The following is a 57,671-nucleotide window of genomic DNA, read 5'->3' on the forward strand; positions in this document are numbered from 1 at the left end:
GGCCAGTGGGGCAGGCCCGGGCCGTTGGGATTGCCCGTCTTGGCGAAATTGGCCCAGTAGCTGTTGGTCTGATCGGCGATCTTCGCGTCAGCCGCCGTCAGCTTGTCACCGTACTTGGCCTTGACCGTGTTCATGACATAGGGGATTTCGGTGGCGTGCGGCGTGCCCGTCTTCCATTCCGCCTTCATCGATTCCGCCACGTAGCCGAAGCGGAACTCATAGGCCGGAAGGCCCTGCGCCGCCAGCGTGGCCGCCACGAAGCGCGACGGCTCGACCATGGTTTTGTCCATGGCGATTTCGGTATTGACCTGCTGCAAGGACTTGCTGCCGTCCGGATCGTAGGCGGCGCGCGCCTTGTCGGCCAGCGGACCGAAGGCGGCAAACGCTGCGTCCTTGCTGGGCGCAAAGCCAAAGCCGATATCGGCGGTGACCGCCCCGATCATGAAGGGCACCTTGGCCTGACGCCCGGCCTCATAGACGGCCTGCGGCGAGTCGCTGACGATAACGCCATCGACCATCGGGCCGCCATAGGTCTGCGTGGCCTGACTCATGGTCATCATGCCCAGGCCGTCATTGACATCTTCCGCCGTCAGGCTGCGCAGCGCCGCCAGCGCCTCCGGCCCTGTGCCCTGAATGCCCTTGCGCCGCGCGAAATTGACGCCGAGCGTTTCCGCCGACGGCAGGCCGGGCTTGTCTTCGGACAGGGTGCGGTTGCCCATCAGATTGCCGCGCCCGCCGCCCGACTGCACGATGGCGCGGGCGAACAGGCCCTGCGACTGGGTCGAGGTCATCAGGGTGTGCACCGAACCGCCCCCGGCGGACTCACCGAAGATGGTGACATTGTCCGGGTCCCCGCCAAAGGCCGCGATATTGGCCTTGACCCATTTCAGCGCGGCGATCTGGTCCATATAGCCGTAATTGCCGAGCAGGCCGTTATCCTTATTGTCCTTGGTCAGTTGCGGGAAGCCGAAGAAGCCGAAGCGCCCCAGACGGTAGTTGGCGCTGACCATGATGACGCCCTTGCGGGCGAAGGACGAGCCGTCATAGACCGAAGGCGACGAACCGCCATTGACGAAACCGCCGCCATAGATCCAGAAGATGACAGGCAGTTTGGCGCTCTTGGTGGCCCCGGCCGGACGCCACACATTGACGTACAGACAGTCTTCGGCCGGTTTCGCCCCCAAGGGGGCGGCATCCCCGCCGAACGGCGTCTGCATACAGTCATTGCCGAAGGTGTCGGCCAGCTTGACCCCCGACCATTTGGGGGCGGGCTGCGGCGCACGCCAGCGCAGTTCGCCCAGCGGCGGGGCGGCAAAGCGGATGCCCTTAAACGATTCCACCCCGTCGGCGGTGACCCCTTTCACCGCACCAGACACCGTTTCGACCGGCGCCTGTGCGGCCGCCAGAACCGGCAGGGCGGACATTGTCACCGCGCTACCGGCAACCATCGCCAGCGCCATACGGCTGGCGGACATAAGCGACACTTTAGCCATGTTGTTTCCTCGCCTGTGACCCCTGTGGGGTCTTGTTTTTATAGGGTCATCACTGTGGACGCCGTGGCGGCCCGAGCCCAGGCCATCTTCCCGCCCGACAGAGGTGACCGCCCCGAAGGCCCTGCCCCTGCGGCTGAAGCCATCCCCGCTCAACCGTTTCCACGTCCCCACAGCCTGACGAATTAGGATAACGTTGTCAATACGCAGACCATCGACCCTTCGCCCGAACTGAGAGACCATTGAAAGGACGGAGACTTTTGCCCCACAAGGGCGCCGCGCCAAAGACTGACCCGTGCCGCCGACCGTCACCGCCGCCCCGGAAAGACCAAAGAATTCTTAAAAATAAAGTGTTTTAATAAGGTGCTCAGCGATTTTAAGCGCGGGACGCGCACCGGTGACCCGCCCCCTTCGGGCAAGGCTTTTATACGTAAATTACACCTCTCCCCCGTGAAAGCCAGACCCTCGCATCGGTGCCTCGCCTGGGGTCAGGGGAGGCAAAAACCCTTGACGAAGCGCAAAAACCGCGACTATTTGAGACAACGTTGTCCCAAAATATGGCCGTAAACGCCGCTTTTCTGCCCGGCAACGTCCCGGAGCTCGCGCCAGACCGATCGGTGTCCCGCGTGGCTTTCGGCCCACATAAAAGCAATGGCCTGACGTGCGACCCTCTCGCCGGACGGGCTTACACAACAGGGATCTATCATGACACAGACGACCGCTTTACGCGCCAGAACCCTGCGGGCCGCTTCGGCCACCGCCCTGCTTCTGGCCCTCTGCGTGGGGGCGACCCACGCTCAAAACACGCCTCAGGCCCCTGGGCCAAAGCCGTGGCAGGACCGCACCCTCAGCCCCGATCAGCGCGCCAACCTGCTGGACAAGGAACTGACTCTGGATGAGCGCCTCGGCCTGCTGCACGGCCCGATGGCCATCCCCTTCTTCCCCGGCATGAAGCTACCCGAAGGGGCCATCGGCTCGGCGGGCTATATCGCCGGTGTGCCGCGCCTCGGCATTCCGGCGCAGCAGGAAAGCGACGCGTCTCTGGGCGTCACCAATCCCGGCAATGTGCGCCCCGGCGACACGGCCACCGCCCTGCCCTCCAGCCTGCTGCTGGCGGCCACCTTCAATACCGACCTGGCCTATAAGGGCGGCGTCGTGGTGGGTCAGGAAGCGCGCTCGCGCGGCATCAATGTGCAACTGGCCGGCGGGGTCAATCTGGCGCGGGATCCGCGCGGCGGGCGCAATTTCGAATATGCGGGCGAAGACCCGCTGTTGGCCGGGCACATCGCCGGGGCGGCCATCAAGGGCATCCAGAGCCAGAACCTGATCGCCACCATGAAACATTTTGCCGTCAATGATCAGGAGACGGGCCGCAACTTCGCCAACAGCGTCATTTCCGAAGCCGCTATGCGCGAATCCGACCTTCTGGCCTTTCAGATCGCGCATGAGGTGGGTCAGCCGGGCTCGGTCATGTGCGCCTATAATCTGGTCAACGGGGCCTATGCCTGCGGCAACGACTTCCTGCTCAACAAGGTTCTGAAGACCGACTGGGGCTTCAAGGGCTATGTCATGTCGGACTGGGGGGCGGTCAAGGCGACGGATTTCGCGCTCAAAGGTCTCGATCAGCAGTCGGGCGAACAGCTCGACAAGCAGGTGTGGTTCGGTGATCCGCTGAAGGCCGCCGTGCAGACCGGGGCCGTGCCCGCCAGCCGCGTCTCCGACATGAGCCGCCGCATCCTGCGCTCGATGTTCGCCGCCGGTCTGTTCGACGCGCCGCCCGCAGTCAACGTCGATCGCGCCGCCAATGCCGAGGTGTCGCGTCAGACGGCCGCCGAAGGCATCGTCCTGCTCAAAAACGAGGGCAACCTCCTGCCTCTGGCCGCCAGCGCCAAAACCATTCTGGTGGTCGGCGGCCACGCCGATGCGGGCGTCCTGTCCGGCGGCGGCTCGTCTCAGGTCACCGCCGACGCGGCACAGATCGCCCTGCCCGTCGGTGGCGAAGGCATGATGGCGGCCTTTAACCGCATGAACTTCCACCCCTCTTCGCCGCTGAAAGCGCTCAAGGAGCGTCTGCCGCAGACGACCGTCCGCTTCGACACGGGCCGCTATGCCGCCGAAGCGGCGCGCAAGGCCAAAGAGGCCGATCTTGTGATCGTCTTCGCCAATCAGTGGATGGCCGAAGGCGACGACGCCCCGGACCTCAGCCTGCCGAACGGTCAGGACGCCCTGATCGCGGCTCTGGCCGAAGCCAATCCGAAGACGGTCGTGGTGCTGCAAACCGGCGGGGCCGTGGCCATGCCGTGGCTGAAGCAGACCCCGGCGGTGGTCGAAGCGTGGTATTCGGGCGACCGCGGCGGCGAAGCCATTGCCGATGTGCTGACCGGTAAGGTCAATCCGTCGGGCCACCTGCCCGTGACCTTCCCCACGGCCATCACCCAGTATCCGCGCGCCGAGCTGCCGGGTCTGGGCCTGCCGGACGGTCAGGTCTTCGACGTGCGCTATGACGAAGGGTCCGATGTCGGCTATCGCCGCTTTGCCGCACTGGGGCAAAAGGCGCTGTTCCCCTTCGGCCATGGCCTGTCCTACACCACATTCGCCTACAGCGATGTCAAGGTGACGGGCGGCGACACCCTGAGCGTCAGTTTCAAGGTCACCAATACGGGCAGCGTGCGCGGCAAGGACGCGCCGCAGGTCTATCTCAACCGTAGGCCGGACGGCCCGGCCAAGCGTCTGATCGCCTTCTCCAAGGTCGATCTAGCCCCCGGTCAGAGCACCACCGTCACCCTCTCCGCCGATATGCGCCTGCTGTCGCGTTTTGATGCGAAGGCGCAGAAGTGGGTACAGCCCGCCGGTCGCTATGAGATCACCGTGGCCCAGGACGCCGAGGATACCGGCCTGACCGCCAGCGCGCAGATGAAGGCCGCCACCCGCAAACCTTAAAAAAGCAGAACCCGCAGCGGATGTCGGGCCAGGGTCTGACATCCGCTCCGGGCATAAAAGGCGTTTACTTCGTCTGAGAACAGAGGAAAAATATATCTCCTCCACCCTGCGCGGCCTCATGAGAAAACTGACCATTATTGATATTGCGCGGGAGGCGCAGGTCTCCATCAAAACGGTCTCGCGCGTGCTCAATCATGAAACCGGCGTCGGGGCCGCCACGCGCGCCCGCGTGCAGGCGATTGTCGATGCGCACAATTTCAAGCCCAATGCCGCCGCGCGGTCTCTGCCCGGCTCGCGCAGCTATCTGGTCGGGCTGCTCGTCTTCAGTGACGAAATCCACTACTACTACAGCGCCTTGCAAACGGGGGTGCTGCGCGCCGCGCGCCGTCACGGCTATCACATGATCATGGAGTCGTGCCGGGATATGGAGACGGAGGACCGGCAGAGCGTGCTGCGCCGGCTCGGCTCGTCGCGCTTCGATGCCCTCGTCGTGCCGCCCCCCATGTGCGACAGCCCCTTCATTCTCGATATTATCGAGGAACTGGGCATCCCCTATGTGCGCATCGCCCCGCGCGTCGCGCTGGAACGCTCCTCCTTCATCTACATGAACGACACGGAGGCCGCCGAACAGGTCATGGCCCACCTGTGGGAACTGGGCCACCGGCAGATCATGTATGTCGGCTTTCAGGAAACGGGGGCCAGTATCGACCGCTATGACGGTTATACGCGCTTCTTCCGAGAAAAGGGCTGTGTGCCGCCCTATCCGCTGATCACGGTCAGCAATGCCACGGCCAAAGGCGCCATCGAAACCGGCGAAACCCTGCTCAGGCAGGCCGACCGCCCGACGGCCATCTTTGCGGGCAGCGATCTGGTCGCCTTCGGTCTGATGACCGCCGCCGCGAAATTCGGCCTGTCCATTCCGGCCGACCTGTCGATAGTGGGCTTCGACGACAGCCCAGGTGCCGAAAGCGTCTGGCCGCCCCTGACGACCATCCGTCAGCCGATAACCGATATGGGCGAACGCGCGGTCGATATTCTGGTCAAGGGGCTGGGCGGTGATCTGGCCGTGCGGACCAAGGAAGCGCACCGGCTGGAGTTCAGCCTGATCGTGCGCGGCACCACCGCCCCACCCGCTCACTGACCCAGCGGGCGCAGCGTAAAGCCATAACTCAGCGGCGCATTGGGGATGCGGTATTTGACGTGCGGACGCCCGACCGTATTCCACCCCGTATCGCCGCCCACACCCGTCTGAAGCGCGTCGATCATCAGCGTACCGTCGCCATGCGGCGCGATGTCCGACGAGTGGCGCTGCCCCACCGGCTGCTGATAGAGGTCCTCAACCGGGAAGGCCAGGGCATTGGCCGACAGGGGCTGATGCCCGGTGACGCGCACCCCCTGCCCCGTCGCCGTGGTCAGGGCCATCCAGCGCACATCCGTCTTGTTTCCCGACTCCTGCGGGCGGATGTAATTGTGGTACTGATCGGCCACCTTGCCCTGATAGAGGCCGATGGCCGCCCCGGTCTTGCGATCAGCATAGGATTCCTGCGGCCCGCGCCCGTACCACTGCAGATCGGTCAGAGCGGGGTTGGTCGCAAACTTCAGGCCGACGCGCAGCGGATCGGGCAGGTCGTCACGCAGCGGCACATAGTCGGCCTTCACATCCAGCGTGCCGTCGCCATAGAGGTGCCAGGTGGTCGTAAAGCGCACCGATCCCGCCCCGACGCGCCAGCCGACCTTGACGTCGCCCGCATCCGACACCTCCAGCGTTTCCAGCGTGCGCTTTTCGCTAAGGGTCTTCCAGATGGCGTGACTGGTCACCACGCCCGTGCCAATATCATTATCGGTCGGCCCGCGCCAGAAATAGGGCGTACCGCCGCTCAGCAGCACCTGCCCGTTGACGGCATAGGCGCTCAGCAGGCCGGTCTTGGCATCGAGCGTCAGGCGCGACGGCCCGGCGCTCAGTTCGACGGTTGCCGCCGTCCGGGTGACTTTCACCGGCCCGCTGGCGGTCAGGGCCGCCGGGCGCGCTGTCTGAAGGACAAACTGCGTCCAGCCCATCGAACTGCCTTTCGGCACGCCCGGCATACGGTCATCGGCGGCCACGGCCGAAACGGTCAGCACATATTCGGCTGCCGGGTCATAGCTTATGGTACCGAGATCGAGCGGCACCGTCGCGCGGCCTGCCGCCGGGGCATTGACGCCCGTCAAGGTGCGGGTCTTCACCGTCACCCCGTCCTTTTCGAGTTTCCAGCCAAAGGCATAGCCGGACAGGTCAATCAGGTCGTTGCGGTTGACGACAGTTAGCGTCCCCGTTTTGGGATCGCCTTCGAACACCACCGGCGAATAGACCTTCTGAAGCTCGTAATATTCCGGGTCCGGCGTGCGGTCGGCCTGCACCACGCCGTCGCCGATGGTCGAGTCGTCTTCCCACTCGCCCTTGGGGAAGTCGAAGCCCTGCGCCCAGTAGTCGCGACCCTTGTCGTCCTTGCGGATAACCGCCTGATCGACCCAGTCCCAGATAAAGCCGCCTTGCAGCTTCTTATAGGCGCGGATCGTCTCCCAGTAGTCTTCCAGATTGCCCAGACTGTTGCCCATGGCGTGGGCGTATTCGCACTGGATCATCGGCTGGCTGTAGCGGTTGTCCTGCGCATAGTCGGCCATCTTGACGGGGCTGTCGTACATGGGGGCGTAGATATCGACATAGGCATTGGGGCGGTGCTCCTCGCCGATCGTGCCATAGCCCAGAAAGTTGAGCAGGCGAGTCTTGTCGTGCGCCCGCACCCATGCGGCCGCACGCTCAAAGGCCGGGCCAATGCCCGCCTCATTGCCCAGCGACCAGAAGACGACCGAGGTGACATTCTTGTCGCGTTCGACCATGCGCGACACGCGGTCGAGGTGCGCCGCGTACCAGTGCGGCTTATAGCCCAGTTGCGCCTTGTAGCGCTGATTGATGTCGGCGATCATGGCCATATAGGTATGGCTCTCGATATTGGCCTCATCCATCACATAGAGGCCGTATTCGTCGGCCAGATCATAGACGTGCGGATCGTTGGGATAGTGCGACATGCGCAGCGCATTGACGTGCGCCTGCTTCATCAGCTCCATGTCCCTGCGCGTCGTTTCCGGCGACACGACGCGGAAGGTATGGGGGTCGTGCTCGTGGCGGTTGACGCCCTTGATCATGACGCGCTTGCCATTGACCTGCACCTCGCCATCGCGGATTTCAATGGTGCGGAAGCCGATCTTTTTCGAGGTGGCCGAGACCAGAGCGCCTTTGGCGTCACGGTATTCGATGACCATGCGGTAGAGGTTCGGCGTCTCCGCCGACCATTGTCTGACGTTTTTGATCGTGCCCGACAGGTGCGCCGGCTTGTCCGTAGTGGCGCGCCCTCTGGCCGTCAGCACCACAGCCTTACCGTCATAAAGGGTGGCGGTGATGGTCCCCGCCCCCTTGACCCCTTTCAGTTCGGCCTCCAGCGCGAAGACGCCGTCCGTATAGGTCTTGTCGAGCAGAGCCGTGACCGTATAGTCGCCCAGCCGCGTTTTGGGCTCGGCATAGAGATAGACCGAGCGCTCGATGCCCGACAGCCGCCAGAAGTCCTGATCCTCCAGATAGGAGCCATCGGCGTAGCGATACAGTTCGATGCTGATGGTGTTCTTACCCGCCCGGACATAGGGCGTCAGGTCGAATTCCGACGGCAGTTTGGAGTCTTCGGAATAGCCGACCTTCTGCCCATTGACCCAGATATAATAGGCCGCCCCCGCCGCACCGATATGCAGGAAGACGTCCTTGCCGCGCCAGTCGGGCAGGTCGAAGTCGCGGCGATAGGACCCGACCTCGTTCACCTCGTGGCGCACATAGGGCTGATTGGCCCCGAACGGATAGCCGGCCCCGCTGAACAGTGGCACGCCATAGCCTTGCGCCTGAAGGATGCCGGGCACCTGCACCGTGCCCCAGCCGGAGACATCGAAGTCGGGCTTATAGAAGTCCACCGGGCGGCTTTCCGGCGTTTTGGACAGGGTAAATTTCCAGGTGCCGTCGAGCGTCAGATAGTTGGCCGAAGCCGCCATCTGCCCGGCCACAGCCTTTTCCACGCTCTCATAGTTGAAGAAGGTCGCCTTCATCGGCAGGCGATTGACCGCCATGACTTCGGGCTGCTCCCACTCGGCGCGACCGGTGACATCGGGCGGCGGAGCCTCGGCTATGGCCTTCAGCTCTGCCGCCGTCTGAGCCTGCCCCGGCGTTACCGCCACAAGCGCCAGACACGACACCGATACCGCGTACAGGACGCCCCGCGCCCCCACCTTGCTGACCATGATCTGCCCTTATTCGTCGTTTTCGGGCAGATTATTATACGGTATACAATATGGCAATGGTAGAATCTAGAGCTCAATCCCATAAAGTGGATAGCACTTTTCGGAAAATTTGCGCGACCCAACAAAAACTTAGAGCCATTTGGCGGCTCAACTGAGCCGACGAATGCTCTAAGTCTTCGGTTCTGCCTCCCGAAGACGGATCAAAAATGCCTGTCTCTGACGCTCCATATTGGCCTTGACCTCTTCATGCGTTACCCACACTGCGTCAGGGGCGTTGGCCTCTTTGAGAGCCGCCTCGACCTCAGCGCGGAATTCTGACTCATATGCGGACATGTTGAGCTTCTCCTCACAACCGGTCGATGGCCGGTTGTGGCTCCGTAAACCATTTCGCCCCTGATTCCGTGACATACATATGGTCTTCCAGACGGATGCCGAAGCGCTCCGGCACCACGATCATCGGCTCGTTGGAAAAGCACATGCCGGGCGCCAAGGGCGTCTGGTCGCCGCGCACCAGATAGGCCGGTTCGTGGATGCTCAGGCCAATCCCGTGGCCCGTGCGGTGCGGCGTGCCCGGCAACTGATAATCCGGCCCCAGCCCGTGCTTTTCCAGAATGGCGCGCGCCGCGTAATCGACGCTCTCGCACGGCTTGCCCACCTCGACAGCGGCAAAGGCGGCGGCCTGCGCCTCCTTTTCGATGTCCCAGATGCGCTGCTGTTCCGCCGTCGCCTGCCCATAGACATAGGTGCGGGTGATGTCGGACGTATAGCCCTGCACGTAGCAGCCCGTGTCGATCAGGACGAGGTCGTTTTCGCGCAAGGTCTGCACCCCCGGCAGGCCGTGCGGATAGGCGGTGGCGTGACCGAACTGCACGATGACGAAGCTGTTGCCCGCCGCCCCCATCTTACGGTGTGCGGCTTCGATAAAGTTGATCACCTCGGTCGTGGTGATGCCCTCTTTCAGGATGCGCTCCGTAGCCCGGTGCACGGTTTCGGTCATCGACTTGGCCTGCTGCATCAGGGCCAGTTCCGCCGCCGATTTATACATGCGGCAGCCATTGATCACCGCCGAGGCCTCGCGCACCTCAAGGCCGGTTTCGCGCATCAGGCGGCTGACCATTTCGAAGCTGATCGCCGGATCGACGGCCAGCACACCGCCGCCCAGGTCCTGCATGGCCGATCGGATCAGGGCGTGCGGGCTCTCGTCCTCCTGCCACAGGCGCAGTTCCGCCGGAATCTTCAGATCGGCCTCCAGCGACCCGCGCTCGAAATAGGGGCAGATGATCAGCGGCTCGCCATCGACGGGCAGCAGCATGGCGACCAGACGCTCCGACGCCCCCCACGGCACCCCGGCGAAATAGCGCAAAGACGCCCCCGCCCCGATCAGCAGCGCCTTCGCGCCCATATCGCGCGTCAGCCGCCGCGCCTTGTCCAGACGCGCCTGGTATTCGTAATCGTCAATCGCCGCCGCCGCGACCGGCGGGCTTAGCGTCGCCAGTTCGGCCTCGATGGTGGAACCGCCAATGCTCATATCCGTATCCTTTACGCAAAACGCTTGATATCAAAGGCCTGCGGGCCCGTGCCGCTTTCGACCATGGCGGCGACGATCTCGCCGGTGAGAGGCCCGAGCGTCAGGCCCAGATGCTGATGCCCGAAGGCATAGTAGAGATTCTGCGCCTTGTCGCTGCGGCCGATCGCGGGCAGATAGTCCGGCAGGGTGGGGCGTATGCCCATCCATTCCGCCACCTCGCTATCCATCGGCAGGCCCAGTTCGCTGACGTGTTGCCGCAGCCTCTGCCACTTGCGCGCGTCCGGCGGGGCATCGGGCCGGTTCAGTTCGACAAAGCTGGCGGCGCGCAAACCGCTCTCAAAGCCCGTCACGATCATCGAACGGTCCTCGAACACCACGGGCGGCATCCCGGCGGGCCAGCCGTGCCGGGCACTCTGGATGTGATAGCCGCGCTCAGCGATCAGCGGCACCGCGTGCCCGATCCCTTCCATCAAAGGCTTTGAGCGCGCCCCGGCACAGATGATCACCGAATCCGCCGCCCGCATCAGGCCGTCATCGCTTTCGACCTGCGCATGGCCGTCGCGCAGGCTCAGCCCCACCGCCTTTTGCCGCACGACCTGCCCGCCTGCCGTAAGAAACGCCGCCTCCATCTGGGCCAGCAGGCGCGCATTATCGGCGACCTGACCCGTATTCTCAAAACGGATGCCGCCGTGCAGGGGGCGCGGCGTCAGGGCCGACACCGCCGCCCTTTCGTCCGGGGTGAGGACGTGGAAACGCGCCGAACCGGTATCCGTCTCGCGCCAGGCGGCCAGACCGGCCTTTGCCGACGCCTCGCTCTCCCAGACCACATAGTGGCCGTCTTCGCAGATCAGGTCGGGCGCACCCAGCGACTGCACCAGCCGCCGCCACGCCGGCATGGCCTCGCCCATCAGCGCCGACAAGGCGGCCTTGCCGTGGGCAAAGCGGGCCGGGGCGGCTGCGGCCATCAGCCGCAGACCAAAGGGTAACCACGCCGCAACACCAGCGGCGGGAAAAGACAAGGCCCCGCCGCGTGCGAACCAGCGCCGCCATGCGCTGCGAATCAAACCCCACGACGCCAGCGGCTCCACCTGTTCGATAGCAATATGGCCCGCATTGCCGTATGATGCCCCCTTCCGGGGGGATTCCGGATCAAGCACTGTCACGTCACCGCGGCGTTTCTGGAGTTCCAGGGCGACGGACAAACCGACGATTCCGCCCCCGACAATGATGACCTTAGACAAATGCACGTTCCTTCTTGCGCCGCATCATCGCATATTGTATACGGTATATATTCTTACGCAAACAGTTGGAGTAAACAATGAATGTCGATTGGCGCGGCGTGTTTCCGGCGGTCACCACACAATTCAAAGAAGACCTATCCATTGACGTGCCGGAAAGCCAGCGCGTAATTGACGACCTGATCAAGGACGGCGTGACCGGCATTATCGCGCTCGGCACCTGCGGCGAGAACAATTCGCTGGAACCCGACGAAAAGCGTATGCTGCTGTCGGCCATCGTCGAAGTCGTCAACGGTCGCGTCCCGGTCGTCGTCGGCACCTCCGAACTGACCACGCCGCGCGCCGTCGCCTTTGCCCGCGACGCCGAAACAATCGGTGCCAATGGCCTGATGCTGCTGCCGGCCATGGTCTATGTGCCGAAGACGAATGAGCTGGTTGAGCACTTCACGCAGGTGGCCAATGCCACCGCCCTGCCGATCATGCTCTACAACAACCCGACCGCCTACCGCGTCAATATCGGCAATGATGCGCTCGAAGCGCTGCGCCCGGTGAAGAACATCGTGGCGATCAAGGAATCCGCCGCCGATACGCGCCGCTTCACCGACGTCTATAACGCCTTTGGCAGCCGCTATTCGATCTTCGCCGGCCTCGACGACGTGGCCTATGAAGGCCTGCTGCTGGGCGCGCAGGGCTGGGTGTCGGGCCTGACCTCGGCCTTCCCGCACGAATCCGTCATGCTGGTCAAGGCGCTGGAAGCGGGCGACACCAAGACCGCGCTCGAAATCTATCGCTGGTTCCTGCCGCTGCTGCACCTCGATGCCGAGCACGATCTGGTGCAGTCGATCAAGCTGGCCGAGCAGGTCATGGGTCGCGGCTCCGAGCGCGTGCGGATGCCGCGTATGCCGCTGATCGGTGAGCGCCGCGCCCAGATCATCAAAATGGTCGAAGAGGCCGCTGCCTCGCGCCCGTCGCTGAGCATCAACAAGGCGGCGTAAGCACCTCCAGACCGCTACGCGGTCTGGTCCGCCTCCCCGCACAGCGGGGAGGTATAAAATCCGCGCCGGAACGACGGGCCGCCGTTGAGCCTTTTTCGCTTAGGTTAAGTCGAAATCGGCTCAACTTTTTGGTAGTCGCGCAATTTTTCCGAAAAGTGATGCCACTTTATCGGATTGCGCTCCGGTTCCGGCGCGTCCTTATTGATTTACATGAAAAAGTATCCCGATTTATCGGGAGACTTTTTTATGAGGCCCCCTATGCGTCACACCTTCTTCTGCATTGATGGTCACACCGCCGGTAATCCGGTGCGTCTGGTGGCGGGCGGTGCGCCGCTGCTGCGCGGCACCAGCATGTCCGAACGGCGGCAGGACTTCCTGACCCGCTTCGACTGGATCCGGACCGGACTGTGTTATGAGCCGCGCGGTCACGACATGATGTCGGGCGGCTTCCTCTATCCGCCGACGCGCGAGGACACCGACGCCGGTATCCTGTTTATCGAAACCTCCGGCTGCCTGCCCATGTGCGGCCACGGCACCATCGGCATGGTGACCTTCGCGCTGGAAAACGGCCTGATCACGCCGCGCACGCCGGGCAGGCTGAAGCTCGAAGTGCCCGCCGGGCTTATCGACATCGACTATAAAACCGACGGCCCCAGGGTGACGGCGGTCAGGATCACCAATGTCCCGGCCTATCTGGCCAAAACCGGTATTGAGATAGACGTGCCGGACTTCGGCGCGATCACGCTCGATGTCTCTTACGGCGGCAACTACTACGCTATTATCGAGCCCACCCAAGACGGCCCCTATACCGGCCTCGACGCTCTGGGGGCCGCGCGCCTCATCGAACTGAGCCGCACCATCCGCGCCCTGGTGCGTGAGGTCTATGAGCCCGTGCACCCGCTCGACCCGACCATTCGCGGCGTCAGCCACGTCCTGTGGGCCGACGCCCCCAAAAACGCGGAGGGGGACGCGACGCCCGCCCACGGTCGCAACGCGGTCTTTTACGGCGAACGCGCCATCGACCGCTCGCCCTGCGGCACCGGGACCTCTGCGCGGCTGGCGCACCTGCACGCCACGGGCCGCCTGAAGGTGGGAGAGCCCTTTATCCACCAGAGCTATATCTGTAGCCGCTTTACCGGCGTGGTGACGAAAGAGGTCGATCTCAACGGTCAGCCCGCCATCATCCCGTCCATCGAAGGCTCGGCGATCTCAACCGGCTTCAACACGATCTGGATCGACCGCGAAGATCAGTTCTGGGACGGTTTTCAGGTCGTCTGACCGCTCAGCCCCCTCACTCCGTCAACGGAGCGGGCCGCGGATAGCCGTTGCCCGCTCCGGGCGTTTGTGACAAAGGGTTTGCGGCTCACATTATACGCAGAATCAGGTTACAGATATTGACTTGTTAGCGTTAGCGACACAATGTTACCAGAAGCGTATAACATATAAACCCAAACAAGAGTTCCCCATGGCGCTGGTCGTTCAAACGCTCTCCGAACAGATCTTTACCCTCGTCCGGGACCGGATCATTTCCGGGTCCCTGCCCGTGGAGGTCGCCATCCGTCAGGACGCCCTGGCGGCGGAGCTGGGGGTCAGCAAGATCCCTCTGCGTGAGGCGCTGGTGCGTCTGGAGCAGGAAGGCCTCCTCAGCTCTCAGGCCAATCGCGGTTTCTTCGTGCGCCCCATGACCGCCTCTGAGGCCGAAGAAGTCTATGCCCTGCGCCTGAAGATCGAGCCGGAAGCCGTGGCGCAGGCCGCCGCCCTGGCTACGCCCGCCGACCACAAGGCGGCCCGTGAGGCGCTGGAGGCGCTGGACCGTGCCGCCTCGGAAGATCACAAGAGCGAAGTCGGTCGGCTGAACCGCGCCTTCCACCTGTCGCTGGTGCGCCCGCTGGGCCGTCAGGTGACCTTGCAGATCATCGAACGCCTCAACATCATCGCCGAGCGCTACGTCTCCAAGCACCTTGAGCCCGCCGGCCGCGACGACCGCGCGCATCAGGAACACTCCACGCTTCTCGATCTGTGGATGCGCGGCAAGGGCGAAGAGGCGTCCGAACTGATGCACGCGCATATCGCCGAAACGCTCTACGATCTGCGCAAGGAATTCGAGAACGACAAGCGGGCCTGATACCCAGGGTCATTGAAAATGACTCTGGGTATGCCTTCGTTGGTATGCCCCCCCCCAGCGCAGCAAAACCGTCACACTCGAACGGTAAGAAGCTCCCGTTTCCGGGAGCTTTTTTCATGCGTCTGCCCTGTCTTGCCTTGACCATTCTGATCGCTCTCACCGGCCGCGTCCACGCCGAAGAGGCGCGCGCCTGGCTGGCCGGGGATCACCATGTCCACAGCCGCTTTTCCGGCAAGCGCGCCGAAGACGGCACCTATGTGCTGGGCAAGGACGGCATCTACACCCTGCCCGACAATGCCCGCCACGCCCGCCAGTACGGCCTGAGCTGGGTCGTGCTGATCGACCACGGTGGCGAAGGCCTGTCGAAACTGCGCTACGAACAGGCCTATCCGGAGTTTTTACAGGCGCGTCAGGCAGTGCCGGACCTGATCCAGTTCTTTGGTATGGAACTCGATACGCCGGGCGGCGACCATTCGAGCCTGATCATGGCCATCGACCCGCAGGAGGCCGAAACGCTGCGCCATCTCGAAAGCACCTATGCGGCCCATGAAACGAAAGACCCGGCCCGTGACGACCCGGCGCGCATGATCGCGGCGCTGGCCGAGATGCAGGGGCTGACCCCCCGCCCGCTCGTCATCGCCAATCACCCGTCGCGCGGCGCGTCTTCGCCCGATGGCTATGGCCGCCATACGCCGCAATCCCTGCGCCGATGGATGGACACCGCCCCCGACGTCGCCATCGGCATGGAAGGCGCGCCGGGCCATCAGGGGGCCAGCCTCAAGATCGGGGCGACGCCCGACACCCTGCGCAAGCGCGGCTATTACGAGCAGTCGCCGACCTATGGCGGGTTTGACGCCATGACGGCGCGCTTGGGCGGCGTGTGGGACGGACTTCTGGGCGAAGGCCGCCACTTCGTGGTTACCGCCACCTCGGACTCGCACCGCAATGTCGCCGACGGCGGCGAAGACTTCTGGCCCGGTCAGTACGCCAAGACCTGGGTCAAGGCGCGCAAGGACCCGGCGGACATTCTCGACGGCCTGCGCAAGGGCCGCGTCTTCGTGGCCACCGGCGATCTGGTCAGCGAACTGGATATGGACATCGCCGGGGCCAATCTGGGCGACACGGCAGAGGTCAAAAAGGGCCAGACGGTGCGCGTCTCGGTACGCCTGCGCACGCCCGCCGGGCCGAACGCCCACGGCGATCACCCGCAATTAGAGCGCGTGGACCTGATCATGGGGGACGTGACCGGACAGGTGGCTGAGCGCAACCCAACGACCCGCGTGGTGAAGAGCTTTACCCCCGCCGACTGGACGCGCGAGGGGGAGGTCATCACCCTGAACTGGGCCTTTACCGCCACCACCGACGCCTATCTGCGTCTGCGCGGCACAGCGACCGATGAGGCCGAGCCCCTGCCCGATCCGCTGGGTGAAAACCCGTGGCCGGACCTGTGGGTCTATGGCAGCCCGGTCTATATCGAGGTGCGGTAAACCCGTATGGAGCGGGATGATTTTAAAATAGAAGCCTCATCCCGCTCAAAATTTTTTTGTTTTATCGCGATATTTTTGTCGAAAACCGCTCACACTTTTCGACATATCGCTCTAAACAGCGCGCTCGTGCGTAGAACGCGCATGACCCAGACACCCGACCCCTCCGATACGCCCGCCCCCGAAATCGCCGCCTGCGGCACGGTCTGCCGCGAGGGCCTGACCGTCTATTTCGATGGGTCCTGTGCCCTTTGTTCCACCGAAATCCGCTACTATTCGGCGCGCGCGAGCGAAGCCCTGCGCTTTGTCGATGTGGCCGACCACGCGGTGACGCCTGAGCCCGACCTGCCGCGTGAGGCGGCGCTGAAACGCCTGCACGTGCGTCAGCCCGATGGCTCGCTACTGTCCGGGGCACAGGCCTTCATCGCCATCTGGTCGCAGGTGCCCGGCTGGCGCTGGCTGGCGCGGCTGGCCCGCCTGCCCGGCGTGGCGTGGTGTCTTGAGCGCGCCTACCGCGCCTTCCTGCCCGTGCGTCCCACCCTGTCGCGCCTCGCCCGCGCTTTGGGGGCCCGACCGGTGCGCTAGATCATAATGTTTTTGGCAAAAACATTATGATCTCGCATTTTTTTGCCCCTCGCCGGGTACGGGCTCCGCCACCTTGGCCGCCGCCGCAATGGCGGCTTGAGCGGAATGATTTGAAAGAAATCCTTCCGCTTTAGTCTTCTAATCTAAACGTCGCCACGCGCCGTATAGGTATCCAGAAGCGCTTCTGATTTCGAGTTTATCGCCACGTTCGGCATCCCCCAACAGACGGAGACTAAACCCATGATTAAGCGCAATCTATTGCATAAGCTGACCATCGCCCTCTTGGCCACCAGCCTGACCCTGCCGGCCGCCGCCATGGCCCACGATCACGGCGCCAAGCCCACCACGACCATCGTCGAGACCGCCGCCGGCAATCCGAACTTCAGCACGCTGGTCGCGGCGGTGAAGGCCGCCGATCTGGTCGGCACCCTGTCCGGTCCCGGTCCCTTCACGGTGTTTGCCCCGACCAATGCCGCCTTCGACGCCCTGCCGCAGGGCACGGTTGCCACGCTGCTGAAGCCGGAAAACAAGGCCAAGCTGACCAAGGTCCTGACCTATCACGTCGTCGCCGGTAAGGTGAAGGCCGCCGACCTGATCGCCGCCATCAACGCCCATAATGGCAAGTACACCATCACCACCGTCAGCGGCGATACGCTGGTTGCCTCGCTGTCGGGCGGCAAGGTGCTGCTGACCGACGAAGCGGGCGGTGTGGCCACCGTCACCACAACCGACCTCTATCAGAAGAACGGCGTCATACACGTCATCGACAAGGTCGTTCTGCCGAAATAACCCTGCCTGTACAGAGGTCCGGAGCTGCGTTCCGGACCTCTTTTCTGTCCGCCCGGAAAGGTCACGCAATGGATATCATCGTCAATATCGCCATCGGCCTGTCCCTGCTGGTCGTGCTGGCGACCTTCATCATGGGCATGTTCGCCTTTGCCCAGAACGGCAAGGAGGCGGGCGCCAGGCTCAACAAGGCGATGGAATGGCGCGTGCGTACCCAGATTATCGCCATCGGCATCCTGATCCTCAGCATGGCGATCAAGGCCGGGTCGTGACGTTTTCCGGAATTGGAAGGTCAATCTTGTCGGTTCGTTAACATGACAATGTTATCAAAAGGCGGGGTAACCTGTCTGCCGATTGCCTATGCCCAACCTGTTCCGCTCTGTTTCGTACCACCCGCACCTTTTGCGTCAGGCCTATCGCACCCTGGGACCGATGCTGGTGGTCAATCTGGCCTGCGTGCTCGGGACCAGCCTTCTGCTCGACGTTGGAAACCATCCTCTGCTGTTTGGATGGGTGGTGGTGCATATAACGGTCATCCTGATCCGCGGCGGCTCGTGGGCGCGTTTTCATCAGGACAAGCGTAACTGGCGGCGCAAGAGCGATTATCAGTCCTGGAAGGCCAGCTACACGGCGGGCCTGCTGGTGTCCGGCAGCCTGTGGTCGGCTCTGGCCCTCTATCTGTTTGCCAAACATCCTGAGACGGCCTCCGTCGAAGCGCAGTACGCCGTCCTGATCATCCTGTCGGCGCTGGCGGGCGGCGCCACCGGGGTTACCTCCAGCTTTGCGCGCGCCGGCAGCGTCTATATCGGCCTGCTGCTGCTGCCCGCCTCCCTGACCCTCCTGACCCACGACCACATACATCGCACCCTGGGCCTGCTGGGCCTGATCTTCTGCGGCGTCATGCTGGTGACGCTTCGCGGCAATCATCGCCTGCTGGTGCGTAATCTCACTCTCGAAGACCGCAATCTCAGCCTGATCAAGCAGCTCAGCGAGGTCAATCACGCGCTGGAGGAAAAGGTGATCGAGCGCACCGAGAGTCTGGCCAGACTGGCGCATACGGACAAGCTGACGGGCCTTCTCAACCGTTACGGCCTGTTCGACTGGCACCAGAAGCGCCTGGCGCACGCACCAACCAGCCGCACGGCCGTCTTCTTCCTCGATCTCGACCGTTTCAAGCAGGTCAATGACGCCCTCAGCCACGAGGCCGGCGACAAGGTGCTGAGCGCCATCGCCCGTCAGATCGAGGCGGTGGCCCCGGCGGACGCCCGGCTGGCGCGCTGGGGCGGTGATGAGTTTGTTCTGGCCTGCCCCGTTAACGGCGACCTCAACGACCTTGTCGATCAGGTCTCCGACGCCGTGTCGCACGCCGTCGATATTCCGCTGAACATCGAAGGCACCGACCTCAAACTGGGGGTCAGTATCGGCTGGGCCTGTCATCCCGACCATGACAAGACCTTCCCGGACATCATCCACGCTGCCGATCTGGCCACCACCGAGGTCAAGCGCAGCGGCCGCGGCCGGACGCTGGCCTTTGACGAAACCTTTGCCGAAAGCCTGCGTCGCCGCTTCAACCTCAGCCGCGCCCTCAGCGAAGCCATCGGCAGCGACGCGCTTCAGGTCGCCTATCAGCCGATCGTCTGCGCCCGCACCCGGGCGCTATTGTCCTATGAGGCCCTGTGTCGCTGGCATCATCCGCAACTGGGCCTCATCCGACCGGATGAATTTATCCGTCTGGCCGAAGACACCGACCGCATCGTCGCACTGGGCAACTGGGTCCTGGAACGCGCCTGCGCCGATGCGGCCCACTGGCGGCGCAAAGGCCTCACCGCCAAGGTGGCGGTCAATATCTCGGTCAAACAACTGACGCTCGACACCTTTGCGCTGCATCTGGTGTCCATACTGGCGCGTACCGGTCTGGCCCCGTCCTGTCTGGAGATCGAAGTGACCGAAAGCGTTTTCGATGACGGTCATATCGAACAGGTGACCCAGACGATCAAACACCTCAAGACGCTGGGCGTGCATATCCATATCGACGATTTCGGCACCGGCTATTCGTCTCTGTCGCGCCTGCGCCACCTCAATGCCAATGGCATCAAGATAGATCAGTCCTTCGTCGCCGACCTCAACGGTCAGAGTAAGGCCATTATCGAAAGCACCATACTGATCGCCCGTGCCTTTGACCTGACCATCGTGGCCGAAGGGGTGGAAACGGACGAACAGCGCGAAACCCTGCGCACGCTGGGCGTGGATCAGCTTCAGGGCTATCTGCTGGGCCGCCCGCAGCGCCTGAGCGATATTCTCGACGCGGGCATGACGAGCGAGACCGCCGCCTGACGCTAAAAAACCCCGGAGCCTTCGCCCCGGGGTTATTCATTCAGAGCCGAACGTCAGATCAGAACTGCCAGTTCAGGCCGACAAACACCGTGCGGCCCGACGTCGTGGTGTTCCACAGACGCTTGGCCCCGCGCGCGGCGTCGCCGCCCGGCCAGAAGCTGTTGTACTGGATTTCCTTCTCGTCGGTCAGGTTGATGCCGTCCAGCGTCAGGCGCAGTTTCGGCGTCACCTGCCAGAAGGCCGCCGCGTCCACATAGGTGGTCGAGGCAAAGCCACCGCCGTCGATCGGATAGTCCGAGCGGAAGTTTTCGGAGACGCGCGCCCCCCATTTGGCGGTTTCATAATAGATGGTCAGGTTGTGGTTGACGTCCGACACGCCCCACAGCGGCCCCTTCACATCGACGCCCTGCACCGAATTGATCGTCGTGGTGTCGATAAAGGTGACATTGGCGACCATGCCCAGATTGTTGAACGGCGCGGGCAGGAAGACGAAATCCGTCTGACCGCTCAGCTCAAAGCCCGTCAGCTTGACGTTATTGAGGTTGATCGGACGGGTATATTCGTTGACCGTGCTGTTGGCCGTCACCCCGGCGCTCAGACCTTCGGGCAGGCCGGTCGAGGCGTAGGAGACATTCGTCACCTTCTTCGACACGACCAGATTGTCGATGTCCTTATGGAAGACGCCGCCGGTAACCATGCCGACGCGACCGAAATACCATTCGACGCCGAAGTCGTACTCGTTCGACTTATAGGGTTCGAGATTGGGATTGCCGGTCGAGACGGTGATGGTGTTGGTGGTGGTGTCATTGCCGACCGTACCGTTCATGGCATAGGCCGACAGCGACGGACGGTTGAGGTTCTGCGACACGGCCATGCGAACCTGCACATTGTCGGATGCCTCAACCACCAGGTTGAAGGCCGGCAGGGTGCCCGAATAGGTCTTCGACGTCGTCACCGGCTTCGTCGTGCCGTTGACGCTCATAAAGCCTTCGGAGGTCAGTTCCGTCTCATAGCCGCGCAGACCGAAATTGCCGCGCACCGGACGGCCCCCCAGCGTGCTCTTGAAATCGACCTGGGCATAGGCGGCATTGGTGTCTTCGGTGACGCTGTAATCGGCATTGCGCACCCAGTTCACCGTGCGCGTCACGCCGTAATAGTTGAGCGCCTTGTCGAAGTCGGCAATCACCCACGACTGGTCCTTATGGCCGGTGAACAGCTTGTAATAGCTGTTGACCTTGTCGTCCGGACGGCTGCCCCAGGTGCCGTTTTCCCACTCGCCCTTCAGCAGGTCGTCATTGGTGTACTGACGGCCCGAATTCTTGAAGCTGCGATAGGACAGGCCGCCCTTGAAGGTCAGGCTGTCGCTATAGGCATAGACGGCGTTGATCTCGGCATTTTCCAGCTCGGTCGTCTGATAGCTGCTGAAAAAGTCGATTTCGTGGGCGCGGTAGTTGTTCGGGTCGGTCGTGTCCCACTTGTAGGTATTGCGACCGTAGAACGGATCCTGCGTATAGTCGGTGATCAGGCCGCCAAAAGCTTCCATATAGAACTTGTCCGAATAGGGCAGGTCGTAGGTGGACTTTTCCTTGCCGATATGGCCGTTGATATTCAGCGAGTCCGACACCTGCCAGTCGGCGGTCAGGACCGCCTGATCGAAGGTGTTTTCGGCCTTCTGACGGCGGGTTTCGGTAGCGAAGACCGTATTATCGACGTCAGCATAGAGGACGCTGTAGTACGAATCGTACTTGATCGAATTCAGGCTGGGGGCCTTCTGCGCCGAGGCCGGGATGCCCGAATGGGTCATGGCCGTGCCAAGGATGGTCGAGCCGACGCTGGCGCGGGTGGCCAGGTGCAGCTCGTCGCGGTCATTGGTGAATTCGCCGTGCAGCGCGTCGAGCGTCAGGGTCAGGTTTTCGACCGGACGCCATTGCAGGGCAGCGGTGATGCCAAGGCGCGTCTGGTCCGAACCCCACACCGACAGGCGGTTGCCGCGCTGGAAGACCAGCAGGCCGGCGGTGGCCAGCGCCTGATCGGCAGCGCTCAGCTTGCTGACATTTTCCGCACGCGCCTTCTGATTGCCCGCGCCGTAGGTGTTGTAGCCCTGCTCCTGCGTCTGACGCTCGCCATAGGCGACCGAGATCAGGGCCCCGAACTTGCCGTCGTGATTGTACGACAGCATGGCCGCGCCGCGCTTCTGGAAGTCTTCGGTGTTGGAATTGGTCCCGCCTTGCAGCGAGAAGGCGCCCTTCAGGCCCGGCTTATAGTCGAACGGCTTGGCGGTATAGAGACCGACCGTCCCGGCCATGCCGCCTTCGTCCTGCTCGGCCGAGAAGGACTTTTTCACATCGACCTTGTTGAACAGGTCAGAGGCGAACAGGTTGAAGTCGAAGGCACGGTCGCGCGAGGTCTGACCACGCGAATCCATCGGCGAATCGACATTGCCCAGCACTTCCATGCCGTTGAGCTGCACGCGGGTGAAGTCCGGCCCCAGACCGCGCAGGGACACGCGACGGCCTTCGCCGCCTTCGCGGTTGATGGCGACGCCCGGCAGGCGTTGCAGCGATTCGGCGAGGTTCAGATCGGGGAATTTGGCCATATCCTCAGCGACGATGACGTCGGAGACGATATCCGAATTGCGCTTCAGGGCGCGCGCCTGACCCAGCGACTTGCGGAAGCCGCGCACGACGACCTCTTGCGCCTCATCGCCCGCCGGCGACACCGTGTTGACCTCTTCGGTTTGCGCCAAAGCCGGCGCGGCGTGGATAAGCGACAGGGACAGGACACCGAAGGCGGCCCCCGCCAGCAGCGTTTTTTGCGAAACAGACATGAAAACAGCTCCCAAAACCGTCGCAAAGGGGAGGACGCGACGGATTAAGGCGGCCTTAAGTTTTATTTATGAAAATGACTTGTCATACATAATACAGTTTGATGACACCGCACATCTAACGGTGTTCGCCTGGCTTTTGGCGTCGTTTTGTCATCTGAGCGTGATACGGGCGCTACAGACGCTTTTGACAACTGAAAAAGGGCACGCCCATGACCCGCCGTTCGACCCGCCTGCTGATGGCGGCCTTTGCCGCCGCCCTCACCGCCCTGCCCGTCGTCGCAGCGGCGCAATCTCTGGAACCGTCCGCCCCCGCCGGTCTGCACATGAACGACCTTCAGGCGGTGGGCACGCACAACAGCTACAAGATCGCCATTCCGCCGAAGGAACTGGCCCTGATCGCCGCACGCAATGCGCAGGGGGCACAGTCGCTCGATTACGGCCACCTGCCTCTGGCGACGCAGCTCGATCTGGGAATGCGTCAGTTGGAGATCGACTTCGTCTATGATCCCGATGGTGACCGCTACGCCCATCCCCGCCTGCCGCAGATCAGCGGCGAACCCTATGACGGCAGCGATATGGACAGGCCGGGCTTCAAGGTGCTGCACATGCCCGATGTCGATGTGCGCAGCCACTGCCACACCTTCGTCCAGTGCCTGACACAGATCCGCGACTGGTCCGACGCCCACCCCGGTCACGTGCCGCTGCTGATCATGATGAACGCCAAGGACGGTGCCCCCAGCCTCGACGGTGGCGTCAAGCCGCTCGATTACGACGCGAAGGCCTTTGACGCGCTGGACGCCGAAATCCGCTCGGTCTTCGGGCCTGAGCGCCTGATTACGCCGGATGAGGTGCGCGGCACGCACAAAACCCTGCGCGAAGGGGCGATGGCCGGCGGCTGGCCCGCGCTGGAGGCGGCGCGCGGCAAGGTCTTCTTCGCGCTGGACGAAGGGCCGCAAAAGGTGGCCGTCTATATGCGCGGCCATGCCTCGCTGGAGGGCCTGCCCGTCTTCGTCAATTCGGTGTCGGAAGACGCCGACCACGCCGCCTATTTCACCCTCAACGACCCGGTGAAACAGTTTGAGCGTATTCAGGCGGCGGTGAAGGCGGGCTTTATGGTGCGCACCCGTGCCGACGATTCGACAACCGAAGCGCGCCGTAACGATCTTCGCCGTTTCGCCAGGGCGCTGGCCTCCGGTGCCCAGTATATTTCTACCGACTATCCGACGCCGCGCAGTGACTGGAGCCCTTATCAGGTACGGCTGCCCGATGGGATGAGCGCCCGCGCCAACCCGGTGCGCCCGCCGCAAACGCGTCCGTAAGCGGGGGCCGCGGTTACCCTAAGTCAAGTGCGGCCCCACTACACGGAAGGATAGACGTTGCGACGCAGTAATGCCCTATTCTCTATACTATTGTGAACACAATTATCCGGGGTTTCAGAGACTGGAAACTTCGCCCGAAGGGCATTTATTTCGTTTTTTTAGATCGCCTCAGTTGACTTCACGCGCAAACTGCTGTTTTGGGGAAGGAAAGGTAACAAGGATTCTTGGTTATGGAAGAACAAAACAAGCTGACCGATCTGGTTGTCGATATTGTCACCGCCTATGTCGGTAATAATTCGGTACCCGCGTCTGAATTGCCCGCTCTGATTCACTCGGTGCACAAGGCGCTGGGCGGTTTGACCGGCGAACCGGAAGCAAAGGTCGAAGAAGCCAAGACCCCGGCCGTGTCTATCAAAAAGTCGATCTCGGACGACTACATTATTTGTCTGGAAGACGGTCGCAAGTTCAAGTCGCTGAAGCGTCACCTGCGCACCAAGTACAATATGAGCCCCGAAGAATACCGCGCCAAGTGGAACCTGCCGAAGGATTACCCGATGGTCGCCCCCAACTATGCCGCGGCGCGCTCCAACCTTGCCAAGCAGATGGGCCTCGGCACCGGTGGCCGTCAGGCCGCCCGCAAGCCGCGCAAGGCGTCGTAAGCCTCAGACCACAGACGTTAAAAAGCGGCAGGCCTCAGCGCCTGCCGTTTTTTTTAGAGCGTTTTTCGCTCAAGTGGATACCGGTTGAGCGTGAAAAAACGCGACAAAACAGAAATTTAGAGCGCCATCCGACAAAGCGGCGCTATGGCTGCGGGGGGCCGAAATGACGGCGCATCACCCCTTCGATGCCGGACAAAAGCGACCGGCGTTCGGCCTCATTCATCTGACGGCTTTCCGGCGGCAGGTGCGCAAAGGTGTCGGGCTGAGGATCGGCAATGTGCAGGCGGAACATCTCACGCCAGTAGGCGCGGTCGGCCGCGCTCAGGCCGGCCATGGCGGCAAGGGCCTGATTGAAGACCACCGCCGGGTCCTCCAGCGGGTTGGCATAGCTGCCCCACCAGAAATTGGCCAGCATACCGAACGGTCCCTCGGCCGTGACCTGATGCCACCAGTAGCGCGGGATAAACAGGACGTCGCCGGGCGCCAGCGTCACGCTCTGCGCGTGCACGAAGGCCTGTTTCAGGCGTGGATAGGTTTCGAAATCGGGCGTATCGAGGTCGGCAATGCCGATGGGACGTCCCGAAGGCGTATGGCCTAACGGGCCGATATAGAGGTTGGCGACCTGTTCCGGCGGGAACAGCAGGAAGTGCCGCTGCCCAGCTACCAGACAGGCCAGGTTGAGGTCGTGATCATTATGCAGGGCCGCGCGCGTCGCATTGCCGATCCACAGACGCGGCCCGATCTCCGGCGGCAGCAGGGGCATGGGGTTTTGCGCGGCAAAGTCAGGGGCGTGGTCGCGGGCCGGGGCCGATTGCAGATAAAGACCCGGCGGCATGGGATGGCCGCTCAGGCGGATCAGGGTGGCCACCACCTCGGAAAGGGTCTGCTGCGCGCGGCTGAAATTCAGCGCCTCCAGATCAGGCGTGTAACCGAAGCGACCTTTCAGGTGCGCACTGGCCGTCAGCACCCCGGCGGGGCGACCGTTGTCGAGGCCTTGCAGATAGGTCGCCAGCGCCGTGACGCCTTCTTGCGCCCGCTGAACCGCGGGCCAGTGTGCGACCAGCCCGCGCACGACAAAGGGCGCACTCGCCTGCCGGATGCGCGTCCGCATCGTCGTCTCATCGGCGCGCTCGATCGCCTCCACTTCGCGGCTCATCCGGCCTCCCATCGTCTTTAATCACAGCTATTGGTGCCTCGCCGGCTGGCGGCTTGGGATTCGCCGTTTGATAGCGCCAAACACCGGCAAAGGGCAGGGTTTACGGCGTAAAATTTCCGCGTCCAGGGTTTAAACGGCAAAACCAATGCGGCAAAAATGTTACATTTCCGAGACAGGCCTTGGCATCGACCACGCACAGGCTTTAATTTAAAATTTTGTTTTTATTTATCTTTCTCAAACCCTGCAAAAACAACCCTGTTTGAAATGACAACGCTGGTCAATATTTTTTAAATCAAATTGTTTTAATCCATTTTCAAAAGCCACCACTTATTATAATCCTATAAATGTCAGCGCTGTCAGGCTTCGGCCTGTTGGTTAATCCCGCGTGTCATGGACGGGCGGGCAATAAAAAAGTGGTTACAGGTTTCGGGAAGCTCATCGACGGGCCAAAGCACACGCAGTGTCGTGTTGCTTTCGCAATTCTGCCTCCCCGGAACCCTTTTTTTGAGATGAAGAGCGGTCAGGGAGGACTTGAATCATGACAGTTAAGTTGAAGCACGGCGTTTCCGCTATGGCGCTTCTGATTTCGGCAGGCATAGCCATGGGCGGTGCGGCTCAGGCGCAAACCGCTGCCAAGGCGGACGAGCCTCAGGAAGTCGTCGTCGTCGGCGCGCGCAAGGCCTTGCAAAGCGCGCAGCAGATCAAGAAGAACGCCGACACGGTCGTTGACTCGATCACGGCCAACGACATCGGGGCCTTCCCCGACAAGTCGGTCGCCGAAGCGCTGCAACGCGTCGCCGGCATCACCGTCAACCGCTTTGCCGCCACGGGCGACACGGCGCACTTCTCGGCCGAACCGTCGGGCGTGGTGGTGCGCGGCCTGCAACAGGTCCGCTCGGAATTTAACGGCCGTGACATCTTCACCGCCGACTCCAACCGTGGCCTGTCGTGGTCGGACGTCTCGCCGGAACTGATGGGTGGCGTGGATGTCTATAAAAACCAGACCGCGGAACTGATCGAAGGCGGTATCGCCGGTACGGTCAATCTGCGCACCCGCCTGCCGTTCGATCAGAAGGGTCGCCTGCTGGCGGCGACAGCGGAATACACCTATGGCGACCTGGCCAAAAAGGGTGCGGCCACCTTCTCCGGCATCTATTCCGACCGTTTTGAGACTGACCTCGGCGAATTCGGCGTGATGATCAACGCCGCCCATTCCGAAGTGAACACCAATTCGGAAGGCATCCAGCTCGGTCGTATGGCGGTCGTGCAGGCCCCGGCCATCTGGGGCACCTCGGACAAGCGCTATATCCCGACCAGCATCGCCCTGCGCGACAATGTCTATAACCGCGTGCGCGACGGCATTGCCGCCGCTGCCCAGTGGAAGAGCAACGACGGCAATATTACCGCCACGCTGCAATATAACCAGTCCAAGAAGCGCGAGCAGTGGGAAGAATATGTTTCCACCTCGAACGTCCCCGTGGACGTATGGGCTAAGGATATCGAGTACGTCAACACGGCGACGGGCAATACGGCGGCCTGTAAGGCCGGTACGACCTGCACCTTCGACTCCAATGGTTTCCTGCAGAAGGGCACGCTGCTCAGCACGCCGGATACCTGGTTCGGCCGTGCCGCCCGCACCCCGACGGGCCTCGCCGACAACGATTTCTTCGCCTGCTATAACTGGCAGGCCTGCTACAGCCCCGTGGGATACGGCACGACCTTCAGCACGGGCAGCCGCTACAGCGACAGCGTCAATGACACGCGCGACACCTCGTTTAACCTGAAGTGGCGCATTAACGACAAGCTGACGGCCAATTTTGACATCCAGCACGTCGAAGCGACCCAGACCAATTACGACATCACCGTCGATATGAACACGCAGGCCGATACGACCTGGGATCTGACGGGGGACCTGCCGCAAATCAAAATCGCCAACGGCTCGAACTTCAACATGGCCACCGGCGGGGTCGCCAATCCGCAAAACTACCGTATCCATGACATCATGGACCACGTGACGGATTCGGACGGCACCGAAGACGCCTTCCGCGCCGATATGCAGTACAGCTTCGATTCGCCCTGGCTCAACATGCTGAAGTTCGGCGTCCGTTACGCCGACCGTGAGCAGACCGTGCGCTGGACCACCTATAACTGGGCCAACGTCACCAATACCTGGAGCGACAACAACACCTACGACAACTACTTCATCACCGGTGCCAACTTCCCGAACAAGAACGCCTATGGCGTGCGCACGCTGGACCCCGACTTCTTCGGCGGCGATCGCACCAACGCCAGCTCGGCCGTCTTCTTCGCCATGGACCTGCTGAAGGACCAGCAAAAGCTGGCCAACACCTTCAACAGCACGGCCTATACGGCGGGCGGCACCAACGCCTGGGTGCCGGTGTGCAAGCGCACCAACCTTGTCGATGGCTGCTTCCGTCCGGCTGAAATCGCCGAAGTGTCCGAAGTCACCAAGGCGGCCTATCTGCAACTGAAGTTCGGTGGCGACGAAGCCCTGCTGTTCGGCAAGTTCCCGGTCACGGGTAATATCGGCGTGCGCTACGTCAAGACCGATAACGAAAGCATCGGCGGCACCAACTTCGGGGCGGGCTCCATTGTCTATGCGACGACGCCGACGAGCGATATTGCTACTACCGTCAACGGTGTAACGACGACACGGACGGTGCTGAACTCCACCTACTTCATCACCCAGGCCGATCGCAACTTTATTGCCGTCAATACCAACCGCGCGCCGAACGTGGCCACGCATGAGCACTGGTTGCCCAGCTTCAACGCCCGTATCGGTATCGCCGACGACTGGTTTATGCGGATTGCGGCTTCGCGCGCCATGTCGCGCCCCGACATCGGCAACCTGAAGGCCTATACGTCGGTGGGCTTCACCATCCCGTCTCAGTCGGAGCTGGTGTGTGGCGTCACCGTCGTCTGTGCCAATAATGCGCTTCCCGTCACCCCGGCCAATGCCAGCAATATCCAGAGCCTGATCCTGACCTATACGGCGGATGCCAACAACCCGTACCTGAAGCCGGTGACGGCGGATCAGTTCGACCTGTCATTCGAAAACTACTTCTCTTCGACCGGTTCGTTCACCTTCTCGCTGTTCTATAAACAGTTCCACGACTACATCACGCAGGGCGTTTACTTCCGTAACGTCACCAACAACGGCGTGACGCGCAGCGTGCGCACCCGCGGCCCGATCAATTCGGACGGCGGCGCGATCAAGGGCTGGGAACTGGCCTACAAGCGCTTCTTCGACAACCTGCCCTCTCCGTGGAACGGCCTCGGCATCGACGTCAACTATACCATGCTCAGCAACAAGGGCATCAAGTCGTCGAACGTCGTCGTCAATTCCGGCGACGGCACGGCGGGCCAAACGGGTGGCGGCACGTCCGTCGCGGCCAATTCGTTCACCGATCTGCCGCTGGAAGGCCTGTCGGACAAGACCTTCAACCTGGTCGGTATGTACGAAAAGGGGGCATGGTCGGCGCGTCTGGCCTATAACTGGCGTTCGGAATATCTCGTGACGTCGCAGGACTGCTGTATCGCTCTGCCGATCTGGCAAAAGTCGGCAGGCTATCTCGATGCCCGTCTGGCCTACCGCTTCAACGAGCAGGTCGAAGTGTCGCTGGAAGGCACCAACCTCCTCAACACCCGCACCGAGCTGATGCAGCAGGTCGATGGGGCCACTCAGAGCAGCCCGAACGATACCCGCCTGCTTCTGCCGAATGCCTGGTTCCAGAACGACCGTCGCCTTCAGGCGCAGGTTCGTCTGAAGTTCTAAGCCTGAGCCGTCCGCACCTCTTATCCGGGGTACGGACGGTGCCTCCCCTGCGCAGGGGTTTCGGTTTCTGCGCAATCTCTCCCTCCGTAAGTTGCGGAAAAACTTGTCGGGACGCATCACACAACGGTGGTGCGTCCTGTTTTTATCCACGTGGGAAGGCTTCGGGAAAGGCTTGGGGGACGGCAAGGAACAGGCGCAAAAGGACGATGTCCGCCGGGTGCACTCTGATCGGGTGAGACCCTTTTGGCCGACCTTCGTTTTGGGAAAACAGCACCATCAGGCAACCGCCTGGAGACAGGTCTCCATTCACACGGAACGTAACCTGCTTTAAGTGTGGTCGTTGTCTTCAGAAACGCGCAAAACCTCCTAACAAACACGGGTGAGACAGGCATGGCCCCCCTTCGCAATATCACCATACTGGGTGGCGGCACCTCCGGCTGGATGGCGGCGGCGGCGCTGAGCCGGGCCTTCGCGCCGGGCACCTGCACGATCCGCCTGATCGAGTCCGAAGAGATCGGCATTGTCGGCGTCGGCGAAGCCACCCTGCCGCAGGTGCGCGATTTTAACACCTGGCTCGGCCTCGACGAAGCCGAGTTCATGCGGGCCACCAACGCCACCTTCAAGCTGGGGATCGAGTTTCGCGGCTGGGGGGCGTCGCAGAGCTATCACCACCCCTTCGGCGTGCACGGTCAGTCGGCGGGCGGCATCCCCTTCCACCAGCTCTGGCTGAAGGCGCGGACCTTCATGGACCCCGGCCCCATCGAAGACTATGCCTTCCCCATCCGGCTGGCGCGCGAAAACCGCTTTGACTTTCCGGTCGAAGACCCGAAGTCGATCCGCTCCACCTACGACTATGCCTACCATTTCGATGCGGTCCTCTATGCCCGCTACCTGCGCCAGTGGTGCGAGGCGCGCGGCGTGCAGCGCATCGAAGGACAGGTCACCGGCGTCGATCAGAACGCCGAAACCGGCTTTGTCGAACGCCTGACCCTCGCCAGTGGCGGCAGCGTGGACGGCGACTTGTTTATCGACTGTTCCGGTTTCCGCGCCGTCATCGCCGGTCAGGCCCTGAACCTCGGCTGGGAAGACTGGACGCCGTGGCTGCCCTGCGACCGCGCTCTGGCCGTGCCGTGCGAACGTACCGACGACCTGACGCCCTACACACGCGCCACCGCCCGCGAAGCCGGGTGGACATGGCGCATCCCGCTGCAACACCGCACCGGCAACGGCTATGTCTTCTCCAGCCGCTTTTCGACGGAAGACCGCGCGCGTGAAGTGCTTCTGGGCGCGCTCGATGCCCCGGCTCAAGCCGAGCCACGCCTGCTGCGCTTTCAGGCCGGTCGCCGGACCGCGTCATGGCACAGGAACGTGATCGCGCTGGGGCTGGCCTCCGGTTTTCTGGAGCCGCTGGAATCGACCAGCATCTACCTGTCGCAGATCGCCCTGACCTTCCTGATGCGTCTGATGCCCGACACGCGCTTCGACCCGGCGCTGGCGCGCGAATTCAACCGCCTGATCGACATCGAATACGAGCGGGTGCGCGACTTCCTGATCCTGCACTACCACGCCAATTCGGCCAGTGAGGGCCCCCTGTGGGACTATGTGCGCACCATGCCGGTGCCGGACAGCCTGCGCGAAAAAATGGCCCTGTTCCGCCATCGCGGCTATGTGCAGCGCTATAAGGACGGCCTCTTTTCACCGGCGAGCTGGATCGCCGTCTTCATGGGGCAGGACGTCATGCCCGCCGCCTTCGACCCGCAGGCCGACGGTCTGGGGGAGGACGGCATACGCGACTATCTGAAACGCCTGAAGCGCAAGATCGACGCCAATCTGGCCGTTCTGCCCAGCCACGCGGACTTTGTCGCCGGGCACTGCTATGATCCGGACAGCGGGGTGACCCATGACTGACGCCCCGCCCCGTCCCGTTCGCAAGGTGGTGATCGTCGGTCGCGACGAAGCCCTGTGGCTGACCGCTGCGGTCTTGCAGCGCACCTTCGCGCGCAGTGATCTGAGCTTTACCGCCGTCGAGCTGCCGTCGCTGCTGCGCCCCGGCGAGGTGCTGCCGACGCTGGACAGTCAGGCCAGCTTCCACGCCCAGTTGGGGCTGGAGGAAGAGGTGCTGATGCGGGCGCTGGGCGCCACCTTTACGCTGGGTCAGCAATATGTCGGCTGGGCCAAAAACGCCCCCCCGGTGTTTGTGGGCTATTCCAGCACAGGCGTGGCAGTGCAAAACGTGCCCTTCCATCATCTGTGGCTGCGCGCCCGCGCCTCTGGCCTGTCGGTGGCCTATGAAGATTTCGCCATCAACGCCGCCTGCGCCAAACACGGCCGCCTGCTGACGCGCGAGGCGGAGCTGAGCGGCTTTGCCGAGGCCGGGCGCGGCTATCATCTGCCGGCGGCCCCCTATGGCGAAATGCTGCGTCAGGTGGCCCTCAAACGCGGCGTCCGTCATCTGCCGGCGGCGCACGTCTCGCCGGTCGTGCAGGGCGCGCAGATGTCCGCCGTGGTCCTGTCCGATGGCCAGACCGTCGAAGGCGATCTATTTATCGACACCACCGGCAGCGAGGCCCGCCTGCTCAGCCAGATGCCGGAGACCGGCTTCACCTCGTGGCGGCACTGGCTGCCGTTCGACCGCCTGCTGACCAGCTATGCCGCCCCCGCTACGCCGCTCCCGGTCTTTGCGCAGATTACCGCCTTCCGTTCGGGCTGGACCGGACTGTTTCCGCTGCGCGACTACACGGCCCTGCAACAGGTGTACACCACCGATGAGCTGTCCGACGACGAAGCGTTTGAAGCCGCCGCCACTGTCGCCAGGGTCAGCCTCAATCCGCAGGCCACCGTCACGCCGTTTGAGGCGGGGCAGCGCCGCGCCTGGTCGGGCAATGTCATCGGTCTGGGCGACGCCGCCGCCGTGCTCGACCCCCTGGGCAGTGCGCGTATGCCCGCCCTGCTGTTTGGCCTGTCGCACCTGACGGCCCTGTTCCCGCTGGATACGGGCGGCCTCGAAAGCGCCGTCTATAACCGCACGGTGGCTCAGGTCTATGCGCGCCTGCGCGACGCGCAGATCCTCCTCTACAGCCTCAACAAGCGCCGCGACCAGCCCGTCTGGGACCGTCTGCGCAGTCAGAGCCTGCCGCCGGAACTGGCCTACCGGCTGGAGCTGTTCTCCGCCTGCGGGCACATGCCGATGTATGATGAGGAAACCTTCGACGAGGCGTGGTGGATCGCGGCCTGTCTGGGTCACGGCCGCCTGCCCGCCGCCTATGATGTGCGCGCGGATCAGATCGCCGAACCTGACCTGATCCGCCATTTCCAGAGCGTTCTCGGCTATGTGCGCAAACAGGTTGAAACCATGCCCACCCCGGATGCCGTATCACGGGCAGCGACTGTATAGGGTTTATCGGATGCAACAGACCATCAGGAAGATTGTGATTGTCGGCGGCGGCAGCGCCGGGTGGATGGCCGCGGCAGGCCTGTCCAAGGCGCTGGGCGACGCGCTGGAGATTGATCTGATCGAGTCGGAGGAAATCGGCATTGTCGGCGTCGGCGAAGCCACCATTCCACCCATCCTCAAATTTAACGACTTTCTGGGCATAGACGAAGCCACCTTCGTGCGCGAAACCCACGCCACCTACAAGCTGGGGATCGAGTTCGTCGATTGGCGCGCCCGCGGCCACAGCTATTTCCACCCCTTTGGCCACAGCGGGCGGGAAATCGAGAGCTTCCCCTTCCACCATTACTGGCTGGCCGACTGGTGGCGTCGCGGCGGGGACTATGACTATACGCAGTATAATCTGGAGACCGTCGCCGCCTATAAGGGCCGCTTCGGGCATCTGATGTCGGAAGGCGACAAGCCGAACCTGAACTATGCCTTTCAATTCGACGCCGTCCTCTATGCCAAATTCCTGCGCAATTACAGCGCCGAACGCGGCGTCATCCGCCACGAAGGCCGCATCGTCAGCGTCGAACAGCATCCGGAAACCGGATTTGTCACGGCGGTCGTCACCGCCGATGGCCGCCGCCTCGAAGGCGATCTGTTCATCGACTGCTCCGGCTTTCGCGGCCTGCTGATCGAAGGGGCGCTGAACTGCGGCTACGAAGACTGGTCGCGCTGGCTGCCGATGAACAGCGCCGTGGCCGTGCCGTGTGAGCGCGTCGCCGACATCACCCCCTACACCCGCGCCACGGCCCGCGAAGCCGGCTGGACCTGGCGCATCCCGCTGCAACACCGCACGGGCAATGGCTATGTCTTCTCCGATCAGTTCATCAGCGTCGAAGACGCCAGGGCGCGTCTGCTGGGCTGTCTGGACGGCGCCCCTCTGGCCGATCCGCGCCTGCTGAAATTTGTCACCGGCCACCGCAAGCGCGTCTGGGACAAGAATGTGGTAGCGCTCGGTCTTGCCTCCGGCTTCCTCGAACCGCTGGAATCGACCGCCCTCCATCTGGTGCAGTCAGGCATTACGCGCCTTCTGGCCCTGTTCCCCCGCACCGGCATCGTGCCGTCGGTCGTCGCGCAGTACAATAAGGAGGTGCTGTTCGATTATAACAATATCAAAGACTTCCTGATCGCCCACTATAAGGTGAGCGAGCGCGACGACACGCCGTTCTGGCAGTGGGTGCAGGCCATGGACATGCCCGACAGCCTGAAAGAGCGGCTCGAGATGTTCCGGGAAACGGCGATTGTGGTGGCGCGCGACCCGGAGCTGTTCCGCGACACGAGCTGGCTGGCCGTCCTGATGGGTCAGGGACTGCTGCCCAAAGCCGTTCACCCGGCCGTGGACAGCGTGGACCCCACCGACCTGCGCCTGCATATGAGCCGCTGGCGCAAGATGGTGGAAAGCCGTGCCGACACCCTGCCCGCCCACGAAGACTATCTGCGGCGCTTTGCGCCGTCGGCGGAACTGCGGCGGCGCGAGGCCTGATTTTCGTCTGACGTTTTGTGTTATCGCGCCTTTGATTTCAAAGCCCTTGCACACTTTTCGGAATGCGCTTCGGGATAGCTATCGGATACCAAAAAACAGATTGGCCGTCAGACGCCGCCCCTCGTCTGACCGCACCTCGCCGTAATGTATCTGCCCGGCGCGGTAGAAGATCAGCCGGTTGAGACGCGGCTCGACCGCGGCAATCTCTTCGTAGAATTGCCCCCGCGCCGCAGCACCTGTCCCTTCGAAGCCGTCCAGTTCCAGCCGCCGCGCGCGCTCAAAACTATAGCTGCGGCTGGGGGTGATCAGCTCATGCCCGCTGGCGCGGTGGCGGAAAAAGGCCGTCCCGCCCAGATCACCTGCAAACAGATAATGGACGCTGGCAAAGCTGTTGAGATTGAAGGCGTCGATATGCGGCGCGGCCTGACGCACGGCCATATCGGCCCCCCCTTGCGTCGCCACCCCGAAAAAGCCGAACAGGGGCAACGGCTGAGGCGTCACGCCAAAAATCGGCAACAGGCGGGGCAGAAGCGCCGTCGCCACCACCGCCTTATAGGCATCGGGCAGGGGCGCGTTGAGACCCGGATAGCGCGATCCGGGTGCCGGCGTGCGAAAGGCCGCGGCATCGGCCTCGGCGATCAGGGCCTGCGGATCGGTCAGCACCTCATCGACAATGACCAGAGGCTGGGCCTCCTGACCCAGAGACTGTACCGTAAGGGTCAGATGAGGATTGAGTGAGATCATAAAAAAACCGCCTGAGAGACCGGTATCTATAGTCTCTCAGGCGGTCAAAGCGCAAACGGCAAACCGCTCTATTGCAGGCCTCCGCCGGTGGCCGAATAGAGCCGCGTCAGGTTCAGCACGCGGGTCAGGCGCGTCGTGATCAGCCCCTGCTGCGCGCCATAGAGGGTGCGTTGGGCGTCGGTCAGGGTCAGACGCGAATCCACACCGCGGTCAAAACGGGCGCGCGACAGGGCCTCGGTTTCGCTGGCCGCCTCGACCACACGGGTCTGGGCCGTCAGGCGGGTGTCGATGGTCGAACGCACAGCCAGAGCGTCGGCCACATCGCGGAACGCGGTCTGGATCGACTTTTCATAGGTGGCAAGCGCGATATCACGCGCCTTTTTCGAGCCTTCCAGCCCGGCGACATTGGCCCCTCCGGCAAAGATCGGCACCGAGATCGACGGCGCAAAGCTCCAGGTGTCGGCCCCGTCAAACAGGTTGTTAAGATCGGTAGAGGCCTTGCCCACCGCGCCGGTCAGCGAGATGCGCGGGAAGAAGGCGGCGCGCGCCGCCCCGATATTGGCGTTGGCAGCCTTCAGATCGAATTCGGCGGCCACCACGTCCGGGCGCTTCAGCAGGACGTCCGACGGCAGGCCGACCGGCAGGTCGCTCAGCACGGCATTTTCCGGCAGGGCATCGGGCAGGTTGGCGGCATCGACCTCCACCCCGACCAGCAGGCGCAGGGCGTTCTTGTCCTGCTGCACCAGCGCTTCCAGTTGCGCCACGTCGGCGCGCGCCTGTTCGGTCAGGGTCTGCTCCTGACGCAGGCCCAGCGCGTCGGTGGCACCGAGGTCGAAACGCTTTTGCGTCAGGGACAGGCTCTCTTCGCGCAGACGCAGGGTCTCACGCGACAGGCGCAACTGCTCCTGATCGGCGCCCAGGGTCAGCCACGCCGTCGCCACCGACGCAATCAGCGACACCTTTGCCGCCTTCTGATTTTCAGCCGAGGCGAAATAGGTGTTGAGCGCAGCATTGCTCAGCGATCGCACCCGTCCGAACAGGTCCAACTCCCACGAAGCCCCGACATCGGCGCTATAGCTATCCGGAGTTTCCTTAGCCTGACGACCGCTGACTGTGCCATTGACACCGGGGAACAGGCCGGCGCGCTGCACGCTGTACTGGGCGCGCACGCGCTCGGCATTGAGGGTGGCGATGCGCAGGTCGCGGTTATTGACCAGCGCCTCATAGATGACGCTTTGCAGGCGCGGGTCGAGGAAGACCTTTTGCCACGGCAGGGTTTCTGCCGAGGCCCCCTGCGCGGTGGCGGGGGTCGGGAACTGATCGGCCACCGGCAGGGTGCCGCGCTCATATTTCGGCGCCATCGTACAGGCGCTGAGGACCAGAGCCGTGGCCGGGAGCATCAGACCGAGTTTAAGCGAGCTAGTCATTAGTGGTCCTCACGGTTGTGACGCGACTGTTCCAGCGCCGCCAGAGCTTCGCGCTCCGCCGCCAGAGTCTTAAGGTGCTTTTCGTCCGCCTTGAACATCTTTTCAATGATGACAAAGAAAAGCGGAATAAAGAACACCGCCAGGAAGGTGGCCGACAGGATGCCGCCGACCAGACCCGTACCGATGGCGTTCTGGCTGCCCGACCCCGCGCCATTGGCGAAGAAGAGCGGCAGGATGCCGAAGGTAAAGGCCATGGAGGTCATGATGATCGGGCGCAGGCGGACGCGGGCCGCCTGAAGCGTGGCGTCGATCAGATTCATGCCGCTTTCGTGGTTATGCTTGGCAAACTCGACGATAAGGATGGCGTTCTTCGCCGACAGACCGATGATGGTCAAGAGGGCCACCTGAAGGTAGATGTCGTTCGACAGGCCGCGCAGCAGGGTGGCAATCAACGCCCCCAGCACCCCCAGCGGAATGACCATGACGATGGCCACCGGGATCGACCAGCTCTCATAGAGGGCGGCCAACAGGATAAAGACGACGAAGATCGACAGGGCGTAGAGCATGGGGGCTTGCGCACCGGACTGCTTCTCCTGAAGCGACAGGCCGGTCCATTCATAGCTGATGCCGGGGGGCAGTTGCGCGATGATCTTCTCCATCTCGGCCATGGCCTGACCCGACGACTTGCCCGGTGCGGCCATACCCTGAATATTCATCGACGGCGCGCCGTTATAGCGCTCCAGTCGCGGCGAGCCGTAGGCCCAGTGCGCGGTCGTGAAGGCCGACATCGGCACCATCTGGCCCTGTGCATTACGCACATACCACTGGTTCAGATCCTCCGGCTTCATGCGGAAGGGCGCATCGGCCTGCACAAATACCTTCTTGACGCGGTTGCGGTCGATGAAGTCGTTGACATAGGCCCCGCCCATCGCGGTCGAAAGCGTGGCATTGACATCGCTGAGGCTGACGCCCATGGCACCGGCGGCGACCTGATCAATATCGAGCTTCAGTTCCGGCGTGTCTTCCATGCCGTTAGGACGCACCGCCATCAGCGACGGATTCTGCGCCGCCATACCCAGCACCTGATTACGGGCATTGAGCAGGGCTTCGTGACCCAGACCCCCGACATCCTTCAGCTGAAGGTCGAAGCCTGACGAGTTGCCGAGTTCGGAGACGGCCGGCGGGATGATGGCGAAGGCCATGGCATCCCGGAACTGGCTGAACGCTCCCATGGCACGCCCGGCGACGGCGGGCGCCTTCATGTCGGCCGATTTACGCTCTTCGAACGGCTTGAGGCGGACGAAGGCCATACCCGCGTTCTGACCGATCCCGGCAAACGAGAAGCCACTGACCGTAAAGGCCGATTCCACGGCGCTGTCCTTGGCAAAGTGCGCGCCGACCTGATCCATGACCTGACCGGTACGCTCGTCCGTCGCCCCTGGCGGAAGCTGGACAAGGGTAAACAGGATGCCCTGATCCTCATCCGGCAGGAAGGAGGTCGGGATGCGGGTGAACAGGAAGGCCATCAGGCCGACGATCACCGCAAAGACGATCATGTAACGGCCACCCTGATTGAGGATCTTGCCCACCGTGTTGCGGTAGCCATTGGCCATGCGGTCAAAGTTGCGGTTGAACCAGCCGAAAAAGCCCTTCTTTTGCGAATGGTCGGCGTCCGACGCCTTGAGCAGGGTGGCGCACAGGGCCGGGGTGAGGATCAGGGCCACCACCACCGACAGGGCCATAGCCGAAACGATGGTGATCGAGAACTGACGATAAATCACGCCCTGCGAGCCGCCGAAGAAGGCCATGGGGATGAACACCGCCGACAGGACCAGCGCAATACCGATCAGGGCCCCGGTGATCTCCTCCATCGACTTGATGGTCGCGGCCATAGGCGGCAGCTTTTCGTCGTGCATGACGCGCTCGACGTTTTCCACCACGACGATGGCGTCATCGACCAGCAGACCGATGGCCAGCACCAGCCCGAACAAGGTCAGGGTATTGATCGAATAGCCAAAGGCCGCCAGCACGCCGAACGTCCCCAGCAACACCACCGGCACGGCGATGGTCGGGATGATGGTGGCGCGCCAGTTTTGCAGGAAGAGGAACATGACGACGAAGACGAGCACCACGGCTTCGATCAGGGTCTTCACGACCTCATGGATCGACAGCTCGATAAATGGCGTCGTGTCGAAGGGGACCACATAGCGGTACCCTTTGGGGAAGTTCTTCTCCAGCTCGACCATCTTGGCCTTCACGGCATTGGCGGTGTTCAGCGCATTGGCCCCGGTGGCCAGGCTGATGGCGACACCCGTCGCTTCACGGCCATTGAACTTCACCGCCCCGGTATATTGCTGCGCCCCCAGCTCAACACGCGCCACGTCCTCCAGCTTCACCACGGCCCCGCCGGCGGTGTTCTTGAGGATGATGTTGCGGAACTGTTCGATGCGGGTCAGACGCGATTGTGCCGTGATCGTGGCGTTGAGCACCGTGCCCTTCACGGCGGGCAGACCGCCCAGTTGCCCGGCGGAGACCTGCGTGTTCTGGGCGCGGATGGCGTTCATCACGTCGGTCGGCGTCAGGCTGTAGCTGGTCAGCTTGGCCGGATCGAGCCAGATACGCATGGCGTACTGGGCCCCGAAGTTCTGGATGGTGCCGACGCCATCGACGCGGCTGAGCTGATCGACCAGGGTCGAGGACATATAGTCGCCAAGGTCATGCTCGGAGACATTGGGGTCTTCCGAATAAAGCCCGACGACCATCAGGAAGCTGGAGGTCGCCTTGGCCACGGTCAGGCCCTGCTGCTGCACCTCCTGCGGCAGGAGCGGCGTCGCCGATTGCAGCTTGTTCTGCACCTGAACCTGCGCAATGTCGGGATTGGTCCCCGCCTTGAAGGTCAGGGTGATGGTCGCCGCACCGCTCGAATCCGAGGTCGAGTTCATGTAGAGAAGGCCGTCAATGCCCTTCATCTGCTGCTCGACGATCTGGGTCACCGAGTCTTCGACCGTCTTGGCCGAAGCGCCCGGATAGAAGGCGCTGACCGACACCTGCGGCAGGGCGATCTGCGGATACTGGGCGATCGGCAGGTTGGCGATGGACAGAAGGCCCGCCATCATGATGACGATGGCCACCACCCAGGCGAAGATCGGTCTGTGGATAAAGAAACGCGAGATCATGACGGTGCCTTTGCAGGAACGGATGCAGTCAGATGGAGGTCTGGCAGATGGAGGTCTGGTCCCGCCCGATGAAACGGAGAAAGCAGGCCAACACAGGCCGGGACCGGAGTATCAGGGCTGACGACGGACACACTTCGGGCGTCGCATCGTCAGTCCTTTATTTAAAACGCTTGAATTACTTAGCTTTTTGAGCAGAACCCGCGGCCGCCGGAGCTTCCTTGGCCGCGCCGACGCTGACGGGTTTGACCGGCGCTTCGGGGCGGATCTTCTGAAGACCCTCCACGATCACCTTGTCACCCGCCTGCAAGCCTTCGGTCACCAGCCACTTGTCACCGACCGTCTGCGCCACCTTGATCGGGCGCGGCTCGGCCTTGTTGTCCTTCGACACCACCATGACCGTGGCATTGCCCTTCGGATCGCGCGTCACCGCCGGCTGCGGCACCAAAATGCCGTTACCGACCACGCCCGACACGATGCGCGCCTTGGCATACATGCCCGGCAGCAGGACGCCGTTGGGGTTGGGGAACAGGGCGCGCAGCGTCACGGTGCCGGTCGATTCATCGACGCTGACGTCCGAGAATTGCAGCTTGCCCTTGAGCGGATAGACCGTACCGTCTTCGAGGACCAGTTCGACATCCGCCGTCGTCGCTTCGCCGATCTGACCCGCCGCCGCCGCACGCTTTAGCGCCATCAGCTCCGTCACCGACTGATTGATGTCGAGATAGATATTGTCGATATTCTGGATGCGCGTCAGCTCGGTCGCCTGCGCCGCCGTGACCAGAGCACCCGGCGTGACGTTCGACTTGCCGATACGACCCGAAATAGGGGCCATGACCTTGGTGTAGCCGACATTGATGCCGGCGGTTTGCAGCGCGGCCTGACCGGCGGCGACGGTCGCCCTGGCCTGAGCGTACTGCGCCTGCGCGTCGTCATTGTCCTGCTTCGACACGGCGTTGATCTTGACCAGCTCGGCATAGCGCTCGGCCTTGAGGCGCGCCGCCGTCAGATTGGCTTCGGCCTGCGCGACGGTGGCCTGCGCCTGAGCGTAGGAGGCCTGAAACGGCGCGGCGTCGATCTGATAGAGGGGCTGACCCGCCTTGACATAGCTGCCTTCGGTGAACAGGCGCGCCTTGACGATGCCGCTGACCTGCGGACGCACTTCCGACAGAAGGTAGGCCGAGGTCCGACCCGACAGCTCGGTCGTCAGATTGACCGGCTCAGAGGCCACCACGACGATCCCGACCTCGGTCGGCCCGCCCATGCCCATGCCGCCCGCCCCGGGGCCGCCTTCCTTTTTGCCGCAGGCCGTGAGGGTGAGGCCAAGCGCCAGCACCACCGCTGCGGATTTCATAAGGGGGGATTGCGATCTCATGCGGGTTCTCTCCGGAACGAAATATCATAGCAGCGGCCAGAGAGGCTGAGCGCCTCCGACCTCTGAACTCTGTCACTTGTAAATGCCGCCTTATACGTCGGCGCAGATCAAAGTGTGCAACGCAAAACAAGCCCTACACCTGTCGCACCTAGGCGCAAGAAAGTGTCAGCATGAAATGAGAGTGAACGATCATTCTCATTTTTTCTGGCCTTACGCGGCTTTTTGGTGTATGTCAAGCGCAGAGATAACATTAAAAAATGTTAACTCCCTTATCTACGAAGGGTTTGCCACCGCGGATGAACAGTACAGCTTTGAAGTCCCCTCTTACCGATTCCCCTGTCGCACCGCGGTCGCGCCAAAGCCGTGAGGAGCGGCGCCAGCAAATTCTCGACGCTACGCTGCGCTGCGTCAGACGCTCCGGCTTTCACGGTGCCTCCATGGCCGACATCGCCGCCGAAGCCAGAATGAGTGTCGGCGTTATTTATCGCTACTTTGCGAATAAAGAAGCCATTATTGAAGCCATCGTCGCCAACGATCTGGCCGAAATGCGCGCCAAGTTCGCCGAATGGGACGACACGCCGGACGATCAGTTGCTGGATCAGATCCTGCTCACCGTGGACTTCGCGCTGGACCACAAATATGGCCCGGACAAGAGCGCTCTGGCGCTTGAGGTGCTGGCCGAAGCGGCGCGCAATCCGCGCGTTGCCGCTATCGTTCAGGCCGCCGACGTGCAGGAGCGCGAACTGGGCCGCAACCTCTGCGACCGCCTCAATCCAGGATGCGACCGCAAGCGGATGGATGCGCGCGGCGAAATCATCGGCATGTTGTTCGACGGTATGATGATCCGCGCCGTTTCCAATCCCGACATCGACCGCGAAGCGCTGGCCAGCGAACTGCGCGAAGTGCTGAAAGTGCTCTTCATACTGAAATAACGCGGCTTCACCCGGCAAAATAGCACCATAAACAGCTTTTGGGGCTCAGCACCTGCCGGCTTAACCCTCCATTAAAAAACGAACGGTTACTGGACGTTCAGTTCAGAAAACGAGCCGGCACAGACGTGCGCGGGCGGGATGTGGGGGGCGGCTATGCTTAAACGTCTGGGTATCGGGTGGAGCGCGGGCTGGCGCGACGGGCTGATTGCCGGTTGCACCCTGTTTGCCGCCGCCGCCGTCACCGGTCTGGCGGTCTATCTGACCGCCTCTTCGGCGCTGAAAAACGAAGTCCGCACCAATCTGATGCGCGTTGCTGTCAGCGCGGCGCAACTGACCGACACCACCGCCCACGCCCGCATCACCCGCCCCGAAGATCAGGGCAATGCCGATTACGAGCACGTGCGCGCCCCCTATTTCGCCCTGCTGCGCGGCAATCCGGACCTCGCCTACATCTACACCATGATCCGCGTGGACGGTAAGACCCACTTCATCATGGACGCCTCCATCCCCAAGCCCGGCGATCAGATCGTGCCGACCGGCGTGATGGAAACCTATGACAACCGCACCCCCGTGCTTGAAAAGGCCTTTGAGACCCAGGCTCCGCAGGTCGAGGCGGAAACCTATACGGACAAATGGGGCACCTTCCTGTCGGGCTATGCGCCGCTGGTGGACAAGGGGCAATTTGTCGGTCTGGTCGGGGTCGATATCCGCGTGGACGCCTATCTGAAACGTCTGGAAGGCATCCGCAACGCCCTGCTCATCGGTCTGGGCGTCGCCGCACTGGCGGCCATTGCGGCCGGGCTGATGGTCGGACGCCACCGCCATGCGGCGGAGCGCGTGCGTCAGGAAAACGCCGCCCGTTCGCAGCAATTGCAGGCCATGGAGCACGACCGCCTGCGCGCCGAACACACGGCGCTTCAGGCCGAGGCCAGCCGCCGCACCGCTATGTCGGACGCCGCTACCGCCTTTGAACAGACCGCCTGCCGTATTCTCGACGGTGTGAGACAGGCCGTGGAGGGTCTGCACGAACGCGCCGCCGATGTCTCGGAAATCGCCATCCGTACCCGCGAAGGCGTCGAAACCGCCGCCACGGCGACGCGCAACACGCAGGAGCGCGCCCGCCACGTTGCCGAAGCGGCGCAGGCCCTGAGCCTCGCCATCCGCGATATTGCCGAACGCAGCGCCCGCTCGGACGCCATTGCTCACGAAGCGGCGCACCGGTCCGCCGACGCGGCGGCCAAGCTCGATTCGCTCTCGGCCCGCTCCGCGCAGATCACCGACATTATCGGGCTGATCGACGACATTGCCGGTCAGATCAACCTGCTGGCGCTGAACGCCACCATCGAATCCGCCCGTGCCGGGGCCGCCGGGCGCGGCTTTGCCGTGGTGGCCGCCGAGGTCAAGACCCTCTCTGGACGCGTCGCCGAAGCGACCCGCCGCATCACCAGCCAGATTCAGGACATTCAGTCGGCGACGCGCGACACGGTGGACAGCGTCGGGGCCATCCGCAGCATCATCACGGATATGGGCCGCACGGCGCAAGACGTCGCTCAGGCCGTCGAGGCGCAGACCGGCCTGACCGCCCGCATCGGCGAAACCATCGAACAGACCGCCACCGACGCTCAGGCCGTGGGCCGCACCCTGCAACTTGTGCATCGCTCCGCCGATGAAACCGACCAGACCGCCGCCTGCGTCAGCGCGGAATCGGCGCATCTGGCCGAAGAAACCGCGCGCCTCAACAGCGCGGTGGACACCTTCCTGCGCGCCGTGCGGGCGGTTTAGACCAGTCGCCCCTCTGGCGACATTCACACAACTGTCATAAAACTGTTGTAACGCCGCCTCAGCTTCACAGCGCCGCCTGCCGTTTACCCTTGCGTCATATTTGTTTAACGCAGCGGTGATTTACCGGTGGTTGGATTCGGATACGTCATCCTCACCGGAAGCGTGTTCGTCGGATCATCGGAGACGAGTAGATGTTCAAACCCTTCGCCCTGGCGCTTGGCGCGCTGCTCCTGCTGACCGCGTGCTCGGACAAGGGTGCGGCGACCGCTGAAGGCAAGGACGCGCCGGCGGCGGGCGACATCACCGGTGCGGGTTCGACCTTTTTTGCGCCGCTGGGGGCCAAGTGGGCCGAAACCTATAAGGACACCACCGGCATCCGTCTGAACTATCAGTCGATCGGCTCCGGCGGCGGTGTGCGTCAGATCAAGGTGAAAACGGTCGATTTCGGCGCGACGGACAAGCCGGTCAAGCCTGCCGATCTCGACGAATCCGGCCTGCTGCAATTCCCCATCGTCATGGGGGGCATCGTGCCCATCGTCAACCTGCCCGATATCAAGAGCGGCCAGCTCAACCTGACCGGCCCGCTTCTGGCCGATATCTATATGGGTAAGGTGAAGCGCTGGGACGACGCGCCCATCCGCGCCCTCAATCCGGGCCTCAAACTGCCGCACCTGCCGATCACGGTCATCCACCGCGCCGACGGGTCGGGCACCACCTTCCTCTTTTCCAACTATCTGGCCAAGGTCAGCCCGACGTGGAAGGCAGAGGTCGGGGCCTCGGACGCGCTGGAATGGCCGGTGGGCCTGGGCGGCAAGGGCAATGAAGGCGTTTCGGCCTTCGTCAAGCAGACCCTTGGCTCCATCGGCTATGTCGAATTCGCCGTCGCCGCCCGCACCGGCACCGCCGTCGTCAATATGCAAAACCACGACGGCCATATGATCGCCCCGTCCATCGAAGCCTTTGCCGCCGCTGCAGCGGGTGCCGACTGGGCGCACGCGCCCGGCAATCAGCTTCTGCTCCTCGATCAGCCGGGGGCTCAGGCGTGGCCGATCACCGGTACCGTCTTCATCGTCATGCACAAAAAGCAGGACAAGCCGGCCAGCGGCCGCGCCGCCCTCACCTTCTTCGACTGGGCCTATACCAATGGCGACGCCCTGGCGACCAAGATGCACTACGTCCCCCTGCCCCCTGAGGTGAAGCAGATGATGCGCGCCCAGTGGTCGCAGATCACCGGTCCGGACGGTAAGCCGGTCTATACCCCGGCCACCGCCGCCCCCGCCGTGGCGGCCTCTGCCGCCTCCGCTCAGTAAGCTTATGGAAACCCCAATGTCTCTTCAGAGCGCCCGCCACCCTGATCCCGTTGACCCGATCTTCCGCGGCCTCGCCTTCGCGGCGGCGACGACCCTGCTCCTGACTCTGGGCGGCCTGATCGTCGCCCTGATGATCGGCGGCTGGCCCGCCATCTCCAAGTTCGGCTTCGGCTTCCTGACCTCCAGCACGTGGAACCCGGTCACCGAGGTCTATGGGGCCGCCGGTCCCATCGTCGGCACGCTGATCACGGCAGTGCTGTCTCTGGCCATTGCCCTGCCCATCGCCGTCTGCGTCTCGGTCTTTCTGACCCAGTATTGCCCCAAGGCCATCGCCCAGCCGGTTTCGACCGCCATTGAGCTTCTGGCCGGCATCCCCTCCATCGTCTATGGCATGTGGGGCCTGTTCGTCTTCGCGCCGTGGTTTGCGCGCACGGTGCAACTGCCCATTCTGACCAGCCTCGACCCCGAAAGCTTCTGGGGCAAGCTGCTGGCCGGTGTGCCCAACGGGGCCAATATCTTCACGGCCTCCATCGTGCTGGCCATCATGATCCTGCCCTATATGTCGGCGGTCTTCCGTGAGTTGTTCCGCTCGATCCCGCCGCAGGTGCGCGAAGCCGCCTTCGGCCTCGGCTGCACCTCCTACGAAGTGGTGGGCTCGGTGCTGATCCCCTACGTCAAGAAGGGCATGATCGGCGTGGTCATGCTGGGCTTCGGCCGCGCTCTGGGTGAGACCATGGCCGTCACCTTCATCATCGGCAATTCGCACCGCTTCCCGGACTCGCTGTTCGCTTCGGGCTCGACGCTGGCCTCGACCATCGCCAATGAGTTCAACGAAGCCTCGGGCGTCCACCTCGCCTCGCTGATCGCGCTGGGTCTGGTGCTGTTCCTGATTACCTTCACCGTTCTGGCCATCGCCAGGGCGCTCCTGTCCTCGCAGCGTTACTAAGGGAGGCAAGAGCATGGATCGCGCCCTTCGCCGCAAATTCGCCAATCAGGCCTTCGTCGTTATCTGCACCGGGGCCGCGCTGGTCGCTCTCGCCGCGCTGGCCCTGATCATGTTCTCGCTGCTGACCAAGGGCGTCGGCGGGGTGGACCTGATGCTGTTCACCGCCGACACCCCTGCCCCGGACTCGCCCGGCGGCCTGCGCAACGCCATTGTCGGCTCCATTCTGATGTGCGGCGTCGCCATGATGATTGCCGTGGTTATCGGCGTGCTGGCCGGGACGTGGCTGGCCGAAATCGGCGGCAACACCCCCTATGGCCACGTCGTGCGCTTCCTCAATGACGTGCTTCTGTCGGCCCCGTCCATCCTGATCGGGCTGTTCGTCTACTGGTGGGTCGTGGTCCCCATGGGCGGCTTCTCCGGCTGGGCCGGGGCGATCGCGCTCGGCATCCTCGCCACGCCCATCGTGACCCGCACCACCGAAGACATCCTGAACCTTCAGCCCAATGCCCTGCGCGAAGCCGGTATGGCGCTGGGGGCCTCTCAATGGGTCACGGTGCGCAGCATCATCTGGAAGGCGGCCGGGGCGGGTATGCTGACCGGCGGCCTCTTGGGCTTTGCGCGTATTTCGGGTGAAACCGCGCCGCTGCTGTTTACCGCCCTCAACAACCAGTTCCTGAGCTTCGACATGTCGAAGCCATTCGCCAGCCTGCCGGGCGCCATCTATCCCTTCGCCATGAGCCCCTACGAGACGTGGAACACCCTCGCCTGGGCCGGGGCGCTGCTGATTACGCTGGCGGTTCTGGGCGTCAACATTCTGGGGCGCTGGCTCGCCCGCGACAAAGATCACAAGTAAGGCCTCGTCATGTCCGACACCGATTTCCAAAGCGTCATCACCCCGCCCCCGGCCGATCAGCTTGTGCTGGAAACGCGGAACCTCAACTTCTACTACGGCACGCATCAGTCGCTGTTCGGCGTCTCCATGCCGGTCAAGCGCAACGGCATCACCGCCCTGATCGGTCCGTCGGGCTGCGGCAAGTCCACCCTGCTGCGCACCATGAATCGCATCTATGACCTCTATCCGGGTCAGCGGGCCGAAGGCGAGATTCTGGTCGATGGCGAGAACATTCTGGGCCCCAAGGTCGATCTGACCAGCTTACGCGCCCGCGTCGGCATGGTCTTCCAGAAGCCGACCCCCTTCCCCATGTCGATCTATGACAATGTGGCCTTCGGCGTGAAGCTGTACCACAAGAAGTCGAAATCGCAGATGGACGAGGTGGTCGAAAAGGCCCTGCGCCGCGCCGCGCTGTGGGACGAGGTGAAGGACAAGCTGACCAAGTCCGGCCTGTCGCTTTCGGGCGGTCAGCAGCAGCGTCTGTGCGTCGCCCGCGGCATCGCGGTTGAGCCGGAAATCCTGCTGCTCGACGAACCGGCCTCGGCGCTCGACCCCATTTCGACGGCCAAGCTGGAAGACACGCTGGAAGAGCTGAAGCGCGACCTGACCATCATCATCGTGACCCATAACCTGCAACAGGCGGCGCGCCTGTCGGACTATACGGGCTTCATGTATCTGGGTAAGATGGTCGAATACGGCCCAACCGAAGAACTGTTCGTCAAGCCGAAGGTCGAACGCACCTCCGACTATATCGGCGGCCGCTTCGGTTAAGCTTCAAAGGCGGCAGGCATATCGCGAGCGGCATTCAATACCCGCACCAGTTCGATACCCTGCTCTACAGGACGATAATAAAGCACATAGGGCCGGATCGGAAAGCTGCGCAGCTCAGCGTAGAGTTCCGGTCGGGGTCGCCCCATGTCGGGATGCAAAGACAACTTTCTAAGCGTTTCGGCAATGCGATCCAGCATCTTATCCGCAGCGTCAGGACGATCTTTGGGAATATAATACCAACGGCCGAAGATGCTGACCGCATCCGGCCGTTGAAAACTCGAGAATTTCTCATATGTATCAGCTACATGAGAAATTCTCGAACGGAATACCAAGAGTCATTTCCAATGACCCTTGGTATAAAGCCACAGGGCTTCGAGATCATCTTCCGCCCGTGCCGTCTTTAAAATCCGGGTCATTTCGCTCTGGCGCGACCTTTTGCCTTGATGGCTTCGATATCCAGTTCCCCTGCTGAACCACTTTCGATGCCTTCACGGATCGACTCGCGCAACGCCTCAAGTTTGGCCGCCTGAAACCGATCATTGGCTTCCATCAGGCGCAGCGCATCGCGGATCACTTCGCTGGCATTATTATACAGGCCGCCCGCGACTTTCTCACGCACCATATCTTCGAGACGCGGCGTCAGATTTATGTTGAGGGTCATGGCGTATCTCCTGACTAGATCATTATGATTTCTGGTAGAAACATGATGATCTAGATTTTTGTTTAGCCCCTCGCCGGGCGGCGGCTGCGCCGCCTTGGCCGCCGCCTCAATGGCGGCTTGAGCGGAATGATTCCATTAGAAATCATTCCGCTCTAAAGGATACGCCCGCCCCCAAAATTGTCAATCTTTGACAGTCATGCCCCCCGGCACCAGACACTGCGGGCCGATTTCGCGGATCGACTTGACGCCGGTGAGCGCCATGGCGACGCGCATTTCCTTCTCGAACAGGCTGAGCAGGTTGGAGACCCCCGCCTCCCCCCCGGCGGCCAGGGCATAGATAAAGGCCCGGCCCAGCAGCACCCCGTCGGCCCCCAGCGCGATCATGCGCACTACATCAAGGCCCGTGCGGATACCGGAGTCGGCCAGAATGGTCAGATCGCCCTTCACGGCGTCGGCAATGGCCGGCAGCGCCCGTGCCGAAGACAGGACGCCATCGAGCTGCCGTCCGCCGTGGTTGGACACCACAATGCCGTCGGCGCCGAAGCTGACCGCATCCTTGGCGTCTTCCGGGTCGAGTATGCCCTTAATGACCATGGGGCCCTTCCAGAAGTCGCGGATCCATTCCAGATCCTTCCACGAGATCGACGGGTCGAAATTGGCCCCCAGCCAGCCGATATAGTCGGCCAGACCCGTGGCCTTGCCGAGATATTTCGAGACATTGCCCAGATCGTGCGGCGTCCCCATCAGGCCGACATCAAAGGCCCAGTGCGGGTGCGTCACCGCCTGCCACAGGCGGCGGATTTCGGCGTTCGGCCCGCTCATGCCCGAATGGGCGTCGCGGTAGCGCGCCCCCGGCACCGGCATATCGACGGTGAAGACCAGCGTGCGGATACCGGCCGCCCAGGCGCGTTCCAGCGCGTTCTTCATGAAGCCGCGATCTTTCAGCACATAGAGCTGAAACCAGATCGGCTTGTCGCACCTGCCCTGCACTTCTTCGATGGGGCAGACGCTGACGGTCGAAAGGGTCAGGTTGATGCCGGCCTTTTGCGCCGCGCGCGCCGCCTGCACCTCGCCGCGCCGGGCATACATGCCGGTCAGGCCGACGGGAGCCAGAACGATAGGCATGGACAGCTTTTCACCCAGCAGTTCCGTCTCCAGACTGAGCGACGACACGTCCTTCAGCACGCGCTGGCGCAGGGCCACGTCGCCAAGGTCCGATACATTGCGCGCCAGTGTGCGCTCGGCATAGGCCCCGCCGTCGATATAGTGAAACAGGAAGGGCGGCAGCCGACGCCGGGCGGCTTCGCGGTAATCGGTCGAGGCGGAGATGATCATGGCAGACTCAGCAGGCGGAACGCAAAGGATGGAAAAGCAATATCTGTTGCTCTAGCATGGGGCCAAGCCCGATGACAATGCGTGGACAATCCCGTTCAATCATCATAGATCAAAATTAATCACGCCCTTTTTTACTCAGGAAATGCCATGTCCGCTGCCTCGATGTTCGACCTCTCCGGGAAAACCGTGCTGATCACCGGAGCCAATCGCGGACTGGGGCAGGGCATGGCGCTAGCTCTGGCCGAAGCCGGGGCCGATATCTGCGCCGTCGGCTCGTCGGGGGCGGACACCACCGCCGAAAAGGTCACGGCTCTGGGACGCCGGTTCCATTTTATCCGCGCCGATCTTACCTCCATTTCGCCGGTGGAGGATATTATCACCGAAACTTTGCGCGTCATGGGCGGGCTCGACATCCTCGTCAACAATGCCGGGTCGATCCGCCGTGGCGACGTCACGGAATTTACCGAGGAAGACTGGGACGCGGTGATGAACCTCAATCTCAAGACCCTGTTCTTCATGTGTCAGGCCGCCGGTCGCCACATGATCGCACAGGGCCACGGCAAGATCATCAATACGGCCTCCCTCCTGTCGTTTCAGGGCGGCATCCGCGTCCCCTCCTATACGGCGTCGAAGTCGGGCGTGGCCGGGATTACGCGGCTTCTGGCCAACGAATGGGCGTCCAAAGGCCTTAATGTCAACGCCATCGCGCCGGGCTATATGGCTACGGAACTGACCGAAGGGCTGCAAAGCGACCCCGAACGCGCCAAGGCGATTCTCGACCGGATTCCCGCCGCCCGCTGGGGGACGCCAGAAGATTTGGGTGGCGCGACGGTTTTTTTGGCCTCCCGCGTGTCAAATTACGTAAACGGAGTTATTATCCCCGTTGATGGGGGCTGGCTGGCGCGCTGATGCGTCTGTTCCGGACCCATCCGAACCCCTTGAGGAGACAATGACCACAGAGACTCTTTCGACCACCGCGCCGCTCAAGATGGCCGATATCGCCCGCATGGCCGGCGTCTCGGTGTCCACCGTTTCGCGGGCCCTGGCCGGAAGCCCCCTGATCCCGAAGCCGCTGCGTGACAAGATCGCGGCGATTGCCGAGGAACATGGCTACGTCGTCAATCAGGCCGCCCGTAACCTCCGTCTGAAGCGCACCCGCACCATCGGCCTCGTCCTGCCCGACGACGGCGACCGCAAGCTGCGCGACCCGCACCTCTTGAGCATGATGGGCGCCCTCACCCAGGCCGTCTTCAAGCGCGGCTATGAGCTGCTGGTGCTCAAGACCCCGGCCAAGCGTCAGGGCGCGCTGAAGGACCTTGTCCGCTCGCAGCGCTTTGACGGTATGCTGGTCCTGCCTGACACGGCGGCCAGGGATCAGCACGAGGCGCTGAGCGACCTCGCCCGCTACTACGCGCCGCTGGTCGTCTGGGGCCGCCTGCCGGACCAGAGCTATTGCGGCGTCGAAGCCTCGACCGCCACGGACGAAAACGCCGAGGAGATGGTCGATCTGCTGTTCCAGCGCCTCAGCGAAGACGAAAAAGCCAAGGCCGCGAAATAGTCTCCGTTCCCCCGACACTGTCGGGGGTTCAGTGACCTTCAAGATAAGAAAAAAGCCCTCCGGATCACTCCGGAGGGCTTTTTTGTCAGTAGCAAGAAGGCTGCCCGGCGAACCGGACGGCCTCTTTTTTAGAACTGCGTCGAAAGGCTGACCGAGACCGACGTGCCCGGATCGTAGCGATCGACATAGACGCGCTTGTCGTTGATCGTCTGATATTCCTTGTACTCGGTGCCCGTCAGGTTACGGGCCTCAAGCTGGAAGTTCAGGCCGCGACCAAAGGCGTCGAAGCCCTTGCGCCACACGAAATCGACCTGCGTGCCCGGCTCCTGCATGATGTCAGGGTCGCCGACAATGCCCGAGCCGCGCACCGAGATACGCTCGCTGACGTAGGTGAGCAGCAGGGTCGCCTGCGACTTGGCTTCGCTGTCTTCCCAGCCGAACTGCACGTTGGCAAGGTGGTCAGACTGACCTTGCAGCTTGGCGCCGTCCTTGATGTACAGGCTGGCCTCGACCGGCTGGAAGGTGGTGCGGCTGAAGGCGATCTTGTCGCCCGTCTTTACCTTCACGCTGGAGTCGGTGAAGGTGTAGTTGGCCTGCACCAGCCACTGCTTGCTCTCGAAGAAAGCGCCCTTGATGGGGCTTTCGAACAGGCCCTTATAGTCCACTTCGAAGCCCTGAATATTGGCCTTCGGGGCGTTGACGAAGGTCTGCTGGAGCTGAGTACCGGTCGAGATGGTTTCGACGGGCTTGTCCAGCGTCTTGTGAAACAGACCGGCGGTCAGGTATTCGCCCGCGCCGTAATACCACTCATAACGGGCATCGAGGTTGGTGATCTCGGTGTCCTTCAGCAGCGGGTTACCCGTGTACGAACGGTCGCTGTCGGCTTCGCGGAAGGTCGGCTCGGCCAGTTCGCGGAACTGCGGGCGGCCGATCGTCTTGGACGCACCAAAACGCAGTTGCATGTCGTCCTTGAAGTTCCAGGTCACCGTACCCGACGGCAGGAGGTAGGTCTCCTTGATCTGGGTAGAGGCACGATCCGGCTTGGTGTTCGTCTGATAGAGGAAGCGCAGATCGTTGCGCTCCTTGCCGACTTCGTAACGCAGACCGGCAGCGACGCGGACCAGCGGAATGACTTCCAGATCGGTCTTCACGTAGTAGGACGACACGAACAGACCGCCCTTATAGGCTTGCGGCGAGTCTGAACCGGTTTCCCACAGTTGCAGGAAGTCCGGGCGGATATTGTAGTCGGAGAAGAGGTAATCAATGCGGGTATATTTGGCCAGCGAGTCATTAACCGACTTGAACTCGAAGGCGCGGCGCTGATAGTCGCGCTGGTTGTCGAGCACCGAGACGCCCGCCATCAGCTTGCCATCACGCCCTTCGCCGAGGCTATAGTCCCAGGTCAGGTTGGCCCCCAGATACTTCGCCACGTCCTTAAGGTTAGAGAAGGCCGTTTCGTTACCGCCGCCGTTACGCAGGTCGGTGAAATAGAGGCCCTTCGTCGCCGCGTTGGAGGTATCCAGCGTGTAGTTGATGAACTTGTCATACGGCGTGTCGCGCACGGTCACGGCGTAGGAGGCCGTCCAGTCCAGCACCAGCTTCGGCGTCAGAGCGTGCGTGCCCGTGATCTGGCTCAGGCCCAGTTCGCGCTGATACCAGCCGGTACGGTCCTTGCGATAGAAAAAGCCGTTGGAGTTAAACCCGTCACGGGTAGCTGCGAACTTCGTCGTCTTGCGGATATACATGCCCGTCCACTTCAGGGTGTGGGCACCGTGGGTATAGCCGAGCGACAGCAGGCTGTTCAGCGAGACATTATTGGCCGTGTTCTGATAGTCATCCTCGTAATGGATGCCGTCCTTTACCGACCAGTTGTTGGAGAAGTCGGCCACAGCCACAACGCCGAGCTTGCCACCCAGAACCGTATAGGTCTGCCCGGCGCTGCCGTTCACACTGAAGTTCGGGGTGGGACGGCCGATTTGCAGCAGGTTGAGGTCGGCATTGGTGAAGGAATGACCGATCTTTTGCAACTCGCTGGTCGCGCCCGCGCCCGTCGCCGGGTAGTTGTTCGGATTGACCAGCTTGCCCTTGGCCAGCGCATCGCGCAGCGGGTCCGGCAGACTGCGGGCCCCGTCGTCATAGCCCAGCCAGTCGGTGGCCGAACCGAAATAGGTAACGGTCTTCTTGCCGGTCGTTTCGCTGTTGTACCCCGTGCCGATGCCGAGGCTCAGGAAGTTGTCGCGCGGCAGGGCCACGGTCTGAAGATCGACGACACCGCCGCCGAATTCACCCGGATATTCCGCCGAATAGGTCTTTTGCACCGAGACGCGGCCCAAAAGCGACGCCGGGAACAGGTCGAGCGGCACGACGCGTTGCAGCGGCTCCGGCGACGGCAGCGGCGCGCCGTTCAGCAGGGCCGAGGAATAGCGCTCGCCAAGGCCACGCACATAGATGAACTTGCCTTCGACCAGCGACAGGCCTGCGACGCGCGTCAGGGCGGTGGCGGCGTTGTCGTCGCCGGTGCGCTTGAGGTCTTCGGACGTCAGGATCGAGGTGACTTCCGCCGTGCGCCGCATGGTCTTGGGCAGGTTCTTGCCGCGCACGACGACTTCGGTGATTTCGTTGGCCGGGCTGGCGTTGGAGTCGCCGGTGGCGGCTTCCGCCGGTTGGTCGGCGGCCGTCTGGGCCTGGTTTTGGTCTTGCGCCACCGCGGCGTTGACAGCCGCCAGAGACGTCGTAGCCATCAGCAAGGCGCCGAGGGAGAGAGTTTGCAGTTTCATGGGATCAACCTTTGCTGAAGGACTTGGAGAGCAGAGCGCGTTGCGGCGGGGTTTCCCCCGCCGCGCTTGCGCCTGCTACTGGCAGGACTTCTCGCCAGTGCCCATGCCGCAGGTCCAACCCTTGTACCAGTTGTCGCTGGCGTCCTTCACGGCACCGATATAGGTCGGGTTGGTGAAGAAACCGAGGTTGTTGTTGGCCGCGTCGTTGAGGATGGTCGGGTTGGTAACCGGGACGGCGTTTTCGGTCGCGCCGTTGATGATGTCATTGGTCAGGGTCGTCGTCGTACCGATCGAGTTGTTGGTGACGGTCGGCAGCAGAACCGAGGTGACCGAAGACACGCGGGTGATGTTACCCGTGTTCCACAGGGCTTCGGCCTGAGCGACGGTCGGCAGGGTCTGACCGGTGTTCGAAGCCCCCGACTGAACGCCAACCGAAGCGATGCCACCGCAGATGCCCATGACCGAGCGGAAGGCGACCTGCGCAATCACCGTGTTGTCGTCCTGCACCAGCAGGCAGTTCGACGACGGGCTGGTGGTGCGGATGATGGAGTTCATCAGCAGCAGACCCGTGCCGGTGTCGAGCTTCAGCGCCTGGGTGTTGAGGGTGTTCTTCATGATGATGGTGGCGTTCGACACCTTCGGATAGGTGAACGGGCGCAGGGTGCCGGTGTTGACCGCCGCCGAAGTCGGGCACATCGAGCGGATGCCGCCGTTGCCACCCTTGTTACAGGACATTTCGAAGGCGAAGGAGCCGTTCGAGCTGCGGGCCGCCTGCAGGGCGATCATCCACTGCACCGAACCCGACCAGGTGTTGTCGGTGTCGAACTGCTCATCGTCGTTGCCGACCAGCACGAGGTGCTTGGCATTGACCGAGCCGCCGAAGAATTCGACGCCGTCGTCCGACGAGTTATAGACCTGCACGTAATCGATCGTGGTGCCTGCACCGACGCCGGCCAGGGTGATGCCGTTCAGTTCCTTGCCCACATCGACCTGATAGCCGGTGTAGCGGACCTGCACGTACTTCAGGGTGCCGGAGTTGTCAGCGAGGCTGTTGCCGCCAAAGTTCAGGCCAGCCACTGCTTCGAAGGTTGCACCGCAGTTGTTGAAACCGTCGAGATTGGTCGGAACGGCGTCGGTGGCGCAGGAGTTCGAGGGCGCGCGGCCAAGAATGACCAGACCGCCCCACTCGCCGATCGAGTTCGCGGTCGAAGCGCCGGTGACGTTGTTCTTGGAGGTGAAGATGATGGGGTTGGTCGCCGTACCTTCGGCGAAGATTTGCGAACCGCGCTGAACCGCGATGTAGTCGAGACCCGCCGAACCGAAGACGGTGACGCCCGGCTCAACGGTCAGGACGCCGCGACGCGCACCGGCGATCGGGGCGTTCACGTTCGGACCCATGTCCTCACCGACGCTGACGCGGCCCGACACCGAGTAGATGACGCCGTCGAGCTTGGCTAGCGTCAGGTTGCCGGTGATGGTGGTCGGCAGCTGGCAGTTACGGGCCTGAGCGCCGCCGGCGAGCGTGATGACGCCGATATTGTCGGTGCCGGTCGGGCACGAAGCGGCCGCCACACCCGAGGTGCTGGAAGAAGACGACGAAGACGAGGACGAACCGCCGCCGATCAGGACGCCTTCGCCCGGCGAAGCAACGTTGTCGGCACCGAAGCAGCCCGCCAGAGCGACAGCCGCGGTAAAGCCCAGAAGACCCAGGCGGAATTTCGTGGAAGTGTTCATTTGCATCTCTCCAGACCAACGCAGCGGCGCGTTGGGGAGGCCCCCTTCTGAACACGCCCATGCCATTAGTCGGCCTTATAGGGAGGCTGTGTGACAGAACGCACAAACTTAGGTGACGGAATTGTGTAACTCCGAAAACCGCCGCCCCCACCCGGCGAAATCGCGCGCAATGCCCTCGTTTTGTGTCTTTGCGGACACATTCTCACCTGTCAGGCGTCTTACGGGCAGGCGAAGGGCAAAAAAAGGGAGTGGCCGCCGGGGGAAGGCAGACCACTCCATAGGGGCCGGGAAGGTTGAGGGAAGACCCGGTTACGTCTGCCAAACTGACACAATCACAGCCCAATGACAATATTGGTTATGACCTTTAATTGGCATTACCTGACGATTTAGGCCGAAAACACCGGGCAAAAGTTACAAAACATGCCCGTTTGCGATAAGGGTTGCGTCAGATGGCCAATGATAGTAATACCAATATACGATATTGGTATCAAAAAACTGTAAGGAACCGCCCGCATGTCCCTCGCTTCCGTCACCGCGCCGCTGGATGAAACCACGACTCTGATGTTCCGCGAGGCAGCCGAAGGGGGCGACGCCGTCGAACGCTTCCTGACGCGCAATGCCGGGACTTTGAGCCGCATCGCCGCGCGCCTGAAGGCCCAGCCGCCCAGGGCCGTCGTCACCTGTGCGCGCGGTTCGTCAGACCACGCCTGCACCTACGGTAAGTATGTCATCGAGACCCTGACGGGCGTGCCGGTCAGCTCCGCCGCCCTGTCGGTGGCCTCGGTCTATGCCGCCCCGGTCGTCGCCGACGAAACCCTGTGCATCGCCGTGTCGCAGTCGGGCCGCTCGCCCGACCTGCTGACCGCCGTTGAAGCCTATAAGGCGGCAGGGGCCTTCGTCGTGGCGCTGGTCAATGATGAAACCGCGCCCCTGGCCACCCTCGCCGACGAAGTCCTGCCCCTGTGCGCCGGACCGGAACTGTCGGTCGCCGCCACCAAGTCGTGCCTCGCGGCGCTGGCCGGGTTTGCCGCCCTGGCCGCCGAATGGTCCGGCGAAGCCGCCCTCAAGGCCGCCGTGGCCGCCCTGCCCGCCCAGATGCGTCAGGCCTTCGACCTCGACTGGTCCGCCGCCCTCCCCGCCCTGACCGCCGCCAGCAACCTCTTCGTCATCGGCCGCGGCTACGGTTTCGGCGTGGCGCAGGAAGCGGCCCTGAAGCTCAAGGAAACCTGCGCTCTGCACGCCGAGGCCTTCTCGGCCGCCGAGGTGCGGCACGGCCCGATGGCCATCGTCAATCAGGGCTTCCCTGTGCTGGCCTTCGCCACCTCCGACACGGCCGGCGACGGGGTGCGCGACGTGGCCGCGGAATTTGCCGGACGCGGGGCCGCCGTGTGGCTGGCCGACACCACGCCGGGCGCCTATACCCTGCCCGCCCTGGCCGCCGAGCCCATCCTTGAGCCCATCCTGCGCCTGCAGAGCTTCTATCGCCTCGCCAACCGCCTGTCGCTGGCGCGTGGCCTCAATCCCGACAGCCCGCCGCACCTCAACAAGGTAACGAAGACGGTTTAAGCCCCCTCCCCTACTGGACATTTTCCGGCGGGCGGTCATAGCATTGTCTATGACCGCCCTTTCCTTTGTCCGCACCCTGCGTACCCGCCCGTGGCTGAGCCGCGCCATCGCCCTCGCCTTCGGGCTGGGCACGCTTCTGGGCACCCTCACCGACCTGCGCCTGTCGCAAAGCGTGCTGGTCGCGTGG

Annotated in this window: 42 protein-coding genes (2 of these 42 cut by a window edge); 26 read left to right on the forward strand and 16 right to left on the reverse strand. The window is 62.8% G+C overall.

From position 1 onward, the window contains the following. Positions 1–1,475, reverse strand: the 5' portion of a protein-coding gene (locus tag AACH73_RS17040) for a carboxylesterase family protein (RefSeq protein ID WP_338735961.1). The gene continues 373 nt to the left of window position 1, outside the view; the window shows 1,475 of its 1,848 coding nt (coding positions 1–1,475); it begins with the start codon at positions 1,473–1,475; the stop codon falls past the left edge of the window. A 720-nt stretch (positions 1,476–2,195) separates the two neighbouring features. On the opposite strand from AACH73_RS17040, the gene AACH73_RS17045 reads away from it, so the two are divergent. Next, positions 2,196–4,430: a glycoside hydrolase family 3 C-terminal domain-containing protein gene (locus AACH73_RS17045; RefSeq protein WP_272742373.1), complete on the forward strand. Its 2,235-nt coding sequence runs from the start codon at positions 2,196–2,198 to the stop codon at positions 4,428–4,430. A gap of 118 nt (positions 4,431–4,548) precedes the next feature. Then, entirely contained in the window at positions 4,549–5,571 is a 1,023-nt protein-coding gene (locus AACH73_RS17050) for a LacI family DNA-binding transcriptional regulator (RefSeq protein WP_272742374.1), read from the forward strand. Here AACH73_RS17050 and AACH73_RS17055 read toward each other — a convergent pair. From AACH73_RS17055 to AACH73_RS17070, 4 genes are all read right to left on the reverse strand, one after another. Further along, complete coding sequence (locus AACH73_RS17055; protein ID WP_272742375.1) at positions 5,565–8,747, reverse strand: glycoside hydrolase family 2 TIM barrel-domain containing protein; 3,183 nt, start codon at positions 8,745–8,747, stop codon at positions 5,565–5,567. The genes AACH73_RS17050 and AACH73_RS17055 overlap by 7 nt on opposite strands. A gap of 168 nt (positions 8,748–8,915) precedes the next feature. Further along, positions 8,916–9,080: a hypothetical protein gene (locus tag AACH73_RS17060; protein ID WP_272742376.1), complete on the reverse strand. Its 165-nt coding sequence runs from the start codon at positions 9,078–9,080 to the stop codon at positions 8,916–8,918. A gap of 13 nt (positions 9,081–9,093) precedes the next feature. After that, entirely contained in the window at positions 9,094–10,275 is a 1,182-nt protein-coding gene (locus tag AACH73_RS17065) for a Xaa-Pro peptidase family protein (protein WP_272742377.1), read from the reverse strand. Between the two features lie 11 nt (positions 10,276–10,286). Then, the gene (locus tag AACH73_RS17070) at positions 10,287–11,516 is read right to left on the reverse strand and encodes an FAD-dependent oxidoreductase (protein WP_338735962.1); all 1,230 of its coding nucleotides are present in this window, start codon (positions 11,514–11,516) and stop codon (positions 10,287–10,289) included. Positions 11,517–11,593: 77 nt separating this feature from the next. On the opposite strand from AACH73_RS17070, the gene AACH73_RS17075 reads away from it, so the two are divergent. From AACH73_RS17075 to AACH73_RS17110, 8 genes are all read left to right on the forward strand, one after another. Further along, the gene (locus tag AACH73_RS17075) at positions 11,594–12,508 is read left to right on the forward strand and encodes a dihydrodipicolinate synthase family protein (RefSeq protein ID WP_272742379.1); all 915 of its coding nucleotides are present in this window, start codon (positions 11,594–11,596) and stop codon (positions 12,506–12,508) included. 258 nt (positions 12,509–12,766) lie between these two features. Beyond that, complete coding sequence (locus AACH73_RS17080; protein ID WP_338736362.1) at positions 12,767–13,786, forward strand: 4-hydroxyproline epimerase; 1,020 nt, start codon at positions 12,767–12,769, stop codon at positions 13,784–13,786. 187 nt (positions 13,787–13,973) lie between these two features. After that, the gene (locus AACH73_RS17085) at positions 13,974–14,633 is read left to right on the forward strand and encodes a GntR family transcriptional regulator (protein ID WP_272742381.1); all 660 of its coding nucleotides are present in this window, start codon (positions 13,974–13,976) and stop codon (positions 14,631–14,633) included. 116 nt (positions 14,634–14,749) lie between these two features. Further along, a complete protein-coding gene (locus AACH73_RS17090) occupies positions 14,750–16,120 on the forward strand; it encodes a phosphoesterase (protein ID WP_272742382.1) in 1,371 nt (456 codons plus the stop codon). Between the two features lie 141 nt (positions 16,121–16,261). After that, positions 16,262–16,702 (forward strand): DUF393 domain-containing protein, encoded by a 441-nt coding sequence (locus tag AACH73_RS17095; protein ID WP_272742383.1) that lies wholly within the window; start codon positions 16,262–16,264, stop codon positions 16,700–16,702. 240 nt (positions 16,703–16,942) lie between these two features. Further along, complete coding sequence (locus AACH73_RS17100; RefSeq protein WP_272742384.1) at positions 16,943–17,491, forward strand: fasciclin domain-containing protein; 549 nt, start codon at positions 16,943–16,945, stop codon at positions 17,489–17,491. Between the two features lie 68 nt (positions 17,492–17,559). Next, the gene (locus AACH73_RS17105) at positions 17,560–17,760 is read left to right on the forward strand and encodes an HIG1 domain-containing protein (protein WP_272742385.1); all 201 of its coding nucleotides are present in this window, start codon (positions 17,560–17,562) and stop codon (positions 17,758–17,760) included. A gap of 88 nt (positions 17,761–17,848) precedes the next feature. Further along, on the forward strand, positions 17,849–19,822 hold the full coding sequence (locus AACH73_RS17110) for an EAL domain-containing protein (RefSeq protein ID WP_338735963.1): 1,974 nt from the start codon (positions 17,849–17,851) through the stop codon (positions 19,820–19,822). 58 nt (positions 19,823–19,880) lie between these two features. Here AACH73_RS17110 and AACH73_RS17115 read toward each other — a convergent pair whose 3' ends face one another. After that, complete coding sequence (locus AACH73_RS17115) at positions 19,881–22,649, reverse strand: TonB-dependent receptor (RefSeq protein WP_338735965.1); 2,769 nt, start codon at positions 22,647–22,649, stop codon at positions 19,881–19,883. A gap of 209 nt (positions 22,650–22,858) precedes the next feature. On the opposite strand from AACH73_RS17115, the gene AACH73_RS17120 reads away from it, so the two are divergent. Beyond that, positions 22,859–23,968, forward strand: a complete 1,110-nt coding sequence (locus AACH73_RS17120) for a phosphatidylinositol-specific phospholipase C1-like protein (protein ID WP_272742388.1) — start codon at positions 22,859–22,861, stop codon at positions 23,966–23,968. Between the two features lie 230 nt (positions 23,969–24,198). Further along, positions 24,199–24,627, forward strand: a complete 429-nt coding sequence (locus tag AACH73_RS17125; protein ID WP_272742389.1) for a MucR family transcriptional regulator — start codon at positions 24,199–24,201, stop codon at positions 24,625–24,627. A 142-nt stretch (positions 24,628–24,769) separates the two neighbouring features. Here the strand turns inward: AACH73_RS17125 and AACH73_RS17130 are convergent, their stop codons facing one another. After that, the gene (locus tag AACH73_RS17130; protein ID WP_272742390.1) at positions 24,770–25,783 is read right to left on the reverse strand and encodes a cupin-like domain-containing protein; all 1,014 of its coding nucleotides are present in this window, start codon (positions 25,781–25,783) and stop codon (positions 24,770–24,772) included. Between the two features lie 538 nt (positions 25,784–26,321). Here AACH73_RS17130 and AACH73_RS17135 point away from each other — a divergent pair. The 4 genes from AACH73_RS17135 to AACH73_RS17150 all read left to right on the forward strand — a co-directional run bounded on the left by AACH73_RS17135 (position 26,322) and on the right by AACH73_RS17150 (position 34,501). Further along, positions 26,322–29,579: a TonB-dependent receptor gene (locus AACH73_RS17135; RefSeq protein WP_272742391.1), complete on the forward strand. Its 3,258-nt coding sequence runs from the start codon at positions 26,322–26,324 to the stop codon at positions 29,577–29,579. Positions 29,580–29,969: 390 nt separating this feature from the next. Next, on the forward strand, positions 29,970–31,487 hold the full coding sequence (locus AACH73_RS17140) for a tryptophan halogenase family protein (RefSeq protein WP_272742392.1): 1,518 nt from the start codon (positions 29,970–29,972) through the stop codon (positions 31,485–31,487). Then, complete coding sequence (locus AACH73_RS17145; RefSeq protein WP_272742393.1) at positions 31,480–32,973, forward strand: tryptophan 7-halogenase; 1,494 nt, start codon at positions 31,480–31,482, stop codon at positions 32,971–32,973. The genes AACH73_RS17140 and AACH73_RS17145 overlap by 8 nt, the downstream gene beginning before the upstream one ends. A gap of 10 nt (positions 32,974–32,983) precedes the next feature. After that, a complete protein-coding gene (locus tag AACH73_RS17150; protein ID WP_338735966.1) occupies positions 32,984–34,501 on the forward strand; it encodes a tryptophan halogenase family protein in 1,518 nt (505 codons plus the stop codon). A gap of 78 nt (positions 34,502–34,579) precedes the next feature. On the opposite strand, the gene AACH73_RS17155 is transcribed toward AACH73_RS17150, so the two are convergent. The 4 genes from AACH73_RS17155 to AACH73_RS17170 all read right to left on the reverse strand — a co-directional run bounded on the left by AACH73_RS17155 (position 34,580) and on the right by AACH73_RS17170 (position 41,220). Beyond that, positions 34,580–35,245, reverse strand: a complete 666-nt coding sequence (locus AACH73_RS17155; protein WP_272742395.1) for a DUF6445 family protein — start codon at positions 35,243–35,245, stop codon at positions 34,580–34,582. A 68-nt stretch (positions 35,246–35,313) separates the two neighbouring features. Next, positions 35,314–36,672 (reverse strand): efflux transporter outer membrane subunit, encoded by a 1,359-nt coding sequence (locus tag AACH73_RS17160; RefSeq protein WP_338735968.1) that lies wholly within the window; start codon positions 36,670–36,672, stop codon positions 35,314–35,316. Further along, positions 36,672–39,848 carry an efflux RND transporter permease subunit gene (locus AACH73_RS17165; protein ID WP_272742397.1) on the reverse strand — a complete coding sequence of 1,059 codons (3,177 nt, stop codon included), beginning with the start codon at positions 39,846–39,848 and terminating at the stop codon, positions 36,672–36,674. The genes AACH73_RS17160 and AACH73_RS17165 overlap by 1 nt, the downstream gene beginning before the upstream one ends. Positions 39,849–40,023: 175 nt before the next feature. After that, the gene (locus tag AACH73_RS17170) at positions 40,024–41,220 is read right to left on the reverse strand and encodes an efflux RND transporter periplasmic adaptor subunit (protein ID WP_272742398.1); all 1,197 of its coding nucleotides are present in this window, start codon (positions 41,218–41,220) and stop codon (positions 40,024–40,026) included. Positions 41,221–41,516: 296 nt separating this feature from the next. Between AACH73_RS17170 and AACH73_RS17175 the strand changes: the two genes are divergently transcribed. The 6 genes from AACH73_RS17175 to pstB all read left to right on the forward strand — a co-directional run bounded on the left by AACH73_RS17175 (position 41,517) and on the right by pstB (position 47,853). Continuing rightward, on the forward strand, positions 41,517–42,152 hold the full coding sequence (locus AACH73_RS17175; RefSeq protein WP_272742399.1) for a TetR/AcrR family transcriptional regulator: 636 nt from the start codon (positions 41,517–41,519) through the stop codon (positions 42,150–42,152). Between the two features lie 153 nt (positions 42,153–42,305). Continuing rightward, entirely contained in the window at positions 42,306–43,934 is a 1,629-nt protein-coding gene (locus AACH73_RS17180; protein WP_272742400.1) for a methyl-accepting chemotaxis protein, read from the forward strand. A gap of 191 nt (positions 43,935–44,125) precedes the next feature. After that, on the forward strand, positions 44,126–45,244 hold the full coding sequence (gene pstS, locus AACH73_RS17185) for a phosphate ABC transporter substrate-binding protein PstS (protein WP_338735969.1): 1,119 nt from the start codon (positions 44,126–44,128) through the stop codon (positions 45,242–45,244). Between the two features lie 16 nt (positions 45,245–45,260). After that, the gene (gene pstC / locus AACH73_RS17190) at positions 45,261–46,190 is read left to right on the forward strand and encodes a phosphate ABC transporter permease subunit PstC (RefSeq protein WP_272742402.1); all 930 of its coding nucleotides are present in this window, start codon (positions 45,261–45,263) and stop codon (positions 46,188–46,190) included. A 13-nt stretch (positions 46,191–46,203) separates the two neighbouring features. Next, a complete protein-coding gene (gene pstA / locus AACH73_RS17195) occupies positions 46,204–47,043 on the forward strand; it encodes a phosphate ABC transporter permease PstA (RefSeq protein WP_272742403.1) in 840 nt (279 codons plus the stop codon). 9 nt (positions 47,044–47,052) lie between these two features. Then, on the forward strand, positions 47,053–47,853 hold the full coding sequence (pstB, locus tag AACH73_RS17200; protein ID WP_272742404.1) for a phosphate ABC transporter ATP-binding protein PstB: 801 nt from the start codon (positions 47,053–47,055) through the stop codon (positions 47,851–47,853). Here pstB and AACH73_RS17205 read toward each other — a convergent pair. The 3 genes from AACH73_RS17205 to lldD all read right to left on the reverse strand — a co-directional run bounded on the left by AACH73_RS17205 (position 47,850) and on the right by lldD (position 49,849). Continuing rightward, positions 47,850–48,185 carry a type II toxin-antitoxin system RelE/ParE family toxin gene (locus AACH73_RS17205; protein ID WP_338735971.1) on the reverse strand — a complete coding sequence of 112 codons (336 nt, stop codon included), beginning with the start codon at positions 48,183–48,185 and terminating at the stop codon, positions 47,850–47,852. The genes pstB and AACH73_RS17205 overlap by 4 nt on opposite strands. Before the next feature lie 80 nt (positions 48,186–48,265). Then, positions 48,266–48,514, reverse strand: a complete 249-nt coding sequence (locus AACH73_RS17210) for a type II toxin-antitoxin system ParD family antitoxin (protein ID WP_272742406.1) — start codon at positions 48,512–48,514, stop codon at positions 48,266–48,268. A 180-nt stretch (positions 48,515–48,694) separates the two neighbouring features. After that, the gene (gene lldD, locus AACH73_RS17215; protein ID WP_272742407.1) at positions 48,695–49,849 is read right to left on the reverse strand and encodes an FMN-dependent L-lactate dehydrogenase LldD; all 1,155 of its coding nucleotides are present in this window, start codon (positions 49,847–49,849) and stop codon (positions 48,695–48,697) included. A gap of 147 nt (positions 49,850–49,996) precedes the next feature. Here lldD and kduD point away from each other — a divergent pair, with 147 nt between their 5' ends. After that, entirely contained in the window at positions 49,997–50,758 is a 762-nt protein-coding gene (gene kduD / locus AACH73_RS17220) for a 2-dehydro-3-deoxy-D-gluconate 5-dehydrogenase KduD (RefSeq protein WP_272742408.1), read from the forward strand. 40 nt (positions 50,759–50,798) lie between these two features. Then, complete coding sequence (locus tag AACH73_RS17225) at positions 50,799–51,407, forward strand: LacI family DNA-binding transcriptional regulator (protein WP_272742409.1); 609 nt, start codon at positions 50,799–50,801, stop codon at positions 51,405–51,407. Between the two features lie 128 nt (positions 51,408–51,535). Here AACH73_RS17225 and AACH73_RS17230 read toward each other — a convergent pair whose 3' ends face one another. After that, entirely contained in the window at positions 51,536–54,184 is a 2,649-nt protein-coding gene (locus AACH73_RS17230) for a TonB-dependent receptor (protein WP_272742410.1), read from the reverse strand. Between the two features lie 75 nt (positions 54,185–54,259). Further along, positions 54,260–55,918, reverse strand: coding sequence for a hypothetical protein (locus tag AACH73_RS17235; RefSeq protein WP_272742411.1), 1,659 nt, complete (start codon positions 55,916–55,918; stop codon positions 54,260–54,262). Positions 55,919–56,431: 513 nt separating this feature from the next. Between AACH73_RS17235 and AACH73_RS17240 the strand changes: the two genes are divergently transcribed. Beyond that, positions 56,432–57,484: an SIS domain-containing protein gene (locus AACH73_RS17240; RefSeq protein WP_272742412.1), complete on the forward strand. Its 1,053-nt coding sequence runs from the start codon at positions 56,432–56,434 to the stop codon at positions 57,482–57,484. A gap of 49 nt (positions 57,485–57,533) precedes the next feature. Next, on the forward strand, positions 57,534–57,671 hold the 5' portion of the coding sequence (locus tag AACH73_RS17245; protein ID WP_272742413.1) for a DUF1345 domain-containing protein. Its footprint extends 534 nt past the window's final position; the window shows 138 of its 672 coding nt (coding positions 1–138); the start codon lies at positions 57,534–57,536; the stop codon falls past the right edge of the window.

The sequence above is a fragment of the Asticcacaulis sp. DW145 genome (genome assembly GCF_037101385.1).
Classification (GTDB): Bacteria; Pseudomonadota; Alphaproteobacteria; order Caulobacterales; family Caulobacteraceae; genus Asticcacaulis; species Asticcacaulis currens.

Bases quoted from the DNA above. Each gene is read 5' to 3' on its own strand.
- AACH73_RS17045 (WP_272742373.1), top strand. From the start codon at position 2,196: ATGACACAGACGACCGCTTTACGCGCCAGAACCCTGCGGGCCGCTTCG.
- AACH73_RS17050 (WP_272742374.1), top strand. From the start codon at position 4,549: ATGAGAAAACTGACCATTATTGATATTGCGCGGGAGGCGCAGGTCTCC.
- AACH73_RS17055 (WP_272742375.1), bottom strand. From the start codon at position 8,747: ATGGTCAGCAAGGTGGGGGCGCGGGGCGTCCTGTACGCGGTATCGGTG.
- AACH73_RS17060 (WP_272742376.1), bottom strand. From the start codon at position 9,080: ATGTCCGCATATGAGTCAGAATTCCGCGCTGAGGTCGAGGCGGCTCTC.
- AACH73_RS17065 (WP_272742377.1), bottom strand. From the start codon at position 10,275: ATGAGCATTGGCGGTTCCACCATCGAGGCCGAACTGGCGACGCTAAGC.
- AACH73_RS17075 (WP_272742379.1), top strand. From the start codon at position 11,594: ATGAATGTCGATTGGCGCGGCGTGTTTCCGGCGGTCACCACACAATTC.
- AACH73_RS17080 (WP_338736362.1), top strand. From the start codon at position 12,767: ATGCGTCACACCTTCTTCTGCATTGATGGTCACACCGCCGGTAATCCG.
- AACH73_RS17085 (WP_272742381.1), top strand. From the start codon at position 13,974: ATGGCGCTGGTCGTTCAAACGCTCTCCGAACAGATCTTTACCCTCGTC.
- AACH73_RS17090 (WP_272742382.1), top strand. From the start codon at position 14,750: ATGCGTCTGCCCTGTCTTGCCTTGACCATTCTGATCGCTCTCACCGGC.
- AACH73_RS17095 (WP_272742383.1), top strand. From the start codon at position 16,262: ATGACCCAGACACCCGACCCCTCCGATACGCCCGCCCCCGAAATCGCC.
- AACH73_RS17100 (WP_272742384.1), top strand. From the start codon at position 16,943: ATGATTAAGCGCAATCTATTGCATAAGCTGACCATCGCCCTCTTGGCC.
- AACH73_RS17105 (WP_272742385.1), top strand. From the start codon at position 17,560: ATGGATATCATCGTCAATATCGCCATCGGCCTGTCCCTGCTGGTCGTG.
- AACH73_RS17110 (WP_338735963.1), top strand. From the start codon at position 17,849: ATGCCCAACCTGTTCCGCTCTGTTTCGTACCACCCGCACCTTTTGCGT.
- AACH73_RS17115 (WP_338735965.1), bottom strand. From the start codon at position 22,649: ATGTCTGTTTCGCAAAAAACGCTGCTGGCGGGGGCCGCCTTCGGTGTC.
- AACH73_RS17120 (WP_272742388.1), top strand. From the start codon at position 22,859: ATGACCCGCCGTTCGACCCGCCTGCTGATGGCGGCCTTTGCCGCCGCC.
- AACH73_RS17125 (WP_272742389.1), top strand. From the start codon at position 24,199: ATGGAAGAACAAAACAAGCTGACCGATCTGGTTGTCGATATTGTCACC.
- AACH73_RS17130 (WP_272742390.1), bottom strand. From the start codon at position 25,783: ATGAGCCGCGAAGTGGAGGCGATCGAGCGCGCCGATGAGACGACGATG.
- AACH73_RS17135 (WP_272742391.1), top strand. From the start codon at position 26,322: ATGACAGTTAAGTTGAAGCACGGCGTTTCCGCTATGGCGCTTCTGATT.
- AACH73_RS17140 (WP_272742392.1), top strand. From the start codon at position 29,970: ATGGCCCCCCTTCGCAATATCACCATACTGGGTGGCGGCACCTCCGGC.
- AACH73_RS17145 (WP_272742393.1), top strand. From the start codon at position 31,480: ATGACTGACGCCCCGCCCCGTCCCGTTCGCAAGGTGGTGATCGTCGGT.
- AACH73_RS17150 (WP_338735966.1), top strand. From the start codon at position 32,984: ATGCAACAGACCATCAGGAAGATTGTGATTGTCGGCGGCGGCAGCGCC.
- AACH73_RS17155 (WP_272742395.1), bottom strand. From the start codon at position 35,245: ATGATCTCACTCAATCCTCATCTGACCCTTACGGTACAGTCTCTGGGT.
- AACH73_RS17160 (WP_338735968.1), bottom strand. From the start codon at position 36,672: ATGACTAGCTCGCTTAAACTCGGTCTGATGCTCCCGGCCACGGCTCTG.
- AACH73_RS17165 (WP_272742397.1), bottom strand. From the start codon at position 39,848: ATGATCTCGCGTTTCTTTATCCACAGACCGATCTTCGCCTGGGTGGTG.
- AACH73_RS17170 (WP_272742398.1), bottom strand. From the start codon at position 41,220: ATGAGATCGCAATCCCCCCTTATGAAATCCGCAGCGGTGGTGCTGGCG.
- AACH73_RS17175 (WP_272742399.1), top strand. From the start codon at position 41,517: ATGAACAGTACAGCTTTGAAGTCCCCTCTTACCGATTCCCCTGTCGCA.
- AACH73_RS17180 (WP_272742400.1), top strand. From the start codon at position 42,306: ATGCTTAAACGTCTGGGTATCGGGTGGAGCGCGGGCTGGCGCGACGGG.
- pstS (WP_338735969.1), top strand. From the start codon at position 44,126: ATGTTCAAACCCTTCGCCCTGGCGCTTGGCGCGCTGCTCCTGCTGACC.
- pstC (WP_272742402.1), top strand. From the start codon at position 45,261: ATGTCTCTTCAGAGCGCCCGCCACCCTGATCCCGTTGACCCGATCTTC.
- pstA (WP_272742403.1), top strand. From the start codon at position 46,204: ATGGATCGCGCCCTTCGCCGCAAATTCGCCAATCAGGCCTTCGTCGTT.
- pstB (WP_272742404.1), top strand. From the start codon at position 47,053: ATGTCCGACACCGATTTCCAAAGCGTCATCACCCCGCCCCCGGCCGAT.
- AACH73_RS17210 (WP_272742406.1), bottom strand. From the start codon at position 48,514: ATGACCCTCAACATAAATCTGACGCCGCGTCTCGAAGATATGGTGCGT.
- lldD (WP_272742407.1), bottom strand. From the start codon at position 49,849: ATGATCATCTCCGCCTCGACCGATTACCGCGAAGCCGCCCGGCGTCGG.
- kduD (WP_272742408.1), top strand. From the start codon at position 49,997: ATGTCCGCTGCCTCGATGTTCGACCTCTCCGGGAAAACCGTGCTGATC.
- AACH73_RS17225 (WP_272742409.1), top strand. From the start codon at position 50,799: ATGACCACAGAGACTCTTTCGACCACCGCGCCGCTCAAGATGGCCGAT.
- AACH73_RS17230 (WP_272742410.1), bottom strand. From the start codon at position 54,184: ATGAAACTGCAAACTCTCTCCCTCGGCGCCTTGCTGATGGCTACGACG.
- AACH73_RS17235 (WP_272742411.1), bottom strand. From the start codon at position 55,918: ATGAACACTTCCACGAAATTCCGCCTGGGTCTTCTGGGCTTTACCGCG.
- AACH73_RS17240 (WP_272742412.1), top strand. From the start codon at position 56,432: ATGTCCCTCGCTTCCGTCACCGCGCCGCTGGATGAAACCACGACTCTG.